62 protein-coding genes (1 of these 62 only partly in view) are annotated in these 56874 nt (G+C 42.7%); 56 read left to right on the top strand and 6 right to left on the bottom strand.

Going from position 1 to position 56874, the window contains the following annotated elements; translation table 11 throughout:
• The 22 genes from O3626_RS04390 to O3626_RS04285 all read left to right on the top strand — a co-directional run.
• A protein-coding gene (locus O3626_RS04390) for a 2,3-butanediol dehydrogenase (RefSeq protein WP_070449886.1) crosses the window boundary here: on the top strand, window positions 1-81 show its end. It extends 963 nt beyond the left edge of the window; only the last 81 of its 1044 coding nucleotides appear in the window; its start codon lies beyond the left edge, outside the window; the stop codon is at window positions 79-81.
• A gap of 94 nt (window positions 82-175) precedes the next feature.
• Window positions 176-1087: a DMT family transporter gene (locus O3626_RS04385; RefSeq protein WP_003013343.1), complete on the top strand. Its 912-nt coding sequence runs from the start codon at window positions 176-178 to the stop codon at window positions 1085-1087.
• A gap of 143 nt (window positions 1088-1230) precedes the next feature.
• Entirely contained in the window at window positions 1231-2319 is a 1089-nt protein-coding gene (locus O3626_RS04380; RefSeq protein ID WP_371495515.1) for a DUF4352 domain-containing protein, read from the top strand.
• Between the two features lie 145 nt (window positions 2320-2464).
• Entirely contained in the window at window positions 2465-3604 is a 1140-nt protein-coding gene (locus tag O3626_RS04375; protein ID WP_371495513.1) for an amidohydrolase, read from the top strand.
• A gap of 126 nt (window positions 3605-3730) precedes the next feature.
• Window positions 3731-4558, top strand: a complete 828-nt coding sequence (locus O3626_RS04370) for an amino acid ABC transporter substrate-binding protein (RefSeq protein ID WP_118095487.1) — start codon at window positions 3731-3733, stop codon at window positions 4556-4558.
• 24 nt (window positions 4559-4582) lie between these two features.
• The gene (locus O3626_RS04365; RefSeq protein ID WP_371495511.1) at window positions 4583-5446 is read left to right on the top strand and encodes a MetQ/NlpA family ABC transporter substrate-binding protein; all 864 of its coding nucleotides are present in this window, start codon (window positions 4583-4585) and stop codon (window positions 5444-5446) included.
• Window positions 5447-5518: 72 nt separating this feature from the next.
• Window positions 5519-6892 (top strand): M20/M25/M40 family metallo-hydrolase, encoded by a 1374-nt coding sequence (locus O3626_RS04360; protein WP_371495509.1) that lies wholly within the window; start codon window positions 5519-5521, stop codon window positions 6890-6892.
• A complete protein-coding gene (locus O3626_RS04355; protein WP_371495507.1) occupies window positions 6885-7952 on the top strand; it encodes a methionine ABC transporter ATP-binding protein in 1068 nt (355 codons plus the stop codon). The genes O3626_RS04360 and O3626_RS04355 overlap by 8 nt, the downstream gene beginning before the upstream one ends.
• On the top strand, window positions 7949-8641 hold the full coding sequence (locus O3626_RS04350; RefSeq protein ID WP_129299796.1) for a methionine ABC transporter permease: 693 nt from the start codon (window positions 7949-7951) through the stop codon (window positions 8639-8641). The genes O3626_RS04355 and O3626_RS04350 overlap by 4 nt, the downstream gene beginning before the upstream one ends.
• 15 nt (window positions 8642-8656) lie before the next feature.
• Window positions 8657-9235, top strand: a complete 579-nt coding sequence (locus O3626_RS04345; protein WP_371495505.1) for an MptD family putative ECF transporter S component — start codon at window positions 8657-8659, stop codon at window positions 9233-9235.
• Window positions 9236-9252: 17 nt separating this feature from the next.
• Window positions 9253-10101 (top strand): S-adenosyl-l-methionine hydroxide adenosyltransferase family protein, encoded by an 849-nt coding sequence (locus tag O3626_RS04340; protein ID WP_371495503.1) that lies wholly within the window; start codon window positions 9253-9255, stop codon window positions 10099-10101.
• Window positions 10102-10114: 13 nt separating this feature from the next.
• Window positions 10115-10666, top strand: a complete 552-nt coding sequence (locus tag O3626_RS04335; protein ID WP_195424018.1) for an ECF-type riboflavin transporter substrate-binding protein — start codon at window positions 10115-10117, stop codon at window positions 10664-10666.
• Between the two features lie 139 nt (window positions 10667-10805).
• Window positions 10806-11000 carry a helix-turn-helix transcriptional regulator gene (locus O3626_RS04330; protein WP_003005328.1) on the top strand — a complete coding sequence of 65 codons (195 nt, stop codon included), beginning with the start codon at window positions 10806-10808 and terminating at the stop codon, window positions 10998-11000.
• A gap of 28 nt (window positions 11001-11028) precedes the next feature.
• Window positions 11029-11511, top strand: a complete 483-nt coding sequence (locus tag O3626_RS04325) for a DUF6773 family protein (protein ID WP_371495501.1) — start codon at window positions 11029-11031, stop codon at window positions 11509-11511.
• A 10-nt stretch (window positions 11512-11521) separates the two neighbouring features.
• Entirely contained in the window at window positions 11522-12013 is a 492-nt protein-coding gene (locus O3626_RS04320) for a DUF6773 family protein (protein WP_371495499.1), read from the top strand.
• A 139-nt stretch (window positions 12014-12152) separates the two neighbouring features.
• Window positions 12153-13136: a rhodanese-related sulfurtransferase gene (locus tag O3626_RS04315; protein WP_371495497.1), complete on the top strand. Its 984-nt coding sequence runs from the start codon at window positions 12153-12155 to the stop codon at window positions 13134-13136.
• Window positions 13137-13235: 99 nt separating this feature from the next.
• Window positions 13236-14141, top strand: coding sequence for a DUF4299 family protein (locus O3626_RS04310; protein ID WP_371495495.1), 906 nt, complete (start codon window positions 13236-13238; stop codon window positions 14139-14141).
• A 157-nt stretch (window positions 14142-14298) separates the two neighbouring features.
• Complete coding sequence (locus O3626_RS04305; protein WP_371495493.1) at window positions 14299-15072, top strand: nucleoside phosphorylase; 774 nt, start codon at window positions 14299-14301, stop codon at window positions 15070-15072.
• Window positions 15073-16755 carry an ABC transporter ATP-binding protein gene (locus tag O3626_RS04300; RefSeq protein ID WP_371495491.1) on the top strand — a complete coding sequence of 561 codons (1683 nt, stop codon included), beginning with the start codon at window positions 15073-15075 and terminating at the stop codon, window positions 16753-16755.
• The gene (locus O3626_RS04295) at window positions 16748-17578 is read left to right on the top strand and encodes an energy-coupling factor transporter transmembrane protein EcfT (protein WP_371495489.1); all 831 of its coding nucleotides are present in this window, start codon (window positions 16748-16750) and stop codon (window positions 17576-17578) included. The genes O3626_RS04300 and O3626_RS04295 overlap by 8 nt, the downstream gene beginning before the upstream one ends.
• Before the next feature lie 4 nt (window positions 17579-17582).
• Window positions 17583-18335, top strand: coding sequence for an SDR family oxidoreductase (locus O3626_RS04290; protein WP_371495487.1), 753 nt, complete (start codon window positions 17583-17585; stop codon window positions 18333-18335).
• Between the two features lie 83 nt (window positions 18336-18418).
• Window positions 18419-19321 (top strand): carbohydrate kinase family protein, encoded by a 903-nt coding sequence (locus tag O3626_RS04285; protein ID WP_371495485.1) that lies wholly within the window; start codon window positions 18419-18421, stop codon window positions 19319-19321.
• A 215-nt stretch (window positions 19322-19536) separates the two neighbouring features.
• Here the strand turns inward: O3626_RS04285 and rsmG are convergent, their stop codons facing one another.
• Window positions 19537-20250, bottom strand: coding sequence for a 16S rRNA (guanine(527)-N(7))-methyltransferase RsmG (gene rsmG, locus O3626_RS04280; RefSeq protein WP_371495483.1), 714 nt, complete (start codon window positions 20248-20250; stop codon window positions 19537-19539).
• Between the two features lie 70 nt (window positions 20251-20320).
• Between rsmG and O3626_RS04275 the strand changes: the two genes are divergently transcribed.
• Together O3626_RS04275 and htpX are read left to right on the top strand one after the other, a co-directional pair.
• Complete coding sequence (locus O3626_RS04275; protein WP_023918932.1) at window positions 20321-20881, top strand: LemA family protein; 561 nt, start codon at window positions 20321-20323, stop codon at window positions 20879-20881.
• 1 nt (window position 20882) lies between these two features.
• Window positions 20883-21779, top strand: a complete 897-nt coding sequence (gene htpX / locus O3626_RS04270) for a zinc metalloprotease HtpX (protein WP_371495481.1) — start codon at window positions 20883-20885, stop codon at window positions 21777-21779.
• 179 nt (window positions 21780-21958) lie between these two features.
• Here the strand turns inward: htpX and O3626_RS04265 are convergent, their stop codons facing one another.
• The 3 genes from O3626_RS04265 to O3626_RS04255 all read right to left on the bottom strand — a co-directional run bounded on the left by O3626_RS04265 (window position 21959) and on the right by O3626_RS04255 (window position 24323).
• Window positions 21959-23179, bottom strand: a complete 1221-nt coding sequence (locus tag O3626_RS04265) for a transporter (RefSeq protein WP_371495479.1) — start codon at window positions 23177-23179, stop codon at window positions 21959-21961.
• On the bottom strand, window positions 23176-23352 hold the full coding sequence (locus tag O3626_RS04260; RefSeq protein ID WP_257738942.1) for a hypothetical protein: 177 nt from the start codon (window positions 23350-23352) through the stop codon (window positions 23176-23178). Before O3626_RS04260 ends, O3626_RS04265 begins: the two co-directional genes overlap by 4 nt.
• A 110-nt stretch (window positions 23353-23462) precedes the next feature.
• On the bottom strand, window positions 23463-24323 hold the full coding sequence (locus O3626_RS04255) for a helix-turn-helix domain-containing protein (protein WP_227223784.1): 861 nt from the start codon (window positions 24321-24323) through the stop codon (window positions 23463-23465).
• A 197-nt stretch (window positions 24324-24520) separates the two neighbouring features.
• Here O3626_RS04255 and O3626_RS04250 point away from each other — a divergent pair, with 197 nt between their 5' ends.
• From O3626_RS04250 to greA, 18 genes are all read left to right on the top strand, one after another.
• Window positions 24521-25060 carry a DUF177 domain-containing protein gene (locus O3626_RS04250; RefSeq protein ID WP_003005275.1) on the top strand — a complete coding sequence of 180 codons (540 nt, stop codon included), beginning with the start codon at window positions 24521-24523 and terminating at the stop codon, window positions 25058-25060.
• A gap of 123 nt (window positions 25061-25183) precedes the next feature.
• Window positions 25184-26662, top strand: coding sequence for a flotillin family protein (locus tag O3626_RS04245; RefSeq protein WP_003005145.1), 1479 nt, complete (start codon window positions 25184-25186; stop codon window positions 26660-26662).
• 169 nt (window positions 26663-26831) lie between these two features.
• Complete coding sequence (gndA, locus tag O3626_RS04240) at window positions 26832-28256, top strand: NADP-dependent phosphogluconate dehydrogenase (RefSeq protein WP_003017375.1); 1425 nt, start codon at window positions 26832-26834, stop codon at window positions 28254-28256.
• 9 nt (window positions 28257-28265) lie between these two features.
• Entirely contained in the window at window positions 28266-28964 is a 699-nt protein-coding gene (locus tag O3626_RS04235) for a response regulator transcription factor (RefSeq protein WP_371495475.1), read from the top strand.
• A gap of 224 nt (window positions 28965-29188) precedes the next feature.
• Entirely contained in the window at window positions 29189-31381 is a 2193-nt protein-coding gene (locus tag O3626_RS04230) for a PTS transporter subunit IIBC (protein WP_371495574.1), read from the top strand.
• A gap of 85 nt (window positions 31382-31466) precedes the next feature.
• Window positions 31467-32279 carry an endonuclease/exonuclease/phosphatase family protein gene (locus tag O3626_RS04225; RefSeq protein WP_371495473.1) on the top strand — a complete coding sequence of 271 codons (813 nt, stop codon included), beginning with the start codon at window positions 31467-31469 and terminating at the stop codon, window positions 32277-32279.
• Between the two features lie 166 nt (window positions 32280-32445).
• A complete protein-coding gene (nrdR, locus tag O3626_RS04220; RefSeq protein ID WP_003005476.1) occupies window positions 32446-32919 on the top strand; it encodes a transcriptional regulator NrdR in 474 nt (157 codons plus the stop codon).
• A complete protein-coding gene (locus O3626_RS04215; RefSeq protein WP_371495471.1) occupies window positions 32920-34098 on the top strand; it encodes a DNA helicase in 1179 nt (392 codons plus the stop codon).
• Window positions 34099-34998, top strand: coding sequence for a primosomal protein DnaI (dnaI, locus tag O3626_RS04210; protein WP_350007443.1), 900 nt, complete (start codon window positions 34099-34101; stop codon window positions 34996-34998).
• Complete coding sequence (locus O3626_RS04205; protein ID WP_371495468.1) at window positions 34995-35708, top strand: nitroreductase family protein; 714 nt, start codon at window positions 34995-34997, stop codon at window positions 35706-35708. Before dnaI ends, O3626_RS04205 begins: the two co-directional genes overlap by 4 nt.
• Before the next feature lie 58 nt (window positions 35709-35766).
• Window positions 35767-37077 (top strand): ribosome biogenesis GTPase Der, encoded by a 1311-nt coding sequence (gene der, locus O3626_RS04200; RefSeq protein ID WP_031575509.1) that lies wholly within the window; start codon window positions 35767-35769, stop codon window positions 37075-37077.
• A 531-nt stretch (window positions 37078-37608) separates the two neighbouring features.
• Window positions 37609-40707 carry an SNF2-related protein gene (locus O3626_RS04195; protein ID WP_371495466.1) on the top strand — a complete coding sequence of 1033 codons (3099 nt, stop codon included), beginning with the start codon at window positions 37609-37611 and terminating at the stop codon, window positions 40705-40707.
• Window positions 40708-40762: 55 nt separating this feature from the next.
• The gene (locus O3626_RS04190) at window positions 40763-41413 is read left to right on the top strand and encodes a cystathionine gamma-synthase (RefSeq protein ID WP_371495464.1); all 651 of its coding nucleotides are present in this window, start codon (window positions 40763-40765) and stop codon (window positions 41411-41413) included.
• Between the two features lie 9 nt (window positions 41414-41422).
• Window positions 41423-42757: a UDP-N-acetylmuramate--L-alanine ligase gene (gene murC / locus O3626_RS04185; RefSeq protein WP_371495462.1), complete on the top strand. Its 1335-nt coding sequence runs from the start codon at window positions 41423-41425 to the stop codon at window positions 42755-42757.
• An 81-nt stretch (window positions 42758-42838) separates the two neighbouring features.
• The gene (locus O3626_RS04180; RefSeq protein WP_371495460.1) at window positions 42839-43255 is read left to right on the top strand and encodes a GNAT family N-acetyltransferase; all 417 of its coding nucleotides are present in this window, start codon (window positions 42839-42841) and stop codon (window positions 43253-43255) included.
• A 12-nt stretch (window positions 43256-43267) separates the two neighbouring features.
• The gene (locus tag O3626_RS04175; protein ID WP_205617838.1) at window positions 43268-43777 is read left to right on the top strand and encodes a GNAT family N-acetyltransferase; all 510 of its coding nucleotides are present in this window, start codon (window positions 43268-43270) and stop codon (window positions 43775-43777) included.
• A gap of 71 nt (window positions 43778-43848) precedes the next feature.
• A complete protein-coding gene (gene mltG, locus O3626_RS04170; protein WP_371495458.1) occupies window positions 43849-45366 on the top strand; it encodes an endolytic transglycosylase MltG in 1518 nt (505 codons plus the stop codon).
• 57 nt (window positions 45367-45423) lie between these two features.
• Window positions 45424-45906, top strand: a complete 483-nt coding sequence (greA, locus tag O3626_RS04165) for a transcription elongation factor GreA (RefSeq protein ID WP_013904027.1) — start codon at window positions 45424-45426, stop codon at window positions 45904-45906.
• Between the two features lie 155 nt (window positions 45907-46061).
• Here greA and yidC read toward each other — a convergent pair whose 3' ends face one another.
• Together yidC and O3626_RS04155 are read right to left on the bottom strand one after the other, a co-directional pair.
• Window positions 46062-46979, bottom strand: coding sequence for a membrane protein insertase YidC (gene yidC / locus O3626_RS04160; RefSeq protein WP_013904026.1), 918 nt, complete (start codon window positions 46977-46979; stop codon window positions 46062-46064).
• A 77-nt stretch (window positions 46980-47056) separates the two neighbouring features.
• Complete coding sequence (locus tag O3626_RS04155; RefSeq protein ID WP_303471590.1) at window positions 47057-47335, bottom strand: acylphosphatase; 279 nt, start codon at window positions 47333-47335, stop codon at window positions 47057-47059.
• Window positions 47336-47408: 73 nt separating this feature from the next.
• Between O3626_RS04155 and O3626_RS04150 the strand changes: the two genes are divergently transcribed.
• The 14 genes from O3626_RS04150 (at window position 47409) to yidD (ending at window position 56852) form a co-directional block, all read left to right on the top strand.
• Complete coding sequence (locus tag O3626_RS04150) at window positions 47409-48155, top strand: TrmH family RNA methyltransferase (protein ID WP_371495455.1); 747 nt, start codon at window positions 47409-47411, stop codon at window positions 48153-48155.
• A gap of 82 nt (window positions 48156-48237) precedes the next feature.
• Window positions 48238-48729: an HD domain-containing protein gene (locus O3626_RS04145; protein ID WP_013904023.1), complete on the top strand. Its 492-nt coding sequence runs from the start codon at window positions 48238-48240 to the stop codon at window positions 48727-48729.
• 28 nt (window positions 48730-48757) lie between these two features.
• The gene (locus O3626_RS04140; protein ID WP_003008369.1) at window positions 48758-49444 is read left to right on the top strand and encodes a Bax inhibitor-1/YccA family protein; all 687 of its coding nucleotides are present in this window, start codon (window positions 48758-48760) and stop codon (window positions 49442-49444) included.
• 95 nt (window positions 49445-49539) lie between these two features.
• Complete coding sequence (locus O3626_RS04135; protein ID WP_371495453.1) at window positions 49540-50790, top strand: diaminopimelate decarboxylase; 1251 nt, start codon at window positions 49540-49542, stop codon at window positions 50788-50790.
• A gap of 55 nt (window positions 50791-50845) precedes the next feature.
• Window positions 50846-51091, top strand: coding sequence for a YneF family protein (locus tag O3626_RS04130; protein ID WP_013904022.1), 246 nt, complete (start codon window positions 50846-50848; stop codon window positions 51089-51091).
• Window positions 51092-51168: 77 nt separating this feature from the next.
• Window positions 51169-51963: a glutamate racemase gene (gene racE, locus O3626_RS04125; RefSeq protein WP_049472068.1), complete on the top strand. Its 795-nt coding sequence runs from the start codon at window positions 51169-51171 to the stop codon at window positions 51961-51963.
• Window positions 51960-52937 carry a nucleoside-triphosphate diphosphatase gene (locus tag O3626_RS04120; RefSeq protein WP_201036737.1) on the top strand — a complete coding sequence of 326 codons (978 nt, stop codon included), beginning with the start codon at window positions 51960-51962 and terminating at the stop codon, window positions 52935-52937. The genes racE and O3626_RS04120 overlap by 4 nt, the downstream gene beginning before the upstream one ends.
• Entirely contained in the window at window positions 52913-53434 is a 522-nt protein-coding gene (locus O3626_RS04115) for a metallophosphoesterase (RefSeq protein ID WP_371495450.1), read from the top strand. Before O3626_RS04120 ends, O3626_RS04115 begins: the two co-directional genes overlap by 25 nt.
• Window positions 53431-53892 (top strand): cyclic-di-AMP-binding protein CbpB, encoded by a 462-nt coding sequence (cbpB, locus tag O3626_RS04110; protein ID WP_013904018.1) that lies wholly within the window; start codon window positions 53431-53433, stop codon window positions 53890-53892. The genes O3626_RS04115 and cbpB overlap by 4 nt, the downstream gene beginning before the upstream one ends.
• A complete protein-coding gene (xerD, locus tag O3626_RS04105) occupies window positions 53889-54620 on the top strand; it encodes a site-specific tyrosine recombinase XerD (RefSeq protein WP_013904017.1) in 732 nt (243 codons plus the stop codon). Before cbpB ends, xerD begins: the two co-directional genes overlap by 4 nt.
• Window positions 54620-55339 (top strand): segregation/condensation protein A, encoded by a 720-nt coding sequence (locus tag O3626_RS04100; protein ID WP_013904016.1) that lies wholly within the window; start codon window positions 54620-54622, stop codon window positions 55337-55339. The genes xerD and O3626_RS04100 overlap by 1 nt, the downstream gene beginning before the upstream one ends.
• Window positions 55323-55892: an SMC-Scp complex subunit ScpB gene (scpB, locus tag O3626_RS04095; RefSeq protein ID WP_013904015.1), complete on the top strand. Its 570-nt coding sequence runs from the start codon at window positions 55323-55325 to the stop codon at window positions 55890-55892. The genes O3626_RS04100 and scpB overlap by 17 nt, the downstream gene beginning before the upstream one ends.
• The gene (locus tag O3626_RS04090) at window positions 55882-56613 is read left to right on the top strand and encodes a pseudouridine synthase (protein WP_371495447.1); all 732 of its coding nucleotides are present in this window, start codon (window positions 55882-55884) and stop codon (window positions 56611-56613) included. The genes scpB and O3626_RS04090 overlap by 11 nt, the downstream gene beginning before the upstream one ends.
• Window positions 56610-56852, top strand: a complete 243-nt coding sequence (gene yidD / locus O3626_RS04085) for a membrane protein insertion efficiency factor YidD (protein WP_013904013.1) — start codon at window positions 56610-56612, stop codon at window positions 56850-56852. Before O3626_RS04090 ends, yidD begins: the two co-directional genes overlap by 4 nt.
• Window positions 56853-56874: the final 22 nt, after the last annotated feature.

Here is a 56874-nt window from a genome sequence, read left to right as displayed (position 1 = left end):
TTGGAAAATATCGTTGAAGAAGGATTTATTGAATTAACACAAGATAAATCTCAAATCAAGATTTTGGTTCAACCTGAATAAGCGAATAAATTTATATGAAATATATGAGGCTGAAACGTTTCGTTTCGGCCTTTTATGATACAATAAAAGTAAGGAACAGATTTAGGAGGGGACTATGTCAAAGACGATGAAAGGAACACTCATGACCTTGATCGCCGGGATCGCTTGGGGACTATCCGGAGTTAGCGGGCAATATTTAATGGTTCATGGATTTTCGGCTATTGAGTTAACAAATCTCCGTTTGCTTTTTTCTGGAATTGTCCTTATTCTTCTTTCCTACGTTGCAGATAAGGAGAAGTTTTTGGCCTTTGCCAAAGATAAATCTTCCTACCTTCCCCTTCTTATTTTTGCCTTTTTAGGATTGTTATTGACTCAGTTGACCTATTTAGAGGCGATTGCTGAAACCAATGCTGGGACTGCTACGGTGTTACAGTATCTCTGTCCAGTGGGAATTTTAGCCTATACCTGTATCATGGATAAGGTGGCCCCTACACTAGCAGAAGTGTTTTCGATGCTTCTAGCGATTGGTGGCACATTCTTAATAGCAACCCATGGTCAACTCAATCAATTGGCCATCAATCCCAAAGGTTTGGCTTGGGGAGTGGTGTCAGCATTTGCCTATGCCCTTTACATCATTCTACCTCTGAACTTAATTCAAAAATGGGGAAGTATGCTGGTGATTGGAGTTGGGATGACTATTCCAGGAATCCTAATGCTCCCTTTTAGTGGTCTTCTTTCTTCTTCTGGAAACTACAGACTCGATACCTGGATGGCCCTTTTTGGCTTGGTGGTGATTGGGACGATTTTTGCCTATACAGCCTTTCTGAAAGGAACCTCTTTGGTAGGAGCCGTTAAAGGAAGCTTGCTGGCGTCCTTTGAGCCTGTTTCGGCAGTTTTCTTTGCCTTTGTCATTATGAAGGAGCATTTTTTTATGGTTGATGTGATTGGGATGGCCATGATCCTCCTTGCAGTTCTCTTGATTTCCCTCAAGGATTTCATGATTCAAAAAGAAAAAGGCATCTTGTAAAATCAAGACCAAACATATTCTAGTTAAAAGGTTGAGACGAAGGTCTTAGCCTTTTTATGATAGGGAAGAGTTATCACTATATAGCGTATACATAGATAGAAAAAGATGTTAAAATAGAACAAAACTTTTTTAAGGAGATAAGGATGAAAAAGATTTTTAAATGGACCCTATTTGCTGTGGCGACTTTGAGTCTAGTAGCTTGTGGCACCACTGCTCAAAAGACAAATTCGCAACAATCAAAGACGGAAAAAGCAGCGAAAAGCTCAGCATCTGACGGTCAAGTAGAGCTGAGCCTAAAAGGAGGGCAATACATCAAACCGCCTGTCCTCAATGACTCAGAAGACGGCACTTATTTGGCCCTTCAATTAGAATTTAAGAATGTTTCCAAAGAATCTATCAACGTGTCAGATTCAGATATCACCATCTACGATGCGGAGAATAACAAGGTCAAATTGCAGTCAGGAATTTATGACCAAACGGAAGCCTTCCAATTGCTCAAGAGTGATCAGTTGGCCCAAGATAAAAAATTAACCGGCTATATAGTCTTTCCAGTCGAAAAAGGCAAAAAATACGAAGTGCAGTATGAACGAAAAACCTATAGCTCTGATAAAAAAACGAAGCCTCTAAAATTTGTGGTGGATTCTTCTCATTATGAGGACAAGGTGGAAGCTTCCACCCTTCTAGCTGATGAATACATCAATCAAGTTTACTTTAGTGGCCAACGAAAGGTCAAAAAGGATAATGCTTTTGTTTTGGGAACTGATTTGAAAAAGGAAGCCAGTGATTTCCGTGCGAAATTTGCGGCTGATTTTACCCGTCAATTGCATGATTACCAATTTCCAGAAGAAGAAGTGACCCAGTTTATTGATGCTTATGAAAAGGAAAATGCAAAGCGTGCTAAATTAACCTATAAGGTGAAACAATATCTCCCGGACAAGGTGGTCATTAGTTTAAATCCTGAGACTGTCAGCATGGAAAAGACGATTTTAAACCACATGCAGACCTTCTATCAAGAACATCGTAAAGACTACCCAGGGATCATCGAAGCGAATCAGGCTCAAAACAAAGCCTATAGAGAGGAAATGATGGCTTCTCTTGCAGATCGTCCCTTAACGACGCCGGATCGGTACGACTACCAGTTGACCTTTGTTAAGAAAGATGGCAAGTGGGAAGTGGAAAAAGCCTATAATAGTGATAGCTTTATGGAAAAATTCGAGGGAAATCTTTCTTAAGGCTGAAGTTGGCACTCCTAGGAAATGAATCTAGGAGTGTTTTTATCTATAGTTTGAAACTATATCAAAACCCAAGAAACAGGAATTAGACGGAAACACCTATTAGTGATAGAATAATTTTAAGTTTGAAAGGAGATGAAGGCTTGTGTCTTTTTCTTATGAAGAGTTAGCAGAGATTCGCCACTATATCCACCAACACCCTGAATTGTCTGGTCAAGAATACCAGACAACCGCCTTTATAAGGGAACGTTTGGAAGAGTTGGGGATTCGTATTTTAGAGAGTGGGTTAAAAACTGGTCTGATTGCAGAAATTGGGTCCGGCCAACCAGTGGTGGCGCTACGTGCAGATATCGACGCCCTTCCGATTTTGGAACAAACGAATCTTCCCTACCAAAGTCAATATCCAGGTGTCATGCATGCTTGTGGTCACGATTTTCATCAAACCAGTCTTCTAGGAGCAGCAGCTCTTCTCAAGGAAAAAGAAGATCAGCTGGAAGGAACAATACGCTTGATCTTTCAACCGGCAGAAGAAATTTCAGAAGGTGCTTCTGACGTTCTAGCAACAGGACTGTTGGAGGATGTTCAAGGAATTATTGGATTTCATAATATGCCTCAGCTAAAAGCAGGACAACTTGCTTTGAATGCTGGAGCTATGATGGCAGGGGTAGAGAAATTTAAGGTCACTGTAACAGGGGTTAGTAGCCATGCTGCGAGACCAGACTTGGGAGTTGATACGGTAACAGCCGTCACAACCATGGTTCAGAATGTACAATTATTAATTTCACGGACCGTTTCTCCTTTTGAAACAGCTGTTTTGTCTATTACTCACTTGGATGTAGGTTCAACCTGGAATGTACTCCCAAAATCAGGCTATTTTGAAGGAACGATTCGCTCCTTTAATCCGAGTGTGCAAAGAGAGTTGAAGGAACATTTCATTTCGATCATTCGTCATATAGCAAAAAGCCTGGAAGTGGATGTGGCTTTTGAGTGGGGAGTGACCCCGCCTGTTACCTTTAATGATGAGGAATTGACCAAAGTCGTTTGGGAAGCTTCACAAGACTTGGCTGAGGTGCTTCCAGCAAATCCATCTACAGCTGGAGAAGACTTCGCCTTTTACCAAGAACGAATTCCTGGAGTTTTTGCCTTTATCGGTTCAAATGGAGATCCGGATGCGCCAGACCTCCATCATGATCACATGACCATCGATGATGCAGCCTTTCAGGTATCCGTTCCCTATTATGTTGAAAATGCGCAAGCTTTATTGCGGTATTTCAAAGAAAAATAAGTGTGATAAAGAAAAACTATCACCTCCATAAAAAATATATATTAGGCAAGTGAATGTTTTTCTGATAAAATAAAAAAATACTTTTAAAATGGCGTTTTATGTGCCTGAAACCAAAAAGGAGATCCTATGAATCTAAAAAAAGTGATTAAGTATTCTGCTTTAGGATTAGTTGCAGTCCTTGCAACCAGTGCTTTAGTAGCATGTTCATCTGGTAAATCAGCCAGTGGTAAGAAAACCATTGAAGTTGGGACTGTTGGAACAACCAAACCATTCTCTTACGAAGAAAAAGACGGCAAGCTAACCGGTTATGAAATCGAAGTTTTGCGTGAAATCTTCAAAGGCTCAGACAAATATGAAGTAAACTTTAACAAAACAGAGTGGTCTTCCGTCTTTGCTGGCTTAGATAGTGACCGTTTCCAAATCGGTGCCAACAACATTAGTTACTCAAAAGAGCGGGAAGAAAAATACCTCTATCCAAATCCATATGCTCGCAATCCATTAGTGTTGGTCGTACCAAAAGATTCTTCTATTAAATCGTTGGATGACATTGGTGGCAAGAAAACAGAAGTTGTTCAAGGAACATCTACTGCTAAACAATTAGAAGATTTCAATAAAAAACATTCAGATAATCCAACTGACTTGCAATACACAGATGGAACCATTCAAACCATCATGGCTAATTTAGCGGATGGTCGTACAGATTACAAGATCTTCGAACGGATCTCAGTAGATACTATCATTCGTGATCAAGGCTATGACAACTTGAAGGTTATCGAGCTTCCAAGCGACCAACAACCTTATGTGTATCCAATTATTGCAAAAGAGGATAAAGACCTTCAAAAATTTGTCAACAAACGTATCAAGGAACTCTATGACAATGGAACCCTTGAAAAACTGTCTAAAAAATACTTTGGTGGAGTTTATCTACCAGAAGCAAAAGATATTAAAGAATAATATATAATTAAAGGAGACTTCAAAATGAAATTGAAAAAAATTCTTGGTTTAACAGCTCTTGCAGCTATTGCAACATTTGCTCTTGCAGCATGTGGTTCTTCAAAATCATCTAGCAAAGATGGTGAAACAACTGTAAAAGTAGGTGTCATGACTTTGAGCGATACTGAAAAAGCTCGTTGGGATCAAGTTCAAAAGAACTTGGATGACGCTAAAACAGGAATCAAATTGGAATTCACTCAATTTACAGACTACTCACAACCAAACGTGGCTGTAAAAGATGGTAGCGTGGATATCAATGCTTTCCAACACTACAACTTCCTTGATAACTGGAACTCTAAAAACGACAATGCCCTTGTTGCAGTAGCAGATACGTACATCGCTCCAATCCGTCTTTACTCTGGTACAGAAAACGGTAAAAACAAATACACTTCAATTAAAGAAATTCCTAAAGGTGGAACAATCGCTGTACCAAATGACCCAACAAATGAAAGCCGTGCCTTGTATGTCTTGCAATCAGCAGGTTTGATTAAATTGGATACCAAAGATGGACAATTGGCAAACGTGTCAAACATCAAAGAAAATTCAAAAGATTTGAAGATTTCTGAATTGGATGCTTCACAAACACCATCTGCTCTTCCATCAGTAGATGCTGCAGTCATCAACAATACCTTCGTTCGTGAAGCAGGCGTTGATTTCAAAAAAGCTATCTATGTTGAAAAGAAAGACAACAACTCAAAACAATGGTACAATTTGATCGCTGCTAAGAAAGATTGGGAAAAATCTGATAAAGCAAAAGCTATCAAAGAAATCATCAAAGCCTATCACAAAGACAATGTGAAGAAAGTGATCGAAGAATCTTCAGAAGGAATGGACCAACCAGTCTTTTAAGATTCGATCTCAAGTGTATGAAGGAGGTGGAGAAGCAATTCTCTACCTCTTATCGTGTATTAGGAGGAATGCATGCCTTTTGCAACAGAAGCGGAACAAATTCGTAAATTTGAAAATGATGAGGTCGCACAACATTATTTTGAAGTGTTGCGAACCTTGATTTCAAAAAAATCCATCTTTGCTCAACAAGTAGGTCTCAAGGAAGTGGCCAACTATTTGGGGGAAATTTTTACAGCTGCAGGAGCCAAAGTCGAAGTTGATGATAGCTACACAGCCCCTTTTGTGATTGCCAAATTTTTCTCCCCAAATCCAGACGCAAAAACCATCATCTTCTATAACCACTATGATACAGTACCAGCGGATGGAGACCAACCTTGGACGGGAGATCCTTTTACCTTATCGGTTCATTACGGGACCATGTACGGTCGAGGGGTTGATGATGACAAGGGACATATCACAGCTCGTCTCACAGCTCTTCGAAAATACATTCGTGAAAGTGGCGATTTGCCAGTCAATATCACCTTTATCATCGAAGGGGCAGAGGAGTCTGCATCGACTGACTTGGATAAATACTTAGCTAAACATAAAAAGCACTTGCGTGGGGCAGACCTCCTAGTTTGGGAACAAGGTACCCGAAATCATCAGGGTCAGTTGGAAATTTCTGGTGGTAGCAAAGGGATCGTCACCTTTGATATGGTGGTGAAGAGTGCAGAAGTGGATATCCATTCCAGCTATGGTGGTGTCGTAGACTCTGCTTCCTGGTATTTGTTAAATGCTATTGCAAGTCTACGTGACAAAGAAGGTCGAATCTTGGTGGATGGGATCTACGATCAGATTCAAGAACCCAATGAACGCGAGCTGGCTTTGATTGAACAATATGCCAACAAAGGCCCAGAAGATGTTGCAGAAACCTATGGTCTAACCCTCCCCGTCTTGAAGGAAGACCGGAAAGAATTTCTGCGCCGTTTCTATTTTAAACCAGCCTTGAATATTGAAGGTTTTGGTTCTGGTTACCAAGGTCAAGGTGTCAAAACGATTCTTCCAGCAGAGGCGCGTGCTAAGATGGAGGTGCGCTTGGTTCCAGGACTAGATCCCAAAGATGTCTTAGAAAAGATCAAGCAGCAATTGAAGAAAAATGGCTATGATCAGGTCGAATTGGTATACACTCTCGGTGAAATGAGTTACCGAAGTGATATGAGTGCCCCATCGATTTTAAATGTGATTCAGCTGGCCAAAGATTTCTATAGAGAAGGGGTTTCAGTTCTTCCAACAACAGCGGGAACAGGACCAATGCATACGGTATTTGAGGCTTTGCAGGTACCTATGGCAGCCTTTGGAATTGGCAATGCCAATAGCCGTGACCATGGGGGCGATGAGAATGTGAAAATCGCCGATTATTATACCCATATTGAATTGATAAAGGAGTTAATAGCAAGTTATGAGTAAAGCAATGATTCAGCTGGACCACATTGATGTGACCTTCCAGCAAAAGAAACGTCAGATTCAAGCTGTCAAAGATGTGACCATTCAGATCAATGAAGGCGATATCTATGGGATTGTGGGTTATTCCGGAGCCGGAAAATCGACCTTGGTTCGGGTGATCAATCTCTTGCAAGTGCCTAGCGCCGGAACCATTACTGTGGATGGAGATGTGATTTATCAAGATCAGGTGACCCTAAAACCAGCTGCCCTAAGAGAGAAACGTAGGGATATCGGGATGATCTTCCAACACTTTAACCTGATGGCTCAAATGACTGTCGCAGAAAATGTTGCTTTCGCCCTCAAGCATTCTAAATTAAACAAAGAACAAAAGAATGAGAAAGTGGCGAAATTGTTGGAACTAGTTGGTCTAGCTGACCGTGCAGAAAATTACCCAGCCCAATTATCTGGTGGTCAAAAGCAACGGGTTGCGATTGCGCGTGCCCTTGCCAACGATCCAAAGATTTTGATCTCAGATGAGTCAACTTCAGCCTTGGATCCAAAGACGACCAAACAAATTCTAGCTTTATTGCAAGAATTGAACAAAAAACTAGGCTTGACCATTGTCTTGATTACCCATGAGATGCAAATTGTCAAAGATATAGCGAACCGAGTAGCTGTCATGCAAAATGGCGAATTGATCGAAGAAGGATCTGTTTTAGATATCTTCTCGAATCCGAAAAATGCCTTGACCCAAGACTTTATCACTGTTGCAACAGGAATCGATGAAGCCATGGTGAAAATCAACCAACAAGCGATTGTTAAGAACTTGCCAGATGATTCGATTTTAGCGCATCTCAAGTATGCAGGTTCTGTAACAGATACAGCCATCATCAATGATATTTACAAGCAGTACCAAGTATCTGCCAACATTTTATTTGGGAATATCGAGATCCTTGATAACACGCCTGTTGGAGAGTTGGTGGTCATCTTATCAGGTGAAACTCAAAATCTGGAAACGGCCAAAGCTGAGTTAGAAAATGCAGGAGTTTCCGTGACTATTGTGAAAGATGGGAGAAAAGCATGATCCAGTTAATTCAAACATATTTACCAAATGTCTATAAATTAGGGTGGTCTGGCCAGTATGGTTGGGGAACCGCTATTTACCTGACACTTTATATGACCGTTATTTCCTTCATTATTGGTGGATTTTTAGGTTTAGTGACAGGGCTTTTATTAGTCTTGACCCGTCCAGGTGGCGTCATCGAAAATAGAATCGTTTTCCAAATTTTAGACAAGATTACTTCTTTGTTCCGCGCCATTCCCTTCATTATCTTGTTGGCCTTTATTAATCCATTGACCTACTTGCTCTTGAAAAATACCATCGGACCTACAGCAGCCCTTGTTCCATTGTCCCTAGCTGTCTTTCCATTCTTTGCCCGCCAAGTTCAAGTTGTCTTGTCCGAATTGGATGGAGGCGTGATTGAAGCGGCCCAAGCCAGTGGGGCAACCTTCTGGGATATTGTCGGTGTCTACCTTCGTGAAGGGCTTCCAGATTTGATCCGCGTAACAACCGTGACCATCATTTCCTTGATCGGGGAAACCGCCATGGCTGGTGCCGTTGGGGCAGGAGGACTAGGAACCTTAGCCATCAACTACGGGAAAAACATGTTTAACAATGATGTCATCTTTGTAGCGACCTTGTTGATTCTCATTCTGATCGTTCTGGTCCAATTTATGGGCGATTTCCTATCCAAGAAAATTAGCCACCGGTAATGATGGGATAGATACATGAAAATAATACAGAAACATCAGTTTAAGCAGGTTGCGGCCTTTGCAGGCTTGTATTTTCTTGCTATTGGCTTAGGCGTCCTGCTTGGAAGTCTGGTTGATCATCGAGGCAACATGTTTTATGCTCCAGCCTTCTCTGCTCTAGTTGGTGGAGCCATCTATCGACTCTATGTTGAAAAAATTCAACGAACAGGAGCCATTCTAGTCGTTGCTCTTGTGATTGGTGCTTTTTTCCTTTTCACTCGTCATGGGGCCGGAGCTTTTCTTCCTGCTCTTGTTGGAGGCCTCTTGGCTGAATTGGTCGCAGCCCGTGGCCACTATCAGTCGAAGCTAGGCAATGCGCTTTCCTTCCTCCTCTTTTCCTTTACGACGACAGGGCCCATTCTTATGATGTGGATCCAACCGGCTAGTTACCGTGCTTCTTTACTAGCCCGTGGGAAGTCGATGGATTATATTGAACGCGTTATGGTACCGTCGAATATGGGAACGGTGAGCTGGTTTATACTGACCCTTCTTCTTGGAGCTCTACTAGGTTATCTTCTTGGACAATTGGTCTATCAAAAGCTAGATAGAAAATGATATGATGGAGAAGAAATATGCACAATAATTTACTAGTCCTTCAGTCAGACTTTGGTCTGGTAGATGGGGCTGTCTCTGCTATGATCGGGGTTGCTTTAGAGGAATCACCAACCCTCAAGATACACCACTTGACCCATGACATTACACCTTATAATATCTTTGAGGGAAGTTACCGCCTCTTTCAGACAGTGGCTTACTGGCCTGAGGGGACAACCTTTGTTTCGGTCGTCGATCCGGGTGTCGGCTCTAAACGAAAGAGCGTCGTAGCCAAAACGGCCAAAAATCAATACATTGTCACACCAGATAATGGGACCCTCTCTTTCATCAAGAAACATGTAGGGATTGTTGCCATTCGTGAGATTTCAGAGGTGAAGAACCGCCGGGCCAATACAGAGTTTTCTTATACCTTCCATGGGCGCGATGTCTATGCCTATACAGGAGCTAAGTTAGCCAGTGGCCATATCAGCTTTGAGGAAGTGGGTCCAGAACTCAGTGTTGAACACATTGTAGAAATTCCAGTGGTGGAGACCATCTTTGAAGAGAACTTAGTTAAAGGAGCAGTCGATATTCTCGATGTGCGCTTTGGTTCTCTGTGGACTTCGATTACTCGGGAAGAGTTTAATCATTTGGAACCCGAATTTGGGGAACGCTTTGAAGTGACCATCTATAACAATGACATGCTGGTTTACCAAAACCAAGTGACCTATGGCAAGTCTTTCGCTGATGTGCGGATTGGACAGCCAATCCTTTATATCAATTCCCTCTACCGTGTTGGTCTTGCCATCAACCAGGGATCCTTTGCCAAGGCCCATAATGTAGGAGTTGGAGCTTCTTGGCATATCGAAATTAGAAAAATGGAAAATTAATAGGAGATAAAATATGAAACAAAAACAAGCTTTTTCAATTAAGGATGTTGTAGCCATTGGGGTTGGAGCAGCCCTCTTTGTGGTCATTGCGATGATTCCAATTCCGGCACCTGCACCGAATACGAGTATTCAGTTGCAATATGCCCTTCAGGCCCTCTTCAGTGTAGTTTTTGGACCAATTGTTGGTTTCTTAATGGGCTTAATTGGTCATGCCATTAAGGATGCTATGTCAGGTGGTCTATGGTGGACTTGGATCATTTCAAGTGGTTTGTTTGGACTCTTTGTTGGTTTCTTCCGTAAGCAAATCGGTGAACTTAAAGGGGAAGTGACCAAGAAAGAATTGATCGTCTTTAACGTTGTGCAAGTCATTGCCAACTTGCTTATTTGGGGATTGATTGCTCCGATTGGGGATGTGATGATCTACAAAGAAAGTGCCAACAAGGTCTTCCTTCAGGGTGTTGTAGCAGGTTCTGTCAATGCTTTAGTTGTAGCTATTGCAGGTTCTCTTCTTTTGATTGCCTATGCTCGTACCCAAACAAAAGACGGAAGTTTGTCTAAAGACTAATTATAAATAAGAAGAGAAAGTCTGGGAAACCAGGCTTTTTTTGTTTATCGAAAATATTTTTTACAAAATGTAATATATATATTGCAAAATAGAAAATATAGTGTATAATAGAGCTATAAAAACAAGAAAGGAAAAGCGTGTGGCGAAAAATCTCAAATTAAAAATGGCCCGGGTCGAACATGATATGACCCAGGGGGATCTTGCAGATGCCATCGGGGTGACGCGTCAGACCATCGGCCTGATTGAGGCGGGGAAATATAACCCAACCCTCAGCCTCTGCCTGGCCATTTGTAAGACCTTGGATAAGACGCTGGATCAACTGTTCTGGGAGTAACAGTTTTAACAATAGAAAGAGGAAATAAATGAAACAAAAGAAAGAACCAATTGTAAAAGATGAGCGGACCATGCTGCTTGATGGAAAAATTGCAGGGGAACTTGTTCTAGGAATGACCTGCTTTATTGCAGTCTCTGCCTTTGTGAAAGCTAGTATCCTGGACTTGGACCTAATATCCTATATTCCAGAGCTTATTCTCTTGATTGTCATGGGAGCTTATGCCTTTGTGAGAAGGATCAGTTCAGGGATTGATGTTCGAGATATGTTAGAAAAAGATAGCTGGTTGAGCCGCCTTGGGTCAGGTCTAGTCTTTGCTGTGCTGATGATAGCCATGGATGTGATTGGAAAGCGAGAGGCAACGAGCTTTATCTTGAGTCCCAAGTATCTGGTCAAAATTTTATTAGAAATCGTCGTCTTTGCCATCTTGACTTATCTGCTTGAAAAACCACTTGCTCTTATCAATCGGAAAAAACAAGAGAAGATAGAGGCAGAGTTAGAGGATGAAGAATAAGGAGAAAACAATGAGATTACAATTGCTGAACAAACAAATCATAGATGAACGAGAAGAAGGACTGGCCAATAAAGCTGGTGCGGAGACGGCTGGTTTTATGTTCCTTGCCTTAACTGTTTTTAGTGTGGGATCCATTTTTACGTCTAAGGTGGGGCTCAGTCCAATCATGGTGGTAGCCTTACTCATCGTCTCAGGAATGTATTATTCGGTGCGCTGTCAGCGATTGGGTGTGAGATTTATCAGTTATAGCTATCTAAATGTGATGGGAATTGTAGCAGTAACCCTTGTTCTTTCCTTGTTCATCTGGGCTCAAAATTTTCAATTAAACCAGGCTGTCTATCAGTCAAATCCCTTCCATTCAAAATTCTTACTGGTGCTACCTATTACCTTTTTACTGAATCTTCCGATTGTATGGGGGGTGAATTCCCTTGTAATGCTCCTAGCAAAAGTTGAGAAAAAACGCTATGAAGCCTATCTGGATCAGTTGGAGAAGGAAGAGTAACTTGGTTTCATCGTGTAAAAGTCTGGTATCCCAGGCTTTTATTTTTCAGTCAAATAAATTGCATTCGTTTTCTTGGGAGAGTATACTGGTATAGTTGAATGAAAAATTCTGATAATTTAATCTTAGAAAAGAGAATATTATGGCAAAACCTATTCGCGTATTACTCTATTACCTCTATACCCCCATTGAAAATGCAGAACAATTTGCAGCCAACCACTTGGCTTTCTGTAAATCAATCGGTCTTAAAGGGCGTATCCTAGTGGCTGACGAAGGAATCAATGGAACTGTTTCTGGTGACTACGAAACAACTCAAAAATACATGGACTACGTTCACAGCCTTCCAGGGATGGAAGACCTCTGGTTCAAGATGGATGAGGAAGAAGAGCAAGCTTTCAAGAAGATGTTTGTACGTTATAAGAAAGAGATTGTCCACCTTGGTTTAGAGGATGATAATTTCGATAATGACATCAATCCACTTGAAACGACTGGTGCTTACTTGTCTCCAAAAGAGTTTAAAGATGCTCTTCTCGACGAAGATACTGTTGTCCTTGATACTCGTAACGACTACGAGTACGATCTTGGTCACTTCCGTGGGGCTATTCGTCCAGACATCCGCAACTTCCGTGAGTTGCCACAATGGGTCCGTGATAACAAGGAAAAATTCATGGACAAGCGTGTGGTCGTATACTGTACGGGTGGAGTCCGTTGTGAGAAATTCTCAGGCTGGATGGTGCGTGAAGGCTACAAAGATGTTGGTCAATTACACGGAGGAATCGCGACTTACGGGAAAGATCCAGAAGTTCAAGGCGAACTGTGGGATGGGAAGATGTACGTTTTTGACGAGCGGATTGCTGTCGATGTTAACCATGTTGATCCAAGTGTTGTCGGAAAAGACTGGTTCGATGGTACACCTTGTGAACGCTATGTCAACTGTGGCAATCCCTTCTGTAACCGTCGTATCCTTGCTTCAGAAGAAAATGAAGACAAGTACCTCCGTGGCTGCTCGCATGAGTGCCGGGTTCACCCTCGCAATCGTTATGTAGAAGAACACGACTTGTCACAAGCAGAAGTTGCTGAGCGTTTGGCCCTTATCGGTGAGACGCTTGATGGAGCACCTGCATAATAGAAACAAACAGTCTGAAAGCTCAGGCTGTTTTTATATGGAAATTGATTGAAAATTGTGCTATACTTTAGGTAAGCGATTTCACAAAGGAGAAAACAAATGAGTATCGTGTTTTCAATCAAAAATAAAAAGAGCTTATTTGGCTATCAGAAAGTACTCGCAGCACAGGAAGTTCTTAAATTGGTGGAAGGGTTGACAACCTACAACTATGATCCTGCTACTCTTCATCGTCCCTTAAATGATTTTGAAGGCTTGAACTGTATCGTGTATAGAAAGAGTGGTCTTCCTCTGCAGTTACGCTATTTTGATGAGGAAGAGTCTTATCAGATTCAGGTGCCCTCTTTTGCGGTAGAAGAAGATTGGCAGTTGGCCCTGCGCTGGATCAGTCGTTTAGCAGAAGTGTTGGGAACAGAGATTGTATCGAGCGACGGCGTGAGCTATACTCCAGATTCTATTTTCCATTTTGATTATGAAGTCGTTATCCTAGAAACGCTGGGGAATTTGACCAAGGAAAAAGATCTAAAAGAGTTTGAAGTACAAGGCTTCGCTCATCCGGTCTATTTGGATCGGGATACAGTGCAGGAAGTCTTGAACCATGTCCATCCCCTAGAAGCCTACTCCGCCTTTATCAAGAAGATTCAATATAGTGCAGCTTATTTCAGTCAAGTCCGTTTTTACCAACAGGAGGAGAAAGGAGCCTTCTTAGCCAGCTATAGCTTGACAGAAGATACGGATACAGTCTTGCCACGGGTGCCACATGTTCCTGCAGAATATGTAGAAATCGTGGGCTTAGCGGGTATCATTGATTGGCGGGTGCTATTGGTAGCGATCGAGGGAGATCCGGATAAGCCAGAAAATTACCATCCAATTAGTTCTCTTGCTCTGAAGGACTTACTGGAGGCCTTAGAGCCAGATGAATTCCAGCTGCTTGATGCTAGTCAAATTGAAATCAAAAAATTGTCCAAAGAACGCTTGCTAGAATTAGCACAATTGGAGAATAAGTAAAAAATATTGCAGTGAACTGTCCTTCCGACGTTTGATCCAAAAAATCTAACGTCTGGGAGCAGTTCTTTTTTATACTCTTACCTTTGATCAAAAACCAATGACTAGGCTAATTGTGGTATAATAGGGGACTAGAAGTAGAATGAAAGAGGTGCACGAAATGCTGTTAGAAGAATTTGACGCCAACCGACAGGCTATTATTAATCCACAAGACTTACACAAACCAATTGAAGGATTTCCCAAAGTAGTCATCTCTTGCTTTTCAAGAGTAACTTTTGCGCGCCTCCTTGAAAATTATGAACATGAGGTCATCACAAGAACCTCCATGGCCAACTTTGAAGTTCTCGTTTATGGGATCACTATCGGAGACCAACAGATCGCTGCCTTTAATGCGCCCGTTGGGGCAGCTTCCTGTGTGGGAATTATTGAGGATTTGATTCAATTTGGGATGGAAAAACTCGTTCTTTTTGGGACTTGTGGGGTTTTGGACAGGGATATTGAAGCGACCTCCATCATCATTCCAACAGCAGCTCTTCGGGATGAAGGGACCAGCTACCACTATCTTCCGGCTAGTGATGAAGTGGAAGTAAATAAGGAAAGCCTTCCTCTCTTCCAAGCCTTTCTGGATCGTCACATGGTTTCCTATCAGTCAGGAAAAGTGTGGACGACAGATGCACCGTACCGGGAAACCATCGACAAGATGAAACGTCGAAAGGAAGCAGGAGCCATCTGTGTGGATATGGAATGTTCGGCAGTGGCAGCCTTAGCAGCTTTTAGGGGCTTTGAACTCTGCCATTTTTTCTACGCGGCGGACCACCTCTCTGAAGAAAAATGGGATATCCGAACCTTATCTAGTCATGAGGACTTAGATGGTAAGGACCGAATCGCAGAGTTAGCCATTCAATTTGCGCTCTTATGGGAAAAGGCAAACTAAATGAAAGAAGCAATCATCGAATTGAAGGATTTTTCCTTCCAGTATAAGGCTCAGTCTGAGCCGACCTTAAAGGGGATTAACCTGACCATCTACGAGGGGGAAAAGGTCCTGATTGTGGGACCATCTGGCTCTGGTAAGTCAACCATTGGTCAGTGTCTAAACGGGATTATTCCCAATATCTATAAGGGAACCAGTAGTGGGCAATTTCTCATTCAGGGGACAGAAGCCTTTAATCATAGTGTTTATGAAAAATCTCACTTGGTCAGTACGGTTTTACAGGATACGGATGGCCAGTTTATCGGTCTTAGTGTCGCAGAAGACTTGGCTTTTGCCCTTGAAAATGACATGGTGGAGCTGGGAACGATGAAAGAGCGTGTGCAGAGTTGGGCAGAACGCTTAGATTTGATGAAGCTCTTGGAACATCGGCCACAAGATTTGTCCGGTGGGCAAAAACAGCGAGTGAGCTTAGCAGGCGTTCTAATTGACGAAAGTCCGATCCTGCTCTTTGATGAGCCACTGGCTAATCTAGATCCCAAGTCGGGTCAGGATATCATTGATCTAATCGATCAAATTCATGAAGAGCAAGGGACGACCACTATTATCATCGAACACCGTTTGGAGGATGTGCTCTATCGTCCCATTGATCGGGTCATCTTGATCAATCAAGGGCAAGTCCTCTTTAATGGGGAGCCAGATGAGTTGTTGAGAACGACACTGCTAGCTGAAAATGGGATTCGGGAGCCCCTCTATTTAACAACTCTTCGCCAGTTAGGCCAGGATATCAGCAAGCTACCGAATTTGGATAACGTTGAAAAAATACCACTTGAAGATTTATCAGTAGAAATTCCAACTCCACATTTTGAAAAAGGTGCAGAGGCAGAAGCAATTTTAGAGCTTGGTCATTTGAACTTTGCCTATCGAGAAAGCCAGCCTATTCTTAAAGATCTTTCTTTAACCGTTCCAAAAGGACAACGGCTAGCAATTGTTGGTAAAAATGGGGCTGGAAAATCTACCCTTGCTAAGGCGATTTGTGGCTTCATCCAGACGGAAGGAACCTATTTCTCAAAGGGAGAGGATATCAAGGGTGATAGTGTCAAGGAGCGGGCAGAGAGAGTAGGTTATGTCCTGCAAAATCCTAACCAGATGATTTCATCGACCATGGTGTTTGATGAGGTAGCTCTCGGTCTTCACTTGAGAAATGTCCCAGAGGACCAGATTGAAAATCGTGTCCATCAAGCCTTGAAAACCTGTGGTCTCTTCGAATTTCGTAAGTGGCCAATTTCTGCTCTATCCTATGGCCAGAAAAAGCGGGTGACCATCGCTTCGATTTTAGTATTGGGGCCTGAGGTTTTGGTACTGGATGAACCGACGGCAGGCCAGGATCAACGAAACTATACAGAAATTATGGATTTCCTTGATGAACTTCAGCAAAAGGGGCATACTATTGTCATGATTACCCACGATATGCAGCTCATGCTAGATTATTCCGACCGGGCAGTCGTGGTTATGGATGGGCAGGTTTTGGCTGATTTGACACCGGCAGAGCTCTTGACCCAACCAGAAATTTTGAGACGGGCTAATTTGAAAGAAACGTCTATTTTCGACTTGGCAAATCGACTTGGTGTCGATCCTCTTGCCTTGACCCAGTTTTATATGAATCAGAAGGGGGAAGGTCATGAATAATCGCTTAGTCGGCTACCATGCCGGAACCAGCTTTCTGCATCGCCTTTCAGGCGCTAGCAAGCTTCTTTTCTTATTGTTGGTATCATTAGCTGCCATGTTGAGTTACGATACTCGCTTGTTGTTGGTCATTGGTTTGGGTGCCCTCACCTTATTTGCAACCTCAGGCATTCGTTTGAAAGACATCTCTTTTGTTCTTAGTTTTGCCTTAGCTTTTGCCCTTCTAAATGTCTTGATGGTCTATCTTTTTGCCCCCCAATATGGGGTAGAAATCTATGGAGCAAAAACAGTTCTTCTAGATGGTTTAGGAGCTTATAGCATTACAGCTCAAGAGTTGTTTTATCTTTTCAACCTTACTTTGAAATATGTCTGTACCATTCCTTTGGCTCTTATTTTCCTGATGACCACCCATCCTAGTCAATTTGCTTCGAGTCTTAATCAGATAGGAGTGTCCTACAAGATTGCTTATTCAGTCAGCTTGACCCTGCGCTATATTCCAGATGTGCAGGAGGAATACCAGATTATCAAGCTCTCCCAAGAAGCAAGAGGATTGGAGTTGTCCAAAAAGGCCAACTTTGTCCAGCGGGTGAAGGGAAATCTTCAGATGATTTCTCCCTTAATTTTTAGTTCTCTAGAGCGGATTGAAACGATTTCTACGGCGATGGAATTGCGACGCTTTGGAAAAAATAAAAAACGAACCTGGTACACCTATCAGGAGATGACGACTCGTGATCACTTGATTATCCTGGGGTCAATCTTTATGGTAGTCTTAAGTATCGTCCTGATTTGGGTAAACCAAGGTCGCTTCTATAATCCTTGGAGGTAAGAATATGTCAGAGACGATTTTAATAACGGGAGCATCAGCCGGTTTTGGACAAGCCATCTGTCGTCGCTTAGTTGCCGATGGGCATCGGGTGATTGGTGCAGCTAGACGCTTAGATAAATTGACAGCTCTTCAAGAGGAGTTAGGCACAGCCTTTTTCCCACTGCAAATGGACGTGACGGAACCCTCTCAGGTAGATCATGCACTTGCTAGTTTGCCAAAAACTTGGGAGAGAATTGATGTCTTGGTGAATAATGCTGGCTTGGCCCTAGGCCTCGCTCCAGCTCATGAAGCAGAGATCGTAGATTGGTTGACCATGATTCAGACCAACATTATCGGTCTGACCTATTTGACCCGGCAAATCCTCCCCCAGATGGTGGAAAGAAATGACGGTTATGTCATCAATATGGGCTCTACGGCAGGAACAGTGCCTTATCCAGGAGCCAATGTCTACGGAGCATCCAAAGCCTTTGTCAAGCAATTCTCCCTCAATCTTCGAGCAGATCTTGCAGGGAAGAAGATTCGTGTCAGCAATATTGAACCTGGTCTATGTGAAGGGACTGAATTCTCTTCTATTCGCTTTAAAGGAGACGAAGAACGGGTAGAGGCTCTCTATCGCGATGCCCATGCCATTCAGCCTGAAGACATTGCGAATACTGTAGCTTGGCTCGTTCAACAGCCCAAGCATGTCAATGTTAACCGGATTGAAATCATGCCCGTTTCCCAAACCTTTGGCCCTCAACCCGTTTATCGTGACTAAAAAGAGAAACAACCACTCCACAAGGGATTGGTTGTTTTTTATGTTTCCTCTGGTATAATAGAAGGCAAAGTAAGGAGAAAAAGATGTCAGCTGCGTTAATTATTGGTTCTACCGTTTGTGATGTGATGATCTACTTGGATCGTTTGCCGAGTCGTGAAGGAGATGCCCATATTGATCACCAACAATGGTCTGTGGGAGGTTGTGCCTTTAATGTCGTCAATATTCTTCATTTTTTGTCGAAACCCTACCAGTTTGTCTCGCCTGTTGGTTCTGGGATGTATGGTGATTTTATTCGGAGAGAGCTAAAACAATTAGGGATTTCCTCTAGCATCTCATTAGAAGGGGCCAATGGTTGCTGTTACTGCTTTGTAGAGTCTGATGGTGAGAGGACCTTCTTATCAGATCACGGAGTGGAGTATAGCTTCCAAGCAGAGTGGCTAAAAGAGATCGAGACAGATCCGTTTGATTACATCTACTTGTGTGGCCTTGAAGTCGAGGAGCCAACCGGTCTTGCATTGGTGCAGTCTGTTTCGCAATTAGAAGGCCAGGTGATTTTCGCACCAGGACCACGCGGACTCATGATTCCCAAAGATCGACTGGAAGCAATTTATGATCTGCATCCGATTCTCCATGTTAATGAGGCTGAAGCACTGGCTTTTTCTGGGTGTAGAGAGATCCAGCCAGCCATCGAACGTTTGTATCAGAGAACGGGGCAATTAGTCATTGTCACCTTGGGGGAAAAAGGAGCGGTTGCCTATGATGGCAACTGGTATGAGGCGGACGGTTTCCCAGCAGAAGTCGTTGATACAGTAGGTGCTGGGGATAGCCATGTCGGAGCTTTTATATCCGCTCGTTTAGAAGGTTTAGATATCGCGCAAGCCTTAAGCTTTGCCAATAAAGTCTCTAGCCAGATTGTTGCAAGTAAGGGCGTTCATCTGACAAAAGAGCAGCAAGAAGCCCTGCGAACAGAATTGAAACAAAAATAAAAAAGAGAGTGGGACAGAAATCGGCCATTCGTTAGAATTCGATTTCGTCGTCCCACCTCCGCACAGTTGAGTAGGGCTGTAAAAGCTGATGAAATCAGCGTAGTAGAGCTCACTCAACCACTGCGTCTTGCTCGACAATCCAAAAACAATTGAGAGGCTAGGACTTTTGTCTCAGCCTCTTTTTTGACTTTATCCGCTTGGCCCTTTGTATCTTATTATAAAGGCCGCTTATTGGGCATGCCTGCTTTTCTTGGGTATTTATTGGGGGTTTCTTTTTTCTTTTCTACAACAGTGATATAGCGTGGATCTCCATTTGGCAATTCATACTGTAGATTGTCTTCAACCTTGCTAAATAGCAGGTTCAGGGCGTTTTTGGCTTCCTCCAACTCTTCTGGAGCATTGCTAGCTTTAAGTGCGAGGAGGCGCCCCCCTACTTTCAAATAAGGAATGGTCAGCTCAGAAAGGACCTGCATCCGAGCAACGGCACGAGCAGTCACAAGGTCAAATTGGGCACGAAAAGCCTTGTCTTGCGCAAAGTCCTCCGCACGTCCATGGTAGAAATGAACTCCGCGCAAACCTAACTCTTCAGCCAGCAAGTGGAGAAAATTGATCCGCTTATTAAGGGAATCGATGATGGTCACATCCAACTCAGGGAAAAGAATCTTCATAGGAAGGCTCGGAAAGCCAGCACCAGCGCCGATATCCAAGAGACGGATGGGTTGATTTTCGATCAAACCTTGTAAAATGGGTGCGATAGAGTCATAAAAATGCTTGAGATAGACTTCGTCTTTTTCGGTGATGGCAGTGAGATTAATCTTTTCATTCCATTCCACGAGGAGCTCAAAATAGCGTTCGTATTGCTCTTTTTGTCGATCAGTTAATGGGAAGCCGAGATCGGCTAAACGGACATAAAATTCTTCTGGTTTCATGCTATTATTTTACCACAAAATAAGGGAAATTTGATATACTGGTAGAAAGAAATGAAAGGAATTCAATAAAATGATTTGGATTATTCTTGGGATCATTGTGGTCCTTGTGTTGATTGTAGTAGGAGTTTACAACGGTTTGGTGAAAAGCCGGATGCAAACTCGTGAAGCTTGGAGTCAAATTGATGTACAATTGAAACGTCGGAATGACTTGATTCCAAACTTGATCGAAACCGTTAAAGGCTATGCCAAGTACGAAGGAGATACACTAGCAAAAGTCACTCAACTTCGCCAACAAGTGGCTCAAGCTTCTTCACCTGCAGAAGCAATGGCGGCCAGCGATGCTCTTTCCCGTCAAGTGGCAGGCATCTTTGCGGTTGCTGAAAACTATCCAGACTTGAAAGCTAACACCAACTTCATGCAATTGCAAGAAGAATTGACCAATACAGAAAACAAAATTTCTTATGCCCGTCAATTGTACAACAGTGTCACAAGCAACTACAATGTGAAATTGGAAACTTTCCCAACAAACGTAATTGCTGGAATGTTTGGCTTCAGACAAGCCGAATTTCTTCAAGTGCCTGAAGAAGAAAAAGCAGTACCAAAGGTGGACTTTAGCGGATTAGGAGACTAATATGCTCTTTGACCAAATTGCAAGCAATAAAAGGAGAACTTGGATTCTCCTTATTGCTTTTTTCATACTCTTGGCCCTCATCGGAGCAGCCGTCGGCTACCTCTGGTTAGGTTCCTCGCTTGGTGGCATCATCCTTGCTTTGATTATTGGTGGCATCTATGCCTTTAGCATGATTTTTCAATCAACGGAAGTTGTGATGCGAATGAATGGTGCACGCGAGGTGACAGAAGAGCAAGCTCCTCAACTCTACCATGTTGTCCAAGACATGGCCATGGTGGCTCAGATTCCTATGCCCCGTGTCTATATTGTAGACGATCCGTCCATGAATGCATTTGCGACAGGGTCCAATCCTCAAAATGCGGCTGTTGCAGCAACGACAGGTCTTCTAGCTGTGATGAATCGAGAGGAATTGGAGGGAGTTATTGGACACGAAGTTAGCCATATTCGCAATTACGATATCCGCATCTCCACCATTGCAGTTGCTCTTGCCAGCGCCATCACGATGCTCTCTAGTATCGGAGGCCGGATGATGTGGTGGGGCGGTGGCCGTAGACGAGATGATGATCGAGAAGGGGGCAGTGGTTTAGAAATTATCATTCTGATCCTTTCCTTGATTGCCATCGTATTAGCTCCATTAGCGGCGACCTTGGTACAGTTAGCCATTTCTCGTCAACGGGAGTTTCTAGCGGATGCTTCAAGTGTCGAATTGACACGGAATCCTCAAGGGATGATTAATGCTCTTTTGAAACTGGATCATAGTGCACCCATGCAGCGAGAAGTCGATAGTGCCAGTAGTGCTCTCTTTATCAACGATCCCAAAAAAGAATCCGGCTTTCAAAAGCTCTTTTATACCCACCCCCCCATTGCTGAACGGGTGGAAAGACTAAGAAGAATGTAAAGTGAGAGTGGGACAGAAATCGGTAATTCGTTAGAATTCGATTTCATCGTCCCACCTCCGCACAGTTGAGTAGGGCTGTAAAAGCTGATGGAATCAGCGTAGTAGAGCCCACTCAACCACTGCGTCTTGCTCGACAATCCAAAGACAATAAAGAGGCTAGGACTTTTGTCCCAGCCTCTTTATTTGCTAGATAAGAGAACGGTAGTGAAACCGAGAATGGCAAACATCCCCCAGGCAATAGGAAGGTTCCAGATAGCTAGACTAGAAAAAAGGGCTGTTCCAAGAGGCATGGCAAAGCTTACCATCAGACCCAAAAAACTAGAGGTAGAGGCTAATTTCTCAGCTGGCAGTTTGCTCATTAAAAGACTGGAAACTTTTGGGTTGATTTTTGCAACAAGATAACCAAGAAAAGTGATGAGTAGAAGGGAAAGGATATCCCAGTGGACCAGAATATTTGTGAGGCCAAGCATGGTCAGACCACCTGCAATCCACAGTAGAGTATGGTGGAGGGTTTGTTTGGAAAAATAATCGTGAGGTGTCAGGCTAGCCCAGACCATGCTTAAAATAGTTACCGCTTCTAAGATCAAGAGCGATTGGCTAAAGCTCAAATGAAAGAAGGGGGAGTGAAGCAGTTGCAAATTATAGATGCCGGAGATGGATCCTCCCAAAGCATTGATGAAAATTAAGGATAGGAGAAGTTTTTCAAAGTTGTGAACTTCTTCATCTGCAAAGATAGTGGTGACATTGCGATAGATATCTCGACATTCTTGAAGGAAAGAAACTTTCTTACTCGAATCCACTTGAATCGGTTCGTGGGTCAGTTGACTTCGTCGGATGAAAAGACAAGTGGAAGACAGGAGAAATGTCAGGGCATTGATCGAAGCAACAAGTGCAAAGTTTTGGTGACTGATAGCTAAAAGCCAGACTCCCAGCGCTTGACCTGAAATGGAACAAACCATACTAAGCAGTTGATTGAAGGAATAGGCTTCCATCAGATCCTCGCTAGGGATGTTCTTCTGCATAATGGGAAGTTGTAACCCCCCGCGATAATCACTTAAACAATCTGACACAATATTCAAGAAGCAAACGATCGAAAAGGCCAGGTAACCCGGAGTCTTCGTCATCAGTGCAATGATGACGAAAAGGATAGCTTGCAGAAAACCCATTCGGATCAGCCAGTCAGCTTTTTTAGCGGTGTGATCAGCCTTCATTCCAATGAAAATGGTGAAAAGACTTGGGATAAAAACAATGAGATTGGCGATCCCAACTGCCAGACTAGGGTGAGGCATGCTAGCTGCAAAGACCACAAAGACCAGATTGTAGATGGCAGCGCCAAGGGTATTTAAAAAGCGTGAAAGACTAAGTAAGGCAAAAATCTTATTACGGACTAAGAGTTTCATAAGCCTTCCTCCTTCACGTGATCAGTTGCTAGGACTTGTTTGATGGATCGAAAGATCTGTTTGAAGAGATCCAACTTCTCCTTTTCAGAGAGAGCTAGTTCCTGATCCTTCAGATAGACGCTGGTATGTGAGAGAAGAAAGCGGAGGAAGTGGCTTTTTAGTTTGGTTATCATGGGAAGAACCTTCTTTCTTTACTTGATAGTCCTATTGTAAAACTAAAAAACAAGAAAAAATAAATGTTGCATATTTTCAACAAAAACTCACAGAGTAGATCTGTGAGTTTTTAGGATTTATTGATCAGTTCTTGCAGGCCATGTTTGTAGTAGTTGGCACTGTCCTTACAATCCAGAATAGAGAGAACCTGGATGGCCTGTTCCATCTTTTCAAGACCGATTTCTTTTTCTCCCTTTCGATAGAGAAATTCTCCTTTGCCGTAGAGATAAACCGTCCGAAGGTAGGCTTCGTTCTCAGAGTAAAAGTGGTCGTTAATTAGGTGGTCAAAAAAAGATGCATCTTCAAATTCATTTGAACTAATGGCGAGAAAAAAGCCATTAAGGAAAATAGAATTGATGGCAGGACGAGAGGAATCTAGGAGAAGCTTGAAATCCTCCCGTTGGACCAACTCCTCTGTGTATTGTCGATAGAGCTGACTAGAGAAAAGAGGAGAGGTCAGTGAAAATAGGCTTAACTCAAAATTTCCCCAGACCATGACAGAGAAGAGGTAGTCATAGAGGAAATCTAGTTCCTCTTGGCTAGCAGCCAACTCTACCTCAGGATATAAGCCAAGTATTTTGGCCTTGAGAATAATGCTGGCTAAGAAGTCTTCTTTTTTCTGATATTTCTGATAGGCTTGCTGGTAGCTTTGGTACAAGGCTTGATCGTGTTCCAAGCTCATGTTTTCATAGTGCTCTTTCAACAATTTGGGGATAAAGGAGTGCTGATCGATTCCTGCTAGATGAGAAAACTCACTGAGGCTGGTTTTGATCTGTTGCAAAGCCTGAAAAAACCGTTGCGTCGTCAGGTCATTTTCTCCTCTTTCAAATCGAGATAGCATGGAGCGCGAAAATTCGCCACCCGTAGCCTCCTCTAGAGAGATGTGGCGACTTTCACGTATTTGCCGAAAAACAGCTCCGATTTCTTTCATGAATTCTCCTCTATCTAACAATGCCCTAGCCAGTGACCCTCTTTTGTCCAAGAGATGGTGGGACCTTGTGTACAACACCAATTGGCCTAGTTACTGTATCTTTTTTCATGATTATAACAAATTTTTGAGGAGACTTCTTGGTTGAGGGGCAGCTTCATGATATACTAGTAGTATCTAGAAGATTTGAGGACAAAAGAATGAACCTATTTACACAAGAAATCCGTAAAAATCCTGAAGGACTAGCCTTTGATCAAGAGTTGGATTTGCTCAAAGAATTGCAAAAGCGTAATCCAGAAATTCTTGATTTAAAGAATGTGACAGCAACAGGACGAGTAGCCTATGATACAGGCCTCTATGTCTTGGATTACCAGTTGAGCTATACCATCGTTTTGGCCTCTAGCCGAAGCATGGAGCCTGTCGAGCTTCAAGAAAGCTATCCTGTAACAGAAGTGTTTGCGGAGGATGTACAGTCTGACGCAGATATCGAGGCCCTAGAGGAAGACTTGATCCTTCCAATCGAAGGTGGGAAGATTGACCTGAGTGAGAGTGTAGCGGATAATATCCTGCTCAATATTCCCCTCAAGGTTCTTACTCCAGAAGAAGAGGCTGGACAAGGTTTTATCGAAGGCAATGATTGGAAAATCCTATCCGAAGAAGAATACCAAGCCGCTCAAGCGATTAAGAAAGAAGAAAACAGTCCTTTCGCTGGTCTAAATGGCTTGTTTGACGAAGAATAAGCTAGAGATTACATTTGATAAATTTAGACATAAATACAGGTCTTTTCTTTGAGGAAAGGCCTTCTTTTGATATACTAGGATTAATAAATAACAGAGGGGAGACCTCTAAAAAGGAGAAAAAGTATGGATACTTTATTTATTCCAGGTTGGTTGATTACCGGCCTAATAGTCGCAGTTATTATTTTGATTTTGCTTGTTAAAGGTTATGTGAACGCTAAACCCAACGAAGTCGTGGTCATTACCGGTCTTCGGAAGCAACGTCACTTGCGTGGGAAAGCTGGCTTTATGATTCCCTTTGTCGAACAACGCTCTTATCTTGATATTGAGCAATTCTCGACAGATGTTCGGACATCTGAAGCAGTCCCAACACTGGACTTCATTAACGTCCGTGCCGATGCAGCTGTTAAGTTAAAAATCGGAACAACCGATGAGATGATTGCCCGTGCTGCAGAAAACTTCTTGAACTGGAATACAACGGATATTTCCAACTCTGTCCAAGATGTCTTGGAAGGGAATTTACGGGAAGTCATCGGTCAGATGGAGCTCCGTAAGATGGTCAATGACCGTCAAGAGTTTGCCTCAAAAGTGCAGGACAACGTAGCACCAGACTTGGCAAAAATGGGTCTAGAAGTCATCGCCTTTACGGTTCAATCCTTCTCTGATGAAGGGGGAGTCATCGATAACCTCGGGATTGAAAATGTTGAAACCATTAAGAAAGATGCCTTGATTGCCAAAGCCAAAGCAGAACGTGAACGCAAGGAAGTTGAAGCAGAACAAGATAAATTGGCTAACGACAAACGCGTCGCAGCCGATCTTGAAATTGCGCAAAAACAAAACGAATTAAAACTCAAACAAGCAGCCCTCAAGCAAGAAGCAGATATTGCCCAAGCAAAAGCGGATGCCGCTAAAGGGATTGAGGCAGAGGTGCAACGTCGTGAACAAGAGCGCGTGGCAGCCGAAGCTAATATCATGAAACAGGAAAAAGAAGCGGAAGTCAAAGAGCGCGAAGTTAAGGTTCGTGAGCAAGAATTGGATGCCAACATCCGCAAACAAGCTGAAGCTGAAAAATATGCGCGTCAACAAGCTGCAGAAGCAGAATTGATTGAACGCCAACGCAAGGCGGAAGCAGAACTCTTCGAAACACAAAAAGAAGCCGAAGCTCGAAAAGCCCAAGCCGAAGCTGAGAAATTTGCCCAATTGCAAGAGGCCGAAGCTATTGAGGCTAAAGGTCGTGCCGAGGCTGAAGCCATTCGCTTGAAACTGGAAGCCGAAGCCAAAGGTTTGGACCAAAAGGCCGAAGCCATGAAGAAAATGCAAGAAGCAGCCATTACTGAAATGGTCGTTGACAAGTTGCCTGAAATTGCGCGTGCTGTCGCTGAACCATTAACCAAGGTTGATAAGATCACCATGTACGGGGAAGGCAATGCTTCTAAGATGGTGGGCGATATTATGCAAAGTATCGACCAAGTCTCTCAAGGAGCTGGATTTGATATTCGTCAATTGCTAGCAGGAGCTCTTGGAGTTAATATGACGGTCAATAAACTCAAAGAAGGAGAACAACCGGTCATTGAAGCAGAGGAGTTAGCTTCAAAAGAAGATTAATGACATTCATCAAGAAGTGTCTGAGAACTGTTTCTCGGGCACTTTTGTTTTTAAGATCAAATGACTTGCATGATCTTCTCCCTCTTAGAGAAGGTGGGAAGCTATTTTCTGCTTTCTTTTGAGGAGGAAAAATGGTAGAATAAAGGCAAACTATAAAGAGGAGTGTCACATGACTAAAGCAAACTTTGGTGTTGTTGGTATGGCCGTAATGGGTCGTAACCTTGCCCTTAATATCGAATCTCGTGGCTACACAGTTGCCATTTATAACCGTAGTAAAGAAAAAACAGAAGATGTGATTGCTTGCCATCCTGATAAAAACTTTGTGCCAAGCTATGATATCGAAAGCTTCGTAAACTCAATCGAAAAACCACGTCGTATCATGCTTATGGTTCAAGCAGGACCTGGTACAGACGCAACTATCCAAGCCCTTCTTCCACACTTGGATAAAGGTGATATCTTGATCGACGGAGGAAACACTTTCTATAAAGATACTATCCGTCGTAACGAAGAGTTGGCGAACTCAGGGATCAACTTTATCGGTACAGGTGTATCTGGTGGTGAAAAAGGTGCCCTTGAAGGTCCTTCTATCATGCCTGGTGGACAAAAAGAAGCGTATGACTTGGTAGCGGACGTTCTTGAAGAAATCTCTGCAAAAGCGCCTGAAGATGGAAAACCATGTGTGACTTACATCGGTCCTGATGGAGCTGGTCACTACGTGAAAATGGTCCACAACGGGATCGAGTACGGGGATATGCAATTGATCGCAGAAAGCTATGACCTCATGCAACACTTGCTTGGACTTTCTGCAGAAGATATGGCTGAAATCTTTACTGAATGGAACAAGGGTGAATTGGACAGCTACTTGATCGAAATCACTGCTGATATCCTTGGACGCAAAGACGACGAAGGTCAAGATGGACCTATCGTAGACTACATCTTGGACGCTGCAGGAAACAAAGGAACTGGTAAATGGACTAGTCAATCAGCGCTTGACCTTGGTGTGCCATTGTCACTCATTACTGAGTCAGTATTTGCTCGTTACATCTCTACTTACAAAGAAGAACGTGTTCACGCAAGCAAGGTTCTTCCAAAACCAGCTGCATTCAAATTTGAAGGAGATAAGGCTGAATTGATTGAAAAAATCCGTCAAGCCCTTTACTTCTCAAAAATCATCTCATACGCGCAAGGTTTTGCCCAATTGCGCGTCGCTTCTAAAGAAAACAATTGGAACTTGCCATTTGCGGACATCGCATCTATCTGGCGCGATGGATGTATCATCCGTTCTCGTTTCTTGCAAAAGATCACAGATGCATACAACCGCGATGCAGATCTTGCTAACCTTCTATTGGATGAGTACTTCTTGGATGTCACTGCTAAGTACCAACAATCAGTTCGTGACATTGTAGCTCTTGCTGTTCAAGCAGGTGTACCTGTACCAACCTTCTCAGCAGCCATCACTTACTTCGATAGCTACCGTTCAGCGGATCTTCCAGCGAACTTGATCCAAGCACAACGTGACTACTTTGGTGCTCACACATACCAACGTAAAGACAAAGAAGGTACCTTCCACTATTCTTGGTACGACGAAAAATAATCTTGCTCTATGGTCAAACGAGTTCTACTAGTAGAAAATGAGAAGCAAATCGCTCGCTTCATTGATTTGGAACTTCAAAAAGAGGGGTATCAAGTTGATGTGGTCGAAGATGGAAAAGCGGGTCTGGCTTTGATTGCTGCGACTAAATATGATCTGATCTTGTTTAATTACGATTTGTCAGATATGTCTGGTGAAAGATTCGCAGAGGAAATCAGTCAGATTCGCCCAGCTTCTGTTTTGATTGTTTTGGATAGTCGCGAAAAAATTGCTGAACACAAAGAGAGTATTCAGCGCTTTGCTGTTTCCTATATGGTCAAACCCTTTATTATCAGCGATTTAGTCGATAAGATCACAGCGATTTTTAGAGGACGTGATTATATTGACCAACATTGTAGCCAGATGAAAATCCCAACATCATACCGTAATTTGCGCATTGATGTGGAACACCATACCGTCTATCGTGGGGAAGACATGATTAGTTTGACCCGCAGAGAATATGACCTCCTAGCGACTCTGATGGGAAGCAAGGGAGTGGTGACACGAGATCAGTTGTTGGAAAGTGTCTGGAAGTACGAGAGTACGGGGGAGACCAATATTGTTGACGTTTATATCCGTTATCTCCGTGGGAAAATTGATCTACCCGGTCAAAAAAGCTATATAAAGACCGTTCGTGGGATTGGCTATGCCATGCAAGACGCATTAGAATAAAATATTCGAACCCTTAGAGGGTTCGAATATTTTTATGCCCCAAGGGAAACGTTTGCGTTTGGAAAGGCTGGGTTTTAAAAAGGATTTGGCTTAAAAAAGATAAAATTTGGAGAAAAAAATGAATGTAAGGCTTTACAAATTTTTAAAATATGGTATACTAGAAACAAATTAAGCGCAAACGTTTTCTTAAAACAAAGCCTTAAACAATATAAGGAGGTTGAATGATGAACAAAGGATCATTCAAAAGTTTATTTAGCTTTGAATTCTGGCAGAAGTTTGGTAAGGCCTTGATGGTCGTTATCGCTGTTATGCCAGCGGCTGGGTTGATGATTTCAATCGGGAAATCTATCCCTATGATCAACCCGAATTTATCTCCACTTGTTATTACAGGTGGAATTCTCGAACAAATCGGTTGGGGGGTTATCGGAAACCTTCACATCCTCTTTGCCCTTGCTATCGGTGGTAGCTGGGCCAAAGAACGTGCAGGGGGTGCCTTTGCAGCTGGTCTCTCTTTCATCTTGATTAACCGTATTACCGGTGCAGTTTTCGGAGTGACATCTGCAATGTTAGCTGACAAAGCTGCAACGGTTCACACAATCTTCGGTGGATCAATTAAAGTTGCGGACTACTTTATCAGTGTTCTTGAAGCACCAGCTCTGAATATGGGGGTATTTGTAGGGATTATCTCAGGTTTTGTTGGAGCAACAGCCTTCAATAAATACTACAACTACCGTAAGCTCCCAGAAGCCCTTTCTTTCTTCAATGGGAAACGCTTTGTACCATTCGTTGTTATCGTCCGTTCAGCTGCTACAGCCTTGGTTTTGGCAGCATTGTGGCCAGTAGTTCAATCAGGAATTAATGGATTTGGTGTTTGGATCGCTAACTCCCAATCCACTGCTCCAGTATTGGCACCATTCTTGTTCGGTACCTTGGAACGTCTTCTCTTGCCATTTGGTCTTCACCACATGTTGACCATTCCAATCAACTATACTCAATTGGGTGGTAGCTACCAAGTTCTTACAGGTGCTGCCAAAGGAACAACAGTATTTGGACAAGATCCACTTTGGTTGGCTTGGGTAACAGACCTTGTTAACTTGAAGAAAGCTGATCCTAGTCAGTATCAACACTTGCTTAAAGCATACGTACCAGCTCGTTTCAAAGTTGGTCAAATGATTGGATCATTTGGTATCTTGATGGGGATTGTGGTGGCTATCTACCGCAATGTGGATCCAGATAAAAAAGAAAAATACAAAGGGATGCTTGTTGCAACTGCTCTTGCAACCTTCTTGACAGGTGTTACAGAACCAATTGAATACATGTTCATGTTCATTGCAACACCATTGTACTTGATCTACGCCTTTGTTCAAGGTGCTGCCTTTGCAATGGCTGACTTGGTTCACCTTCGTGTTCACTCATTCGGTTCAATCGAATTCTTGACACGTACTCCAATGGCCATCAACGCTGGTTTGGCACTAGATATCTTTAACTTTGTATGGGTAACAGTCCTCTTTGGATTTATCATGTACTTCATTGCCAACTTCATGATTAAGAAATTCAATTATGCGACTCCAGGACGTAATGGAAACTACGAACAAAATGATGATGCCCCTTCAGGAGATGGTGCAACAGCTGGAGCTGCTACAAGCTCAGCAAGCTCACAAGTGATTAACATCATCAACCTTCTTGGTGGACGTGCCAATATCGTAGATGTTGACGCATGTATGACTCGTCTTCGTGTAACAGTTAAAGATGCTGAAAAAGTCGGTACCGAAGAACAATGGAAAGCAGAAGGCGCTATGGGTCTTGTCATGAAAGGACAAGGTGTCCAAGCGATCTACGGACCTAAAGCTGACGTATTAAAATCTGATATCCAAGATGTTCTTGATTCAGGTGAAGTCATTCCTGAAACACTTCCTAGCCAAATGACAGCAGTTCAAAAAGCTGAAGCAACCTTTAAAGGTGTGACGGATGAAGTGCATTCCGTTGCAGATGGTGAAGTGATTAACATCGAAGATGTGAAAGATCCTGTATTCTCACAAAAAATGATGGGTGACGGATTTGCGGTTGAGCCTGAAAATGGCCACATCGTTTCACCTGTTGCTGGTAAAGTGACCAGCGTCTTCCCAACCAAGCATGCCCTTGGTTTGGTAACAGATAATGGTTTGGAAGTCTTGGTTCATATCGGTCTAGATACAGTTAGTCTTGAAGGAAAACCATTTGAGGTTAAAGTTACTGAAGGCCAAACAGTGGCTGCTGGAGACCTCTTGGTAGAAGCAGACCTTGATGCGATCCGTGAAGCAGGTCGTGAAACATCAACTATTGTTGTCTTCACAAATGCGGATGCGATCAAATCAGTTAAGGTCGAACATACTGGTAAATTGGCTGCAAATGCTCCAGTTGCAACAGTAGAATTATAAGAGATATCGGCAAAGAAAACGAGGTTGGGGCAGTGTACCCGGCCTCTTGCCGTTTCTTGATTTGAAAAGAAGGAGAAATCAGGGGATGAAATTTTTAACATTAAATTCCCATAGTTGGATGGAAGAGAATGCCCAGCAAAAATTTGAAACTCTCAAGGAGCAAATTTTAGAAGCACAATATGATGTGATCTGTTTCCAAGAGGTCAATCAAGAAATGGCCTCAGAAGTAGTCAAAACGGATGAGTATTATCAAGCTTTGCCATCAGCTGTAGCCATTCACAAGGATCACTTTGTTCGCGTATTGGTTGAAGAGTTAGCTGCTCAAGGACTCCACTATTATTGGACTTGGGCCTACAACCATATTGGCTATGATCACCTCAATGAGGGTGTGGCCGTTCTTTCGCGTCAACCCTTGAAGGCGGATGAGATTTTGGTATCTAATATGGATGATCCAACGGACTACCATACCCGTCGGGTGGCCGTTGCCCATACCAGTGTCGATGGAAAAGAGATTGCTGTTGCCAGCGTCCATCTTTCATGGTGGGACAAAGGTTTCCAATTTGAGTGGCCACGTATTGAGAAGTACTTCAGCCAAGTAGGGAAACCCTTTATTCTAGCGGGTGATTTCAATAATCCTGCTGGTCAAGAAGGTTATGAAACGATTCTATCCAGTTCACTTGAACTTCAAGATAGCTTTATTGAAGCTAAAGAAACAAAGGGTACCTATACTGTAGGTCCTGGAATTGATGGCTGGACAGACAATCAAATTCCATTGCGAATCGATTACGTCTTTGCAAGTCCAGAATGGGACATCCAGCGTCTTTGTGTCATCTTTGATGGGGAAAATAAACCCCATGTCAGTGATCACTATGGCTTAGAGGCTGAATTATCACTTTAATATAAACGGAGAGTCGAAAGGAAAACGATTTTATTCGAATCGTCCTTCGACTCTTTTTTTATGTATCAATGAGGAGCAAGCATAGGGGATTCTCCTGTTCTTCTGCTTTCTTTACGATTCAATTTATGGTAAAATGAAGTGTTAAAACAGTTTAAGGAGGTAGCAAATGCGTTGTCCAAAATGTGGTGGAAGTAAGTCTAGTGTGGTGGATAGTCGACAAGCTGAAGATGGGAATACCATCCGTCGTCGCAGGGAATGCGAAGAATGCCATTATCGCTTTACTACCTACGAACGTGTAGAAGAACGGACTCTAGTAGTTGTCAAAAAGGATGGGACACGCGAGCAATTTTCTCGTGATAAAATCTTTAATGGCATTATCCGCTCGGCTCAAAAACGGCCTGTTTCTAGTGATGAAATCGAAGAAATTGTAAACCGGATTGAGCAAAAGGTTCGCAGCCAAAGTGATAATGAAATCAACAGTGAGTATATTGGTTCTTTGGTTATGGATGAGTTAGCGGATTTGGATGAGATCACCTATGTCCGTTTTGCTAGTGTTTACCGGAGTTTCAAGGATGTCGGTGAATTAGAGACCCTCTTGAAACAAATCACGAAGGGAACCAAGAAGAAAAAGGAAAAATAGATGAAGCCCAATACGCCTTTCGCATTTTTAAAAAATAATCTTCTTCCACCGGCAGGGGCTGCATTGGAACAGTATTACCTGCCTATTTTGGAGACGGATACGGTAGCGGTTTATCGGTATCTACTCGCCTCTTATGATCAGGGTGAAAAACAATATTTACTGGCGCAAATCCTCAATCATTTGAATATAGGATTTCCACAGTTGCTACTTGCCTTTGATCGTTTAATTGCCATGGGTTTGATCGATCTCTATGAGGAAGAAGTTGGGATCACCATTCAATTACATGCCCCTCTTGAGGCAGAACAATTTTTTTCAAATGCTGTTTTTAAACGCTTACTGGAAAAAAAGATTGGGGAAAAGGCAGTGGAGGATCTGCTTCCAGCACGCTCTTTAGGAAGTAGACGGCAAGTGTCCTTCTCTCAAGTATTTGGACTAGATGCTGGTGAGGTGACTGTTGTTGCCAGTAAAAAACAGCAGTTTGATATGGAAATGTTTAAACGGATGATGGGGCGTGATGGACTTCGTTTTGCGGATGAAGGAGTAGCGACTCTGGCCCTCTTTGCCATCGCAGAAGAGCAGCAATGGACCTGGTATGAAACCTATCTCCTAGCAAAAGAAACAGCTGTAGAACGGACCATTTCTCCGAAGAGAATGAAGCAAAAATTGGCTCAGGCTAGCCAAGAGCAACCCCGCGTGTCTTATAGCCGTCAGGAAGAAACTATTCTGAGAGAAGCTAAGGCAAAATCCAGCTTACAATTTTTAGCGGAGATTAAAAAGGTTCGCAATGCGACCATTACGCAGAGCGAACGCAAGACTCTATCTAAGTTAGCTGATCTAGGCTTACTAGATGAGGTGATCAATATTATTTTATTGTTGACCTTTAACAAGACCCAGTCTGCTAATCTGAATGAAAAGTATGCTTTGAAGGTAGGAAATGATTTTTCTTATCAAGGAGTCAACAGTGCGGAACTGGCGATTTTAAAAGTTCGAGAACGCCAGAAACAGGCTAAGGTTCAAGGAAACAAGGGGACGAGTCCTACAACAGCCAAGGGCAAGCAAAACAATGTTCCCAAGTGGAGTCAACCACATTATCAAAATCAAACCAGTCAAGAAGAAAAGGTGGATCTCGCTAAAGAGAAACAACGCCTGTTAGAAAAACTGAATCAAGGAGGTGAGTAGATGGAAAGTGTAGGTCAAACCCTGTCTCACATGAATCGTGCGCGTCAATTTAACTATGAGGATTTGGTCGCACAGATCTTGGCAGACCAAGAAGTCGCTGCCTTTATCAAAGACCAGTCTTTGTCTGAGCAAGAAATTCGTCGTAGTATTTCAAAATTTAATCAATACATCAGTGAGCGCAACCGTTTCTTATTGGGAGATCCGGATTACATTGCCAAAGGTTATAAGCCCATCCTCATCATGAATGAAGGATATGCGGATGTCACTTATGAGGAGACACCAGAGTTAATCGAAGCTCAAAAACGTGCTGCAATCAACCAACGTCTCAACTTGATCAATCTCCCTTCAACTTTGAAAGAAGCGAGTCTAGCCAAGGTAGAGCTCGATGATAAGGGACGATTTGTGGCCTTTGAGGAATTAGCTAATTTTGTAGCTAACTATCCCGAGTATCAAAAGGGAATTTACCTCTATGGTGATTTTGGAGTAGGAAAGAGTTACATGATGGCAGCCCTGGCTCATGATTTATCCGAAAAACGCCAGGCCTCTACCACTCTACTACATTTCCCAAGTTTTGCTATCGATGTCAAAAATGCTATCAGTTCGGGCTTGGTCAAAGAAACCGTAGATCAGGTGAAAAAAGCCGAAATTTTAATTCTCGATGACATCGGTGCGGAACAGATGTCAGCCTGGGTGCGAGACGAAATCTTACAAGTGATTCTACAGCACCGGATGCAGGAAAATCTTCCGACCTTCTTTACCTCTAACTTTAATTTTGAAGAGTTGGAACGGCATTTTGCAACGTCGCGCAATGGTGATGAAACCTGGCAGGCCAAACGTGTCATGGAGCGCGTGAAATTTTTAGCTAAGGAAATCCATTTGGAAGGAGTCAATCGCCGATGAATGAAACCATCCGTTTAATGAATGCTCATTTTTCTGTTCGCCGGTTTAAGGAAGAAGCTATCAAAGAAGCTGACCTCAAGGAAATTTTATCAGCTGGGCAGATGGCATCAAGTTGGAAAAACTTTCAATCTTATTCTGTGATTGTGGTGAAGAGCAAGGAAAAGAAAGAAGCTCTCTATGACTTGCTTCCTCAAGAAGCGATTCGCCAATCAGCCGTATTTCTCCTCTTTGTTGGGGATTTAAACCGTGCTGAAAAAGCTGTCAAACTTCATGAGAAGGATTTTCATCCGGAAGGTGTGGATAATTTGTTGATCACTTCAGTGGATGCGGCTCTAGCAGCTCAAAATACGCTATTGGCAGCTGAAAGTCTCGGCTATGGTGGAGTCATTATTGGCATGTTGCGCTACTGTTCAGAGGAAGTTGCAAAACTCTTCCGTCTGCCAGACTATACCTACCCTGTTTTTGGGATTGCCCTTGGAGTACCTAATCAGCAGCATGCGGTGAAACCACGCTTACCCTTGGAGCAGGTTGCTTTTGAAGAAGAATACCAAGAACAAGACTTATCAGTTGTGACTGCCTATGACAAGGTACAGGCAGATTATGCTGGAGCGCGTGCAACGGACAGCTGGAGCGAGCGCCTGGCAGCTCAATTTGGTCAACCTGAACAAGAAGAAACCCAAAAACTACTAGAAAAACACAAACTATTATAGAAATGAAGAGAGACCTTCTTGAAACGAGGTCTCGCCTATCTTTAGAAAAGAGGAAATCATGGCCCTACCAACTATTGCGATTGTAGGCCGTCCCAATGTTGGAAAATCTACACTTTTTAACCGGATTGCCGGTGAGCGGATTTCCATCGTTGAGGATGTAGAAGGAGTCACTCGTGACCGCATTTATGCAACAGCTGAGTGGTTGAATCGAAAATTTAGTATCATTGATACGGGGGGAATAGATGACGTAGATGCCCCATTTATGGAGCAAATCAAGCATCAGGCAGAAATTGCTATGGACGAAGCAGATGTGATCGTCTTTGTCGTTTCTGGGAAAGAAGGGATCACGGATGCGGATGAATATGTCACTCGTATCTTGTATAAGACCCATAAACCGGTGATTCTTGCAGTCAACAAGGTGGATAACCCAGAGATGCGCAATGATATCTATGACTTTTATGCCTTAGGACTAGGTGAGCCACTACCGGTATCCTCTGTCCACGGGATCGGAACTGGGGATGTGCTCGATGCCATCATCGAAAATCTTCCGAATGACACAGAAGAAGAAAATCCAGATATCATCAAATTTAGCTTGATTGGTCGTCCAAATGTTGGGAAATCAAGTTTGATCAATGCGATCCTTGGAGAAGACCGGGTCATCGCAAGCCCTGTTGCTGGAACCACACGGGATGCCATCGATACCCATTTTACCGATGCAGATGGCCAAGAATTTACCATGATCGATACAGCTGGTATGCGCAAATCTGGTAAAATCTATGAAAACACAGAGAAATATTCTGTCATGCGTGCCATGCGTGCCATCGACCGTTCAGATGTGGTTTTGATGGTTATCAATGCCGAAGAAGGGATTCGGGAGTACGACAAGCGGATCGCTGGCTTTGCTCATGAAGCTGGTAAAGGGATGATCATTGTTGTCAATAAATGGGATACTATTGAAAAAGACAACCATACCATGAAGCAGTGGGAAGATGACATTCGCGATCAATTCCAATACCTTTCTTATGCGCCGATTGTCTTTGTTTCTGCCCTAACTAAACAACGCTTGCACAAGTTGCCAGAGATGATTAAACAGATCAGTGAGAGTCAAAATACGCGGATTCCTTCAGCTGTCTTGAACGATGTGATTATGGATGCCATTGCCATTAATCCAACGCCGACCGACAAAGGAAAACGCCTCAAGATCTTCTATGCGACACAAGTGGCAACCAAGCCGCCAACTTTTGTGGTCTTTGTTAACGAAGAAGAACTGATGCACTTCTCATACCTCCGTTTCTTGGAGAACCAAATTCGCAAGGCCTTTGTTTTTGAAGGAACTCCAATCCATTTGATTGCGCGAAAACGGAAGTAGCCTGAGTGCCTCAGGAAACTAATACTAGTAGACTATTTGCTGGTCTTGCCATCCTTCACTTAACAGTTAGGTAGTCAAGGTGCCAAGAAGATCTTGTCAGTCCTTTGAAAAAGGAGATGAATGGATCATTCTAACTGTAAAAAAGAACTAAATAGGACTCTTTGTCGACCGCGAGAGACAAGAAGAGTCCTTTTTTATATTAACATCTGAAAGATTAACTAATTCAAAGAAAAAGCCTGATGTGCTTTAATGGATAGAAAAGGAAGGTAACCATGTCTAATATAGAATGCCTACTGTTTATTTCTTTGTTATGCTTATTGGCACTTGTGCGTATCATGAGGAAATTCTTAAAAAATACTTTGGTCTTTTTGGGGTAGGCCATCCTTTATGGGACCTCCCTCATTCTAATCATTTGGGGATAATTGAATAGTAGATTGCCCGAAAACGCCTATTTTAATCAGTTTTATCGAATTAATTTTAACTATACTTTGAAATATGGTATAATAAAGGGATTAATCTAAGGTGGTAAAGATGGCAAAATTAATTCCTGGGAAGGTTCGTTCACAAGGGAGCCTTCTCTATGAAGCTGGGAAAGTTTCCCTTCAGGAAGTAAAAGAAAAATACCTGTATTTTCGGGTGGAAGAAGAAAGCTTGCGTTACAGTTTGGATGACGATGCCGTTTTTTGTAGCTGTGCTTTCTTTCAAAAGAAAAAATTCTGTACACATCTGGCAGCTGTAGAAGCTTATCTGAAGAATGATGACAGTGGGAAAGCAGCTCTTGCAAATCTTGAAGAAGATGCCACTGCGACAGAGGAAACTCAGGAGAAGGTCTCTTTTGGAAGTTTGTTTTTAGACCAGGTCCTTCCAAAAATCGAAAAGAAAGAAACCCGCTATGTCTTATCAGCCGTTGGGCAGGAGGATGAATACTCTGGTCAATTCTTGTGGACCCTGCGCATTCGTCGCTTGCCAGACGAACGTTCTTATGTGATTAGAGATGTGCTAGCTTTTTTGCAGACCCTTCAGAAAGAAGGCCACTTTGCAATTGGCAAAAGTTATTATGAACCTATTTCTTACTTAGAATTTGATGGGCCTAGTCAGGATGTGATCAATTTCCTACAGGGCTTGGTCACAGATAGTGGATCGAAAGAGCAAGATTTCTTTCCAAATGCTGGGCGCCATCTTTATTTTTCACCTACTCTTTTTGAAGAAGCTGTAGAATTACTGATGAATTTGGATTCTTTCCTCTTGCAATACAGCATGTATGATTTTTCTGAAGTCTATTTTCAGGATGTCCATGGAGAGGAAGATCTCTTTCATTTTCAGGTAGAAGACCATGGTGATTTTTACGAATTGATCATTACGGAGCCACAGGTGAAGGTTGTTGAGTCTGCTGTTTACCTGTTTCGAAATGGTGTCTTCTATCACCTGACGCCCCAACAGCGGACCTTATGGAGGGCCATCCAAGATCTTCCAATGGATCAGGATCGCAAAAAACGCCTGCATTTTGATCCAACGGACCAGACCAAACTTTCCTATAGTTTAAAAGAGTTTAAAAAACTGGGGCAAATAACAGCACCGACCAGCTTTTTAATCCACGATTTCACTCCAGAATTTCATTTTGATCTAGCACAGGACCAGACTGTTTTACTAGATGTGGTTTTCCAATACCAGGATCGTGTGGTAACCACACGTGAGGAGCTCCTTAACCTTCCTTATTCCAGTGATTTCGATAAGGAGCAAGAAGTCTTTTCAACCATGCTAGCAGCAGGGTTTACGGATGATTTTTCTTCTCAAAGAAGTCCTTTATCAAGCGAGCAAATCTATCCATTCTTTCACCAACAGATCCCGACTTTCGAAGCCTTAGGGGAGGTCATCCTCTCTGATAGCCTTTTAGATCTTTATCAAGTGGAACGTCCAAAAATTGATGTGAAAACCAATGGCAGTCTACTGGAGATTGGTTTTGACTTTGAGAGTGTAGATCCAGCTGAAGTGGACCAGGTCCTCAAAGCACTGGTAGGGCAAGAAGACTATTTTGTCAGTCATACAGGGAAAGTTCTTGTCTTTGATGAAGAAACCAAGAAGATCAGTCGCGCTTTAGCAGATCTGCGCGCTAAGATGAGTAAGGGTGGGAAACTACAAACCCGCCGGATTGCTGCTTATCAGCTATCTGATTTGTTGGCAGATCAAGACAATGTTCATTTTTCAGAAGAATTTCGAAATTTAGCTCATGATCTGACTCATCCAGAAGATTATCACCTCCCTCAGATGACAATCCATGCGACCCTAAGGGATTACCAAGAAACAGGGGTCAAATGGTTCTCCATGCTAGATCATTATGGTTTTGGTGGTATTTTAGCGGATGATATGGGGCTTGGGAAAACCCTACAGACCATTTCCTTTTTGACCAATGTTGCAAAAAAAGAAACTAAAATCTTGATTCTAGCTCCGTCTAGTCTCATCTACAACTGGAAACAAGAATTTTCAAAATTTGCTCCTCAGATGGAAGTGGCAGTCGTTTACGGCCTCAAGCAACATCGCGATGAACTTATCGCAACCAATCCTCAGGTAGTCATTACGAGTTACGCCTCTTTCCGTCAGGATGTGGAGGAATACCAGAAAAATCAATATGAATACCTAATTTTAGATGAAGCTCAGGTCATGAAAAATGCCCAAACCAAGATTGCTCAACACTTACGTGGAGTTGAGGTGCCGCATATATTTGCTCTATCTGGGACACCGATTGAGAACCATGTGGGAGAGCTTTGGTCCATTTTCCAAATTGTTCTTCCTGGTCTGTTTCCAGCTAAAAAAGAATTTCAAAAGTTGAGTCCTGAGACCATTGCGCGATTTGTCAAACCTTTTGTCCTGAGACGGAAAAAAGATGAAGTACTCCAAGAATTACCGGACTTGATTGAAACAACCTATCACAATGAGCTGGACGAAAGCCAAAAAACGATCTATTTAGCCCAATTAAAGCAAATTCAAGATCGGGTTCGAAGTTCTAGTGAGGAAGAATTAAATCGGAGTAAAGTTGAAATTCTCTCAGGTCTCATGCGCCTTCGTCAAATCTGTGATACTCCAGCCCTCTTTATGGAAGACTATCAAGGAGATAGTGGGAAATTGGAGAGCCTTCGAGATCTTTTGGGTCAAATCAAGGATGGTGACCATCGAGTTTTGATTTTCTCCCAATTCAGAGGAATGTTGGATATCCTAGAGCAAGAGATTGATCAGCTCGGCATGACTTCCTTTAAAATCACAGGTTCCACCCCGGCTAAAGATCGTCAAGAAATGACCAATGCCTTTAATGCGGGAGAGCGCCATGCTTTTCTCATTTCTTTGAAGGCCGGAGGAGTCGGATTGAACCTCACTGGAGCCGATACTGTCATCTTAGTCGATTTGTGGTGGAATCCTGCAGTGGAAGACCAGGCTATTGGCCGTGCCCATCGAATGGGTCAGGAACAAAATGTTGAGGTTTACCGCATGATCACCCGTGGAACGATTGAAGAAAAAATCCAGGAACTCCAAGCATCTAAAAGACACTTAGTCTCAACGATTCTAGATGGAACGGAAACACGATCTAGTTTATCTGTTGAGGAAATTCGTGAGATTCTTGGAATTCAATCAGAATAGCTTGAAAAATTCTGTGAATAGTTTATAATTAAAGGAGTGTCGAAAGGAAGAAAGCATGACAGAAAAATATTTTCCTCAAGTAGGGGATAATGAGTTGATGTTAACAGAGATGCCCCACATGAACCTGTATGATGATACAGACTTGATTAGTAACATTACAGGCGATTATGTAGATAAAAATTATTTGGAATGGCAACCAATTGCTGAAAATACCAAACCCAAGCATCCCTATCATCAACCACTAGAAGAGCCCCTACCGAAAAGACGGCCAGCAAGAAAACCTGATTTTAAAGAACCGATTGATAAAAAAAGTCCTGCCAATCGTTATGCAGAGGAAGCTAGAGAGCGTGCGCGTGAAGATTTGAAAAAGAAACGTACAGCTCCCTACCTGACTACAGAGCCAGTGGCTACCACAAGTAAGCGGAAAAAAACGTTTATTTCAGAACGAAAACCTGGCCAGCCAACAGCTCCTTTCCAAAAGGAAAATCCAGGTGAACTGTTAAAATATAGCAAACGATTGCGACAAGATCAGTTGATCCTTGCTGAGTTCGAATCTGCAGGGGAACCAGAAGTGGCTGAACCTACTGAAAAGAAAAACAATTATGATTTCTTAAAGACCAGCCAAATATACAATAAAGATCAGCACAAGTTGAAACCACAGCCGATCAAGCAAGAATTGGATTTAACCCATCTAGATCAAGAGTAAGGAGAAAACATGTCTAACACATACCATTTTATTGGAATTAAAGGAGCAGGGATGAGTGCTTTAGCTCTCATGCTTCACCAAATGGGACATACAGTTCAGGGGTCAGATGTTGAAAAGTATTACTTTACGCAACGTGGCTTGGAACAAGCAGGAATTAAAATTTATCCATTTGATGTGAAAAATTTAGAAGGCGACAAAATCCTCATTGCTGGGAATGCTTTCCGTCCTGATAATAATGTGGAAATCGCTTATGCAGATGAGCGCGGCCTAACCTATAAACGCTACCATGAATTTCTTGCTGAATTTATGCGTGACTTTGTCAGTATGGGGGTTGCCGGAGCACACGGAAAAACCTCAACAACAGGGATGCTTTCTCACGTCTTATCAAATATCACCGATACCAGTTATTTGATTGGTGATGGGACAGGTCGTGGCTCTGCAGCAGCCAAATACTTCGTATTTGAATCAGATGAGTATGAACGCCACTTTATGCCTTACCATCCTGAATACAGCATCATCACCAATATTGACTTCGACCATCCAGATTATTTCACAAGTTTAGAAGATGTCTTTAATGCCTTTAACGATTATGCTAAACAAATCAGTAAGGGACTTTTCATCTACGGGGAAGACAAAGAATTGCGTCGGATTAGCTCGCCTGCACCAATTTATTACTATGGTTTTGACAAAGAGAATAATGATTTTGTAGCAAGCAATTTGCTTCGTTCAACGACTGGGTCAACCTTCAATGTTCATTTCCGTGGAGAAGACTTGGGGCAATTCCATATCCCAACTTTTGGTCGCCACAACATCATGAATGCTACAGCAGTCATTGGCTTGCTTCATATTGCAGGATTTGACTTAAATTTGGTCCGCGAGCATTTGAAGACTTTTGCTGGAGTGAAACGCCGTTTTACTGAAAAAGTGGTCAACGGAACAGTGATCATCGATGACTTTGCGCATCATCCAACAGAAATTATTGCTACCTTGGATGCGGCCCGTCAAAAATATCCAAGTAAAGAAATCGTAGCCATTTTCCAACCACATACCTTTACACGGACCATTGCCTTGTTAGATGAATTTGCTGAAGCGTTGAATCAAGCAGATGCTGTTTACTTGGCACAGATCTATGGCTCTGCGCGTGAAGTTGATCACGGCGATGTGAAAGTTGAAGATTTGGAAGCAAAAATTGTCAAACGTTCAGCGATTATTACAGCTGAGAATGTTTCTCCTCTTCTTGACCATGACAATGCAGTCTATGTCTTTATGGGGGCAGGAGATATTCAAACCTATGAATACTCATTTGAGCGTTTATTATCTAGTTTGACACATAGTGTACAATAAGAGATGATTGAGTCTGGAATCGATTGGTTCCAGACTCAAATTTATCTGTCCACTGAAGGAGTATGAGATGAGGAAAGCAGGATGGTGATTCGATCAATCACCCCAGCTGATCAAGAACAGCTGGGCTTGCTAGAAGAAGAACTTCATGAGAATGAAGGAAAGGAGCACAGGGCCACTCTTGAGGAAGCGCTAGGTTCGAAGGAAGCCATTTCTTTGCTTGCAGAGCAGGTGGGGGATGCTGTGGCCTACTTGTTGGCGACAGAAGACCAGCATGTAAAAGGAGACCTAATCGTATTGCGATTAGCAGTGAGGCCAGCCTTTCAAGGTCAAGGCTATGGCTCTATTTTGATCGCGGCTTTAAAGGATCTAGCTGTTCAAAAGGAAAAGAAGGCCATTGGGATCGATTGCCCAGAAGACTTGCTATCTTATTTTTCCCAGCAAGGATTTCGAGATGAAGCTGAGTCTGATCGAGGTGTTTGTATGGTTTGGGAGCGATAGTAGGGGTAAATGATGAAAGAAAAGATTCACATTAGACAGGCAGAGCTGCAGGATTTGGATGCGATCGAGCGCATTGAGCTTGAGAATTTCTCAGAAGAAGAAGCGATTGCGCGTGAGATTTTAAAAGATCACATTGAAAAGATTCAAGCGACTTTTCTTGTAGCAGAGTGCCAAGGTCAGATTTTAGGGTATTTAGAAGGACCTGTTAGACCGGAGCGCTATTTAATCGATTCCTCTTTTTCAGAGGTTGAAGATCTAAGCCAGTTAGAAAAGGGCTTTATTTCCATTACGAGTCTATCCATTGCTAAAGAAGCCCAAGGACTTGGAGTAGGAACCCTTTTGCTTGAAGCGATGAAAGAGATCGCGATTAAGGAGGACTGTCAAGGGATCAATTTGACCTGTCATGATTATTTGATTCCTTATTACGAAAAGCAAGGATTTACCAATGAAGGTCTTTCAGAATCCCAATATGCGGGTGAGGTTTGGTACAATCTGGTCTGGGAAAATGAAAACCTTGATTAAATAGGTATTTTGAAGAAGAAGGGCGATTTGTATTGCTTTTCTAAATCTTTTAAGATATAATATTAAGGATTATGATGAGGGAGGTCAATTATTTGACTGATAAATCACAAGACAGTGAGAAGTTATTAAGCTTCAAAGAGCAGATCCTCAGAGACTTAGAAGAGGCCAATGAGCAGCTTTTAAAGATCGAAAAAGAGTATGATCTACCTGATCGAAGCATTGAAACCCCTTCTTCACTGAAAGAGGAGGAAGAAGCAACACCACCTCCAAAAGTAGAAGAATCTGCGTTGGCTCCCAAAGAAGAACCAGTGGAGCCGGTAAAGGCGACTCCTGCTGTGGAAGAAAAGAGTGAGCTTACAAAGCCTGCTAAAAAAGGACCAACTCAGGAACCGGTAGAGGAAAGCTTATCGCGCTCTTCTCGTAACCAGCGCCAACAAAAACAAAAGAAACAAAATAAAATCGCTAAGCGAATTGTGCGGACAGTGGTCAGCCTTTTGCTGATTGTGATCGTGGCTACAGGGATCTTTGCAGCGACCTATATCCATTCAGCTGTCAAGCCAATGGATAAAAATGCAACAGAATTCGTGACGGTTGAGATTCCAGCGGGTTCAAGTAATCGTGAGATTGGCGCGATCCTTGAGAAAAAAGGACTCGTGAAAAATGGTCAGTTCTTTAACTACTATACCAAGTTCAAGAACTATAGCAATTTCAAATCCGGTTATTTCAACCTTCAAAAGAGCATGGATTTAGAAACCATCATCCAAAAACTGCAGGAAGAGGGGACCAAAACTCCTCAGGCTCCAGTTCTTGGAAAGGTGACGATTCCAGAAGGCTATACGATCGATCAGATTGCGACGGCTATCACAGCAGATGTCTCTAGTAAGAAGGCAGGAAAGACTCCATTTAAGAAAGAAGATTTCTTGAAGGCTGTCCAAGATGATGCCTTTATTGAGAAGATGGTGGCCAAATATCCTAAGCTCTTGGCTAACCTGCCAAGTAAGGATTCTGGTGTTCGCTATCGTTTGGAAGGTTATCTTTTCCCAGCAACTTATAACTATGGGAAAGATACCACAGTGAAAGAAATGATCGATCAGATGCTGGCGGCCATGGATCAAAACTTAACCCCGTATTATGAAACACTTGAGAGCAAGAACATCAATGTAAACGAAGTATTGACCCTTGCTTCCTTGGTTGAAAAAGAAGGGGCGACGGATCAAGACCGCAAAGACATCGCAAGTGTCTTCTATAACCGCCTGAACCAAGACATGCCTTTGCAAAGTAATATTGCAATTCTTTATGCCGAAGGGAAGCTTGGTCAAAAGACGACCTTGAAAGAAGATGCAACGATCGATACAGAGCTGGATTCACCTTATAATATTTATAAGAATACCGGTTTGATGCCTGGTCCAGTGGATAACCCTGGAGTATCAGCGATCGAAGCGGCGGTGAACCCAAGCAAGACAGACTACTTGTATTTTGTCGCAAATGTCGAAAATGGTGAAGTCTTCTTCGCTAAGACATACGAAGAACACAATAAAAATGTAGAAGAACACGTCAATAGTAAATTGACACAAGCAAGTTCAAACTAGAAAAAGCATGTGGCGCGTCCACAGCTTTTTCATTCAAATAATAGAAAGAGAAGAATAATGGCAGAAAAAACATACCCAATGACCCTAGCAGAAAAAGAAAAATTAGAACTAGAATTAGAAGAATTGAAATTGGTCCGTCGACCTGAAGTGGTAGAACGGATCAAGATCGCTCGCTCATACGGTGACCTCTCAGAAAACTCTGAGTACGAAGCAGCAAAAGATGAACAAGCTTTTGTGGAAGGTCAAATCTCAAGCTTGGAAACAAAAATCCGCTATGCTGAAATCGTCGATAGCGATGCAGTTGCTGTAGACGAAGTAGCGATCGGAAAAACCGTTACAGTCCAAGAAGTTGGCGAAACAGATGAAGAAGTATACAGCATCGTAGGTTCAGCAGGAGCAGATGCCTTTGCAGGGAAGATCTCGAACGAAAGCCCAATCGGTCACGCTTTGATTGGTAAAAAAACAGGTGATGTGGTCACTGTTGAAACACCAGCTGGAAGCTACCAAGTGAAAATTTTGAACGTAGAAAAAACAGCGTAAATATAAAGAGCAGGCTCTCTTAGAGGGCCTGTTTTTTGTGCTCTTAATCTTTTTATGAGAGTGAAAATTCTTTGCTGACTGTACGATATCAAAAAAAGCACTTGAACCCAAGGTTCAAGTGCTGCTCTATTTTCGCTAGAATTTAGAAGTTTGTACTACTTTCTATTGCGTTGTTTTCCTGCATTGCGGTTGTTTTTTGGTTTGTGTTGAATTTGTGTCGTTGCAGTTGGTGTAACGTCTTTTTTCACACGGTGACTAGTCGCTTTTGGAGGATTGTTTTTGTATTCCTCAGCGACCCGCTTGCGAAGATTTGGACGAATCAAGTAGTTAATGACAAATTGTTGGATAATTTGGATCACCCCACCGACTACCCAGTAAAGAGTCACTCCGGCTGAAGAGATCAATGAGAAGACACCGATCATAATCGGGCTCATCAGTGATGCTTTACGCATACTTTCCTTTTGGGTTTCATCTTCAATCCCATGAAGAGAGAGCATACTTTGGATATAGTAGAGAACCGCTACGATAGCTGTCAAGAGCAAGCTTGGTTTTCCAAGAGCAATACCAAGGAAACTACTTTCTGCTACCCCTTTGGTGTGCTGAGCTGCAAAGAAGAGGGCAGAGAAGAATGGCATTTGGATCAAGAGTGGTAAACACCCAACTCCACCAAACATGCTAACCCCATTTTCACGTTGAGCAGCCATTAATTCTTGTTGTGCCAATAGCTTTTCTTCTTGTGTGCTAGCGTTTTTCATGCGCTCTTGGATTGGGCCAAGGATGGGTTTTAAGTAGTTCATCTTTTCAGATTGGTAGGTTGCCTTCCATGATTGGTACAAACCAAGTGGCAAGATGATTAAACGCACGATCAAGGTGACGATAATAATCCCGATCCCAAAGCCCAAGCCAAGGTTATTAGCAAAGAATTTGATGGCTTCGCCCATTGGACGGCCAAGAAGATTCCAAATCAATCCAGTTGGATTTCCAGTTTTCCGATCGACACTCACGCATCCTGATAAGAAGACGAGCGAAGCTAGTCCCATCGATGCCAATAATGCAAGTTTATTTTTTTTCACAAATCGTTCCTTCTTTTTTAAAATGTTACCTTTCTATTCTACTGTTTTTTTTGAAAATACACAATAGTTCTCTAGTCTTAATTTGAAATTTTGAAGTCCTTATAGTTTTCAAAGTTTGCGAGCGTAACATCCAAATAAGTCACATGCGCAAACGGCGTAGGACCTTTGCGTATTTCTTGGATGAATTTGGCCATTTGACTGCTAGACTCTGCCTGAGCTAGAATACCAACCGTCCCATCGTCATTATTCCAGACACGGCCAGTGATCCCACCAATCTCCAAGGCAAGACTGTAGACTCCCCAGCGAAAACCAACTCCTTGAACCCGTCCTTGGGCAATCATTTTTACCTTTTGCATGTGCATCCTCCTTGAGTCGAAGAAATCTATCTGAGGCATGATTTCTTCTTTTTCTTTGTGCTATAATAGGTCTATGAATATTATAACGTCTAAATCCAATAATGTAATCAAAAATGCTAAAAAATTACATCAAAAAAAATATCGGACAGATTCCTATCTCATTGAAGGTTGGCATCTTTTTGAAGAGGCAGTAGAAAATCAGGCGATCATTCGTCAGGTCTTTGTTTTAGAAGCCTATTTAGACCGCGTAGAGAATATCCAAAACGTCACTGTCGTGACTTCGGAGATCTTGAGTCTCTTGGCTGATTCGAAGACCCCTCAAGGAATTGTCGCAGAGATTCTTCTAGAGCAGCCAGAACTTCCAGATCCGTTACAAGGTCGTTACCTCTATTTGGAAGATGTCCAAGATCCAGGTAATGTGGGAACCATGATTCGAACAGCAGATGCAGCCGGCTTTGATGGTGTCATGCTTTCGAAAGCATCCGCAGATCTATACAGTCTCAAGACTCTTCGATCCATGCAGGGCAGTCATTTCCATCTTCCTATCTGGAAAATGGACCGAGAAGAACTGTTTGAACGAGCTAGTCAATCCAATCTAGCGGTCCTCGCAACGACGCTATCAGAAGCTTCCATCGATTACCGTCAGCTCCCTCAGATTGATCAATTGATTTTGGTAATGGGCAATGAAGGCAAGGGCATCAGTCCAGAAATGGCTACACGAGCCGACCAGCTTGTTCATATTACCATGCCGGGTCGGGCTGAGAGTTTGAATGTTGCAGTAGCTGCTGGAATTTTGATGTTTCATTTAAGGAATTTTTGAGAAAAAGCAGTATACTTAAGTTGAAAAAAGAAATTGGTGGAAATCTTATTGGGAGAGCCTATCAAGGAAAGGTAGTGATCTGATGCAATATCATCGTGACAAAGAATACATGACCTATGTGGGACAGTTGATCCAGCACCCTAAGGTTCAAAAATTAGCCGACATCCCCCATCATATTCATTCCAATCGTTTGGAGCATTCCATTCATGTTAGCTATACTAGTTATAAACTGGCTAAAAAATTTGGCTGGGATGCTAAAAGTACGGCTCGGGGCGGCCTCTTGCATGACCTCTTTTACTATGATTGGCGCGAGACCAAGTTTACCAAGAGTCACGCCTGGATTCATCCACGCATTGCCGTGAGAAATGCGCGAAAGATTACAGATCTTAATGCTAAGGAAGAAGATATCATCATTAAACACATGTGGGGGGCTACCCTTGCTCCGCCTCGCTACAAAGAATCCTTCGTGGTGACCATGGTGGATAAATACTGGGCTGTTAAGGAAGCTTCAGAACCTTGGCGTAAAAAGATGGCCAAAAGGAGATTTTTTCATCGAAAAATGTTAAAATCATAGTAAACAAATTTGAAAGGAACTTGTTTATATGTATAATGATTCAGTAATCCAAGAACAAAGTGGATTGAATGCTTTTTATAACAAAATCTATTCATTAGTAGGAATTGGTGTTGGGATTTCAGCCCTTGTGTCTGGCCTGATGATGACGGTCTTTCAAGACTTCTTCGTTCAAATCTTGACAACAGCACCAATGGTTTACTACGCAGCAGTTGTTGTAGAATTGATCTTGGTCTTTGTTGCCAGTGGGAAGGCTGTTAAAAATAGCCCGTCTGCTCTTCCGATCTTCTTGATCTACTCAGCTTTGAATGGCTTTACCTTGAGCTTTATCATTGCTCGCTACATGCAAGCGACGGTTTATAAGGCTTTCTTGGTCAGTGCCTTGATGTTTATTGTCATGGGTGCTATCGGACGCGTCGTGAAAAAAGACCTTTCTGGAATGGGACGTGCCTTGATGGGAGTCTTGATCGGTGTGATCATCGCTTCTGTTGTGAACATGTTCTTGAGAAGTTCTGGCATGGATTATATCTTGAGTATTATCTCTGTCTTCCTCTTTGCAGGATTGACAGCTTGGGATAACCAAAAAATCCGCTATGTCTATGATCAAACCAATGGTCAACCTGCGACAGGCTGGGCAGTGGCCATGGCTTTGGAACTGTATCTTGACTTTATCAACCTCTTTATCAGCCTTCTTCGTATCTTCGGAAGAAACGACTAATCAAAGAGAGATTGAGCTGGGGCAATAGCCTCGGCTTTTTTTGTCTTCCGACTTGTGCTATACTTATAGTGACTACAGAATAGAAATGAGTACTTATGAAAATACCTTTTGTAACCCGTGAACAATTAGAAAGCCTGACCCAAGAATTTCCTACCCCTTTTCATCTCTATGATGAAGCAGGAATTCGTGAAACGGCTCGTGCCCTCCATCGAGCTTTTGCTTGGAATGAAGGATTTAAAGAATACTTTGCCATCAAGGCGACTCCGAACCCATCGATCCTAAAAATTTTGCAAGAAGAGGGCTGTGGAGTTGATACTGCCAGCTACGTCGAATTGTTAATGGCAGATAAACTTGGCTTTAGTGGAAAAGAGATCATGTTTTCTTCTAACAACACGCCAGCTGATGAATTTGTCTATGCTAGAGAATTAGGGGCAACTATCAATCTGGATGCCTATGAAGACATTGCTTTCTTGAAGTCTGTGACCAGCATCCCCAAGGTTATTTCATGTCGCTATAATCCTGGTGGAGTCTTTGAACTGGGAACCGATATTATGGACAATCCTGAAGAAGCCAAGTTTGGAATGACCAAGGAGCAATTGATCCAAGCCTTTATCGAGTTGAAAGAACTAGGTGTGGAAGAGTTTGGCATTCACGCTTTATTAGCTTCTAATACTGTATCCAACGATTACTATCCAGAGCTAGCGCGTCAACTTTTTGAATTGGCAGTCGAAGTCGTCGAGAAAACAGGTGTTCACTTGGGCTTCATCAACCTCTCTGGTGGAGTTGGGGTCAATTACAAGCCAGAGCAAGAACCAAATGATATTGCCATTATTGGGGAAGGCGTGCACCGCGTTTTTGATTCGATTCTCAAACCGGCAGGACTTGGCCATGTGAAAATCTATACCGAACTTGGTCGCTTTATGCTAGCTTCACACGGTCTTTTGGTAACCAGAGTGACGCATAAAAAGAAAACCTACCGGACCTATGTGGGCGTCGATGCTTCAGCGGTGAATCTTCTTAGACCGGCTATGTACGGTGCTTATCACCATATCACCAATATGGATCGTCCAGAGGAACCGACTGAAGTGGTCGATGTCGTGGGAAGTCTCTGTGAAAATAACGATAAATTTGCCAAACAACGTGAATTACCAGTGACGGAGATTGGAGATTTGCTCGTGATCCATGATACCGGAGCCCATGGATTTTCAATGGGGTATCAGTACAATGCCAAATTGCGTTCTGCAGAAGTTTTGCTTCAAGAAGATGGGCAGGCCCGTTTGATTCGTCGAGCAGAAAAACCAGAAGATTATCTTGCGACACTCTACGGCTTTGACATTGAAAAATAAGCGATTGTCTGATATAATGATAGTTATGTAAAAATAATGGATCGGAGAAAATTGTATGAATCTCTTTTTAGGAATTTTGTTGATTATTTTGGCTTTCTTTGGTGGGATGGTTGCAGGAATGTTCTTGCTTCGTCGTCAATTTGAAAAAGAATTTGCATCAAATCCACGTTTGAATGTTGAAGCAGTCCGCACACTTTTAGGTGCGAGTGGCCAACGTCCAAGCGAAGCAAAAGTTCAACAAGTCTATCGCCAAATTGTGACTCAACAAAAATCAGCAATGGCGAAAAACAAGAAAAAATAAGAGTGGGGCAATCTCACGATAATAAATGAGAGGGGCTTGGAGGAATTTCTTAGTCCCTCCTTTTGGAAGGAAGAGATATGGATAACCGACCGATTGGTTTTTTAGATTCTGGAGTAGGGGGCTTGACTGTTGTCCGCGAATTGCTCCGTCAGCTTCCTCACGAAGATGTCGTCTATATTGGAGATTCAGCACGTGCACCTTATGGTCCTAGACCAGCAGACCAAATTCGCGAGTATACTTGGCAGATGGTGAACTTTCTTCTGACCAAAAATGTCAAGATGATTGTTTTAGCTTGTAATACAGCGACTGCAGTGGTTTGGGAAGAAGTCAAGGAAAAACTTGATATTCCTGTTTTGGGAGTGATTTTGCCCGGAGCTTCTGCAGCCATTAAATCAACGACCCATCAAAAAATTGGGGTGATTGGGACACCGATGACGGTTTCTTCTGGAATTTATAAAGAGAAGATTCAAAGTCTGGCACCAGATATGAAAGTCACCAGTTTAGCTTGTCCCAAGTTTGTTCCTTTAGTGGAATCAAACGAATTGGCATCCAGTGTGACCAAAAAGGTGGTTTACGAAACCCTAAAACCACTAGTTGGAAAGGTTGATACCTTAGTCTTGGGATGTACCCATTATCCTCTGTTAAAACCGATTATTCAAAATGTGATGGGACCGGATGTCAAATTGATTGATAGTGGAGCGGAGTGTGTTCGGGATATTTCCGTCTTATTAAACTATTTTGAGCTCAATAAGAGCCGCGAACTCTTAGAGAAGACCCACCGCTTTTATACCACTGCAAATGCCAATAGCTTTGCAGCGATTGCCGAAAAATGGCTAGAACGTTCAGTGAATGTGGAGCACGTAAATTTATGAGTGACAAACTATTTGAATACAAAGATTCCCAAGATTGGTATATTGCCCAATGGGGAGAAGATGCAGACTACAACCAATTTAGTCAAGTTCCTGCGGAAGCTTCCACTCTGTTAGATCAGCTGGAACTTCTCTTTGCCAAGGATCCTGGAGGATTTCCTCTCAATCTATCGGTGATGCGCTATGGATCAGCCTTTCGTTTCCTAACCTTTTTGACGGAAATCTTGAATGAAGTCAAGGGAAGATCTTTTGAAATTATCCAGCGTCAAGGAGCCTTACTCTTGGTTGAAAAAGGGAAATTGCTCTATTTGCATTTGCCAAGTGATGGGCTGGATTTGGAAGCCTTCTTGGGTCAAGACAAGGTCAAAGATACGATTCTTATTGCAACTCGAAATGAGGGAAAAACCAAAGAATTCCGTAATATGTTTGAAAAGCTAGGCTTTGAAGTGGAAAACCTCAATCAGTATCCAGAGCTTCCAGAAGTCGAAGAAACAGGGATGACCTTTGAGGAGAATGCCCGCCTAAAAGCTGAAACCATCGCAGAGCTAACTGGGAAAACAGTCTTAGCGGATGATTCAGGTTTGAAGGTAGATATCTTAGGAGGCTTACCAGGGGTTTGGTCAGCTCGCTTTGCTGGAGTAGGTGCGACAGATGCGGAAAACAATGCGAAATTGTTGCATGAATTGGCCATGGTTTTTGACTTGAAAGACCGTTCAGCCCAGTTCCATACAACCTTGGTGGTTGCAAGACCGGGCAAGGAAAGCTTAGTCGTTGAGGCTGATTGGCCAGGGTATATTAATTTTGAACCTAAGGGTGAAAACGGGTTTGGCTATGATCCACTCTTCTTAGTTGGGGAAACGGGCCGTGCTGCCGCTGAATTAACACTTGAAGAAAAAAATACACAATCGCATCGTGCTTTAGCTGTTAAAAAGTTATTGGAGGTATTTCCATCATGGCAAAGCAAACAATCATCGTGATGAGTGACTCGCATGGAGACCGCTCCGTTGTTGAAGCTATTAAAGAAAAATACCTAGGCCAGGTCGATGGGATCTTTCACAATGGGGATTCTGAGCTAAAAAGTGACGATCCTGTCTGGGAAGGGATCCACGTTGTCCAAGGAAATATGGATTTTTATGAGGGCTATCCAGAACGCTTGGTGACCCAACTAGGGCCAACACGGATCATCCAGACCCATGGGCATCTCTTCCAGATCAATTTTAGTTTTCAAAAATTGGATCTGTGGGCCCAAGAGGAAGAAGCAGATATCTGTCTTTACGGCCACCTTCATATCCCAGATGCTTGGAAGGAAGGAAGAACCCTCTTTGTGAATCCTGGATCGATCAGTCAACCACGCGGTCTGATTCGAGAGTGTCTCTATGCTAAAATTGAGATAGATGATTCTCATTACAAGGTAGAGTACTACACGAGAGACCATGTATTGTATCCTGAATTGACAAAGGAGTTTAGCAGATGATAGCAAAGGAATTTGAACGTTTCTTGCTGGCGCAGGAAGAGACGTTCTTAACTCCAGCCAAAAATTTAGCGGTCTTGATTGATAACCACAATGTAGACCATGCTGTCTTGTTGTTGAGCCAGATTAGCTATAGTCGTATTCCGGTAGTGACGGATGAACGCAAGTTTGTGGGGACGATCTCCCTAACGGATATTCTATCTTATCAATTGAAACACGAGATTCCTGAGGAGACTTTTGCCTCGATGGATATCGTAGACGTTGCAAAAAAAGAGGTCGGGGTCATCGGCTTAGACTTCAATTTGACAGAAGTCCTGCACAAGTTGGTGGATGACTCCTTCCTTTCGGTGGTGGATGAAGAAGGCTATTTCCAAGGGATTATTACACGGAAATCGATTCTTAAAGCCATCAATTCGCTAATGCATGGTTTTTCAAATGAATACGAGATGATTCCAAAATGAAAGAATTTATTGCAAGTTTTATTGATCAAAAAGAATTAAGTGAAAATTCTCAGTCTGCCTATTTTTATGATTTGGACCAATTTATTGAGTCGATCCATGGAAAAGTGACACCGACAAATTTGAGAATTTACCAAGCTTCGATTAAAGATTTTAAACCGGCGGTTCAAAAACGAAAATTATCCGCCGTCAACCAATTTTTATATTATTTGTATCAAGAACGCTTTATTTCTGAATACCATCGTTTGGTCTTGCCTAAAATTCAACCGGCCAAGACCCATGATCGGGAATTGTTGGATCTGACCCATTTTTGGGAAGAATCAACTAACCCACAGGGACGCTTGATGGCCTTGTTGATTCTGGAGATGGGCTTGTTGCCAAGTGAGATCCTCCAAGTCAAAGTCGAAGATATTCAGCTGGACTTTCATGTCATTCGAGTGGGCAAAGATGGCCAAAAACGGGTTTTAAAGGTTCCAGAGCCGTTACTGGATGAATTGCAACTCTTCCTAGATGGTATTTATCTCTTTGATAATAAAGGAAAATGCTACTCCCGTCAGTGGGGATTCCGACAATTAGAAGCCTTCTTGATCGAAAAAGGGAATCAAGACCTTTCGGCGCAATCGATTCGTGAGCAATATATTTTGAAACAACGTGAACTCGGTGTGGATCTCTTTAGTATTGCGCGTGAATTGGGCCTAAAAACCATGGTGACATTAGAAAAATATAAATAATGGATATTAAAATTAAAGATTTTGAAGGGCCTTTGGACCTCTTGCTCCACTTGGTCTCTAAATACCAGATGGATATTTATGAGGTCCCCTTGATTGAGGTGATCGAACAGTATCTGGCTTATCTGGCGACTCTCCAGGCGATGAAACTAGAGGTAGCAGGGGAATACATGCTGATGGCTAGTCAACTAACCTTGATCAAGAGTCGAAGACTTCTTCCTAAGGTTGCAGAGGAGATGGATGAAGCAGAGGATCTCGAGCAGGACCTCCTTTCTCAATTGGAAGAGTACCGTACTTACAAGCAATTAGGAGAGTTGATGGCCTCACAGCACGAGGAGCGCGCCCTCTATTATTCAAAACCCAAGATGGAATTGGTCTACGACGATACGGAATTGCTTCACGATCGTACAACGGTGGATCTTTTCTTGGCTTTCTCAAAACTATTGACCAAGAAAAAAGAAGAATTCCGTCAGAACCATACGACCATTGTAAAGGATGAATACAAGATTGAGGATCTGATGGACCAGCTGCGTCACCGATTCCACGATCGCTCACAAGTTCTCTTGCAGGACTTGTTTCTAGAAGCAACGGATCTCCAAGAGGTCATTACTCTATTTCTTGCAACCCTTGAATTGATCAAGATTCAAGAAGTAACGGTGATCCAGGATAGGGCTTTTGGAGAAATTTACTTAAATAGGATTGAACATGAGCAAATTAGCTGAAATTGAAGCACTCTTATTTGTAGCAGGTGAAGAAGGAATTACTGCCAGACAAATCGCAGACCTTCTCTCTTTACCTCCGACAGGTGTGGTGCAAAGTTTAGAAAAATTAAGCAAAAAATACCAGGAGGACACAGATACCAGTCTGTGTTTGATGGAGACAGCTTCCCGTTATAAATTGGTGACAAAGGCAGACTACGCTTCAGTTTTACGAGACTATTCTAGAACGCCCATGAATCAAAGTTTGTCTCGGGCTGCCCTCGAAACCTTATCAATCATTGCTTATAAGCAACCAATCACCCGTGTGGAGGTCGATGATATTCGGGGTGTCAATTCCAGCGGTGCCATTACCAAACTACTGTCATTTGATCTGATCCGAGAGGATGGGAAAAAAGAAGTCCTCGGGCGTCCCAATTTGTATGTCACGACGGAGTATTTTTTGGATTATATGGGAATCAATCATTTGGAGGAATTACCAAAGGTTGAGGAAGTGGACATTGATCCAGAGGAAGGTCAATTATTTTCAGAGAGAACAGAGGAACTAGATGAGAATTAACAAATATATTGCCCATGCAGGCGTGGCTAGTCGTCGCAAGGCCGAAGAACTGATCAAGCAAGGCTTGGTTACAGTAAATGGCCAAGTTGTGCGTGAATTAGCGACTATTATTAAGACCGGTGATCAGGTTGAAGTAGAAGGCACTCCAATCTACAACGAAGAAAAGGTCTACTATCTTTTAAATAAGCCACGTGGCGTCATCTCTAGTGTATCTGATGATAAAGGGCGGACAACAGTCGTTGACCTTTTATCTCAAGTGCCAGAGCGTATCTACCCAGTGGGACGTTTGGACTGGGATACATCTGGTGTCTTGATTTTGACCAATGATGGTGATTTTACAGATGAGATGATTCACCCACGTAATGAGATTGATAAGGTCTATGTGGCGCGTGTCAAAGGGATTGCCAATAAGGAAAATTTGCGTCCCTTGACACGAGGGGTGACCATTGATGGCAAGAAAACCAAGCCAGCGACTTACGAGATCTTAAAAGTGGATGTTGAAAAGAACCGTTCAGTGGTTCAGTTGACCATTCATGAAGGGCGCAACCACCAGGTCAAAAAGATGTTTGAAGCTGTAGGACTTTTAGTGGACAAACTCTCCCGAACCCAGTTTGGAAACCTAGATGTCTCAGGACTTCGTCCGGGTGAATACCGTCGCTTGAACAAAAAAGAAATTAGCCAGTTGCACGATCTAGCAGTGACTAAATCTAAAAAATCATGAAAAAAATCCTGATTGCTATGGTCAGAGGCTATCAAAAATGGATCTCTCCCATATTTCCGCCTTCTTGTCGCTTTCAACCGACCTGTTCCAATTATATGATCCAAGCGATTGAACGCTTTGGTGTGAAAGGTGTCTTGATGGGGGTTGCGAGAATCTTGCGATGCCATCCTGGTACCCAAGCGGGACCAGACCCTCTGCCAGACCACTTTAGTCTGAGACGAAATGAAGAATCAAAGTAGGACGATCACAAATAAACAGAAA

It is taken from the genome of Streptococcus sp. 20925_1_77 (genome assembly GCF_041432125.1).
In the GTDB taxonomy this organism is placed as follows: Bacteria; Bacillota; Bacilli; order Lactobacillales; family Streptococcaceae; genus Streptococcus.
Note: the sequence above shows the minus strand (reverse complement) of the source record. Positions and strands in the feature narration are given on the sequence as shown.

What these genes read in the sequence shown, in the direction of transcription:
- der (WP_031575509.1), top strand. Translation starts at nt 35,767, where the DNA reads ATGGCCCTACCAACTATTGCGATTGTAGGCCGTCCCAATGTTGGAAAA.
- rsmG (WP_371495483.1), bottom strand. Translation starts at nt 20,250, where the DNA reads ATGAAACCAGAAGAATTTTATGTCCGTTTAGCCGATCTCGGCTTCCCA.
- O3626_RS04360 (WP_371495509.1), top strand. Translation starts at nt 5,519, where the DNA reads ATGCCTTTTGCAACAGAAGCGGAACAAATTCGTAAATTTGAAAATGAT.
- O3626_RS04150 (WP_371495455.1), top strand. Translation starts at nt 47,409, where the DNA reads ATGAATATTATAACGTCTAAATCCAATAATGTAATCAAAAATGCTAAA.
- racE (WP_049472068.1), top strand. Translation starts at nt 51,169, where the DNA reads ATGGATAACCGACCGATTGGTTTTTTAGATTCTGGAGTAGGGGGCTTG.
- O3626_RS04135 (WP_371495453.1), top strand. Translation starts at nt 49,540, where the DNA reads ATGAAAATACCTTTTGTAACCCGTGAACAATTAGAAAGCCTGACCCAA.
- cbpB (WP_013904018.1), top strand. Translation starts at nt 53,431, where the DNA reads ATGATAGCAAAGGAATTTGAACGTTTCTTGCTGGCGCAGGAAGAGACG.
- O3626_RS04195 (WP_371495466.1), top strand. Translation starts at nt 37,609, where the DNA reads ATGGCAAAATTAATTCCTGGGAAGGTTCGTTCACAAGGGAGCCTTCTC.
- O3626_RS04155 (WP_303471590.1), bottom strand. Translation starts at nt 47,335, where the DNA reads ATGCAAAAGGTAAAAATGATTGCCCAAGGACGGGTTCAAGGAGTTGGT.
- O3626_RS04355 (WP_371495507.1), top strand. Translation starts at nt 6,885, where the DNA reads ATGAGTAAAGCAATGATTCAGCTGGACCACATTGATGTGACCTTCCAG.
- O3626_RS04100 (WP_013904016.1), top strand. Translation starts at nt 54,620, where the DNA reads ATGGATATTAAAATTAAAGATTTTGAAGGGCCTTTGGACCTCTTGCTC.
- O3626_RS04130 (WP_013904022.1), top strand. Translation starts at nt 50,846, where the DNA reads ATGAATCTCTTTTTAGGAATTTTGTTGATTATTTTGGCTTTCTTTGGT.
- O3626_RS04295 (WP_371495489.1), top strand. Translation starts at nt 16,748, where the DNA reads ATGAATAATCGCTTAGTCGGCTACCATGCCGGAACCAGCTTTCTGCAT.
- greA (WP_013904027.1), top strand. Translation starts at nt 45,424, where the DNA reads ATGGCAGAAAAAACATACCCAATGACCCTAGCAGAAAAAGAAAAATTA.
- O3626_RS04345 (WP_371495505.1), top strand. Translation starts at nt 8,657, where the DNA reads ATGAAAATAATACAGAAACATCAGTTTAAGCAGGTTGCGGCCTTTGCA.
- O3626_RS04305 (WP_371495493.1), top strand. Translation starts at nt 14,299, where the DNA reads ATGCTGTTAGAAGAATTTGACGCCAACCGACAGGCTATTATTAATCCA.
- htpX (WP_371495481.1), top strand. Translation starts at nt 20,883, where the DNA reads ATGCTCTTTGACCAAATTGCAAGCAATAAAAGGAGAACTTGGATTCTC.
- yidD (WP_013904013.1), top strand. Translation starts at nt 56,610, where the DNA reads ATGAAAAAAATCCTGATTGCTATGGTCAGAGGCTATCAAAAATGGATC.
- O3626_RS04205 (WP_371495468.1), top strand. Translation starts at nt 34,995, where the DNA reads ATGAATGAAACCATCCGTTTAATGAATGCTCATTTTTCTGTTCGCCGG.
- O3626_RS04140 (WP_003008369.1), top strand. Translation starts at nt 48,758, where the DNA reads ATGTATAATGATTCAGTAATCCAAGAACAAAGTGGATTGAATGCTTTT.
- O3626_RS04300 (WP_371495491.1), top strand. Translation starts at nt 15,073, where the DNA reads ATGAAAGAAGCAATCATCGAATTGAAGGATTTTTCCTTCCAGTATAAG.
- O3626_RS04340 (WP_371495503.1), top strand. Translation starts at nt 9,253, where the DNA reads ATGCACAATAATTTACTAGTCCTTCAGTCAGACTTTGGTCTGGTAGAT.
- O3626_RS04235 (WP_371495475.1), top strand. Translation starts at nt 28,266, where the DNA reads ATGGTCAAACGAGTTCTACTAGTAGAAAATGAGAAGCAAATCGCTCGC.
- O3626_RS04370 (WP_118095487.1), top strand. Translation starts at nt 3,731, where the DNA reads ATGAATCTAAAAAAAGTGATTAAGTATTCTGCTTTAGGATTAGTTGCA.
- O3626_RS04285 (WP_371495485.1), top strand. Translation starts at nt 18,419, where the DNA reads ATGTCAGCTGCGTTAATTATTGGTTCTACCGTTTGTGATGTGATGATC.
- O3626_RS04275 (WP_023918932.1), top strand. Translation starts at nt 20,321, where the DNA reads ATGATTTGGATTATTCTTGGGATCATTGTGGTCCTTGTGTTGATTGTA.
- O3626_RS04255 (WP_227223784.1), bottom strand. Translation starts at nt 24,323, where the DNA reads ATGAAAGAAATCGGAGCTGTTTTTCGGCAAATACGTGAAAGTCGCCAC.
- O3626_RS04335 (WP_195424018.1), top strand. Translation starts at nt 10,115, where the DNA reads ATGAAACAAAAACAAGCTTTTTCAATTAAGGATGTTGTAGCCATTGGG.
- O3626_RS04260 (WP_257738942.1), bottom strand. Translation starts at nt 23,352, where the DNA reads ATGATAACCAAACTAAAAAGCCACTTCCTCCGCTTTCTTCTCTCACAT.
- O3626_RS04215 (WP_371495471.1), top strand. Translation starts at nt 32,920, where the DNA reads ATGAAGCCCAATACGCCTTTCGCATTTTTAAAAAATAATCTTCTTCCA.
- scpB (WP_013904015.1), top strand. Translation starts at nt 55,323, where the DNA reads ATGAGCAAATTAGCTGAAATTGAAGCACTCTTATTTGTAGCAGGTGAA.
- O3626_RS04175 (WP_205617838.1), top strand. Translation starts at nt 43,268, where the DNA reads ATGAAAGAAAAGATTCACATTAGACAGGCAGAGCTGCAGGATTTGGAT.
- murC (WP_371495462.1), top strand. Translation starts at nt 41,423, where the DNA reads ATGTCTAACACATACCATTTTATTGGAATTAAAGGAGCAGGGATGAGT.
- O3626_RS04250 (WP_003005275.1), top strand. Translation starts at nt 24,521, where the DNA reads ATGAACCTATTTACACAAGAAATCCGTAAAAATCCTGAAGGACTAGCC.
- O3626_RS04090 (WP_371495447.1), top strand. Translation starts at nt 55,882, where the DNA reads ATGAGAATTAACAAATATATTGCCCATGCAGGCGTGGCTAGTCGTCGC.
- O3626_RS04245 (WP_003005145.1), top strand. Translation starts at nt 25,184, where the DNA reads ATGGATACTTTATTTATTCCAGGTTGGTTGATTACCGGCCTAATAGTC.
- O3626_RS04120 (WP_201036737.1), top strand. Translation starts at nt 51,960, where the DNA reads ATGAGTGACAAACTATTTGAATACAAAGATTCCCAAGATTGGTATATT.
- O3626_RS04290 (WP_371495487.1), top strand. Translation starts at nt 17,583, where the DNA reads ATGTCAGAGACGATTTTAATAACGGGAGCATCAGCCGGTTTTGGACAA.
- xerD (WP_013904017.1), top strand. Translation starts at nt 53,889, where the DNA reads ATGAAAGAATTTATTGCAAGTTTTATTGATCAAAAAGAATTAAGTGAA.
- O3626_RS04315 (WP_371495497.1), top strand. Translation starts at nt 12,153, where the DNA reads ATGGCAAAACCTATTCGCGTATTACTCTATTACCTCTATACCCCCATT.
- gndA (WP_003017375.1), top strand. Translation starts at nt 26,832, where the DNA reads ATGACTAAAGCAAACTTTGGTGTTGTTGGTATGGCCGTAATGGGTCGT.
- dnaI (WP_350007443.1), top strand. Translation starts at nt 34,099, where the DNA reads ATGGAAAGTGTAGGTCAAACCCTGTCTCACATGAATCGTGCGCGTCAA.
- O3626_RS04350 (WP_129299796.1), top strand. Translation starts at nt 7,949, where the DNA reads ATGATCCAGTTAATTCAAACATATTTACCAAATGTCTATAAATTAGGG.
- O3626_RS04310 (WP_371495495.1), top strand. Translation starts at nt 13,236, where the DNA reads ATGAGTATCGTGTTTTCAATCAAAAATAAAAAGAGCTTATTTGGCTAT.
- O3626_RS04380 (WP_371495515.1), top strand. Translation starts at nt 1,231, where the DNA reads ATGAAAAAGATTTTTAAATGGACCCTATTTGCTGTGGCGACTTTGAGT.
- O3626_RS04145 (WP_013904023.1), top strand. Translation starts at nt 48,238, where the DNA reads ATGCAATATCATCGTGACAAAGAATACATGACCTATGTGGGACAGTTG.
- O3626_RS04115 (WP_371495450.1), top strand. Translation starts at nt 52,913, where the DNA reads ATGGCAAAGCAAACAATCATCGTGATGAGTGACTCGCATGGAGACCGC.
- O3626_RS04320 (WP_371495499.1), top strand. Translation starts at nt 11,522, where the DNA reads ATGAGATTACAATTGCTGAACAAACAAATCATAGATGAACGAGAAGAA.
- O3626_RS04325 (WP_371495501.1), top strand. Translation starts at nt 11,029, where the DNA reads ATGAAACAAAAGAAAGAACCAATTGTAAAAGATGAGCGGACCATGCTG.
- O3626_RS04265 (WP_371495479.1), bottom strand. Translation starts at nt 23,179, where the DNA reads ATGAAACTCTTAGTCCGTAATAAGATTTTTGCCTTACTTAGTCTTTCA.
- O3626_RS04190 (WP_371495464.1), top strand. Translation starts at nt 40,763, where the DNA reads ATGACAGAAAAATATTTTCCTCAAGTAGGGGATAATGAGTTGATGTTA.
- mltG (WP_371495458.1), top strand. Translation starts at nt 43,849, where the DNA reads ATGATGAGGGAGGTCAATTATTTGACTGATAAATCACAAGACAGTGAG.
- O3626_RS04230 (WP_371495574.1), top strand. Translation starts at nt 29,189, where the DNA reads ATGAACAAAGGATCATTCAAAAGTTTATTTAGCTTTGAATTCTGGCAG.
- O3626_RS04385 (WP_003013343.1), top strand. Translation starts at nt 176, where the DNA reads ATGTCAAAGACGATGAAAGGAACACTCATGACCTTGATCGCCGGGATC.
- nrdR (WP_003005476.1), top strand. Translation starts at nt 32,446, where the DNA reads ATGCGTTGTCCAAAATGTGGTGGAAGTAAGTCTAGTGTGGTGGATAGT.
- O3626_RS04365 (WP_371495511.1), top strand. Translation starts at nt 4,583, where the DNA reads ATGAAATTGAAAAAAATTCTTGGTTTAACAGCTCTTGCAGCTATTGCA.
- O3626_RS04225 (WP_371495473.1), top strand. Translation starts at nt 31,467, where the DNA reads ATGAAATTTTTAACATTAAATTCCCATAGTTGGATGGAAGAGAATGCC.
- O3626_RS04180 (WP_371495460.1), top strand. Translation starts at nt 42,839, where the DNA reads ATGGTGATTCGATCAATCACCCCAGCTGATCAAGAACAGCTGGGCTTG.